The sequence below is a fragment of the Mycolicibacter algericus DSM 45454 genome (assembly GCF_002086455.1).
Taxonomy (GTDB): domain Bacteria; phylum Actinomycetota; class Actinomycetes; order Mycobacteriales; family Mycobacteriaceae; genus Mycobacterium; species Mycobacterium algericum.
In genome coordinates, this window is record NZ_MVHC01000006.1 from 1 (window position 1) to 57,421 (window position 57,421).

The following is a 57,421-nucleotide window of genomic DNA, read 5'->3' on the forward strand; positions in this document are numbered from 1 at the left end:
TCTCACGGCATAGTGAAAACCACAGAGCCTCACGCGGAAACGCTGGCCCTACTTACACCACCCCACGGGGCGCGACCGGCGGGCTCCCGGGCAACCTGCCGCTCTTGGGCACGCGCGATCCATCTCACCTGGCCACACCTCGACGGTCTCGCCGTCCCGTCGACGATGACCGGGGGCCGAAACATCGTGTTATGGAACACCGCCAGGGACTCACTGCCCGGCTCCCCTGCTTTTTCCCGCGCGTTGGCCGACCCGCTGGTGTGGTCGATAGCGCAGGCCGCCGCCGAACGCATCGGCTACCAGATCCATTAAGACACTGGCCCAACCTTGTCGTGTATAGGCGGGCACAACGCCTCGTCGTTTCCCCGAGTTACGGAGGGCCGGGGCTACGCCCGCTACCCCAGCACCTTGCCGTAGGTCTGCCGGCCCATCAGATAGGTCGCCTCGACCGCCACGTCACGCAACTCGGTCGGCGGGACACGCCGTGGGTTCTGCGACAGCACCACCAGATCGGCGTACTTGCCGGCCTCCAGGCTGCCGATCTCGGTGTCCAGCCGCAGCTGCCAGGCGGCGTTCAGCGTCTGGGCCCGGATCGCGGCGTCGACACCGATGCGCTGCTCGGGGGCCAGCACCCGGCCGCTGCCCTTGGCGATCCGGTTCACCGCGGTGGCGATATTGCCGAGCGGGTCGGGCGGGGTGACGGTGCCGTCGTTGTGAAACGACAACCGCAGTCCGGCGTCCAGCGCGGACCGGGCCGACATCCAATGCGCTCCGTGATCGGGACCGAACAGCTTATCCACCAATACATCTCCCCAGAAATAGATGTGTTCGATGAACATGCTCGGGGTGACGCCCAGCTGCGCGGCCCGGGCGAACTGATCGGGTCGCATGGCACCGACGTGTTCGATCCGGGGACGCAGTGCCGGTGGCACGCGGGCCTGCTCGAAGGCGTCCAGCACGACGTCGATGGCGGCGTCGCCCTGCACGTGGCAGGACACCTGCCAGCGTTGGTCGATGAAGGCCGCCGTCAGCTGCTGGATCTGTTCGGGGCTGTAGTTCATGCCGCCGCGGTGGTCGCGGCCCAGCCCCATGCTCGCCGTCGTCGCGTTGGTCAGGTACGGGAACGTGGTGAAGATATTGCCCTGCCACGGTGACCCGTCGGCCCAGATCTTCATGCCGATCTTGTCGAACAGCACGTCGGCCCCGGCCCGCTTGCCCCGCCTGTTGTCAGAGTCGTCGGCAAGCTCAGGCGTACCGATCTCGTAGGCGCGGACCCGGATCGCGCAGTCGGCCTGCTGGGCGAGCTTGCCGAACACCTCGGACTGGCTACGCGCATCGTAGGAGTGCTCGGTGGCGGTCGCGATGCCCGCGCGGGCGAGCTGAGCGTACGCCCAGCGCAGGTTGTCGCCGGCGTTGGCCATGATCGCCCCGGAGAACGGCGCGGTGAGCGCCAACAGCGCCGCAGCCTCGCGCACCTCGCCGGTCAGCTGGCCGTCGGGTCCGCGCAGGTACCGGGCGCCGGGCGGGTTGGGCGTGGTCTTGGTGATGCCAGCCGCGGCGAACGCGGCGGTGTTGCCATAGCCGGCGTGACCGCTGTTGGTGATGATCACCACGGGGTTCTGCGGTGCCAGCCGGTCCAGCTCGGTGCGGGTGAACGACTGCAGCCCGGTCTGCAGCAGCGGGTCGACACCGTTGAGCAGGATCGGCTGGCCCTTCGGCGTGTCGGCCACGGCCTCGGTCAGCTTCGCGAACACGCCGCCGGCAGTCGAGACCGTGAACGGACGCACATCGATGGCCGGCGGGGCCAGCGTGGTGCCCATTTCGAACGGGTGACCGTGTGGCTCCACGAACGCCGGCAGCAACGCCCGCCCGCGCAGGTCCACCACGGTGGTCTCTGATCCCCGCAGCCGCAGCACCTCCTCGGCGGTGCCGACCATACTGATCCGGGCGCCGGTGACCGCCAGCGCTTCGACTTCGGGACGCCCGGGCGTCACGGTCACGACCGGGCCGCCGATGAAGATGGTGTCGGCCCCGGGTCCCCGGGATCCGCAGCCGGCCAGCCCGCCCACCGCCGTACCGGCCGCGGCGGCCGCCATGCCGACCATGAACCGTCGCCTGCTCGTCGTCACCCTGTCCGCTCTTCCCAGTCGCAGTCGACCGCCGCCAAAGGCCTTACGCGGTTCACGCGACGAGTATGGCAGCGACCATCACGCGCCCGCCCAGCCACCCGTGGCTCCGGCATCAGGTCAAATCGTCGTGATCGCCGCGCACCCAGGCGGCATGCCGGTCGGCGGAGAATCGGATCGCTGCCGCGCCGTCGGCGTCGATGACGTTGTCCAAGAGGCCGTATATCCGGTCGAATCGCAGCTCGGCCAAGGTGCCGGCCATCCGCTGCACAACGGCGGCCGACAGCGGGATCCGGTTCGGATAGCTTCGCAGGAAGGCCACCGTGCGCCGGTCCGGGTTCGGGAAGACGGTGTCGCCGACCAGCAGCACGCCACGGCCGTCGGCGCCGTCATCCCAGCAGGCCACCGCGCTGCCGGGAAAGTGGCCGCCCACCTGCACCACCGTCAGCCCGGCCGCCGGCTGCAACCGGTCCGACCAGTAGCGGATCACCGGATCGGGCCGCATCACCCATTGCGCGTCGGCGGCATTGACGTATACCGGCACCCCACCGAGGCGGTGGCTCCACTGCACCTGCGCGCCGAACATGTGCGGGTGACTCGCGACGATCGCGGCGACCGGGCCGTGCTCGGTCACCGCGGCCACCGCGGCATCGTCGAGGAAACCCGAGGGATCCCACAACACATTGCCGTCACAGGTGCACACCAGCTTGCCCAGTTGGCCGATGCCCAGCGGTGGCGTGCTGCCGATCGCGATCAGGCCGGGTTCGAGGACGGCGACGGTGGATCGAACCCCCTCGCCGGCCAGCTCCTCAAGCGTCGCCCACCGCTGACCGTCGGCCGGCACCCATTGCCGCTCGTCGGCGCAGATGGCACAGACCTCCGGCGTCGCGGCATGCTCGACACCGCAGGTCCGGCACAGCCAGAACACGTGGCAGTGCTCAGACGGTAAAGCCGACGGCGCGCATCATCTCGCGGCCCTCGTCGGTGATCTTGTCCGGACCCCAGGCCGGCTCCCAGACCCAGCTGAGGTCCAGCTTTTTCACCAGCCCCGCACCCACGGTCGCGTTCTCCACCTGCTCGGCGATCATGTCCTGCAGCGGGCAGGCCGGCGAGGTGAGCGTCATGGTCACCACCGCGGCGGCACCTTCCTCGTCCTGCCGGATCGACAAGTCATAGACCAGCCCCAGGTCCATGACGTTGATGCCGATCTCGGGGTCGATGACGTCGTGCATCGACTCTTCGACCTCGGCGAGTAGCTCGTCCGGTCCGGTTTCGCTCATTGCTTCATCTCCTGGATTGTCGCCACTGGCTCATGCCAGCGTGTTTTCTTCCATCTTGGCGAGCGCCTGCGCCAACGCGTCTTTGAACGCCATCCAGCCCAGCAGCGCGCACTTGACCCGCGCCGGGTACTTGGCCACCCCGGCGAAGGCGACGCCGTCGCCGAGCACTTCCTCGTCGCCGGCCACGGTCCCCCGCGACGAGATCATCTCGTGGAACGCGTCGAACTTCGTCAACGCTTGGGGCACAGTCAATCCGATCACCTCGGAGGCCAGCACCGAGGTGGCCGCCTGCGAGATCGAGCAGCCCTGGCCGTCATAGGAGACGTCGGCGATCCGCTCGCCGTCATCGGAGACCGCCACCCGCAAGGTCAATTCGTCGCCGCACGTCGGGTTGACGTGGTACACCTCGGCCCCGTACGGCTCCCGCAGCCCGCGGTGCTGCGGATGCTTGTAGTGATCGAGGATCACTTCCTGATAGAACTGCTCCAGACGCATCCGGTCACGCTCCGCCGAAGAATTTCACGGCCCGGCGGATTCCCGCCAGCAGGCGCTCGACCTCGTCGTGGGTGTTGTACACCGCAAACGACGCGCGGGCGGTGGCGGCCACATTGAACTTGCGGTGCAACGGCATTGCGCAGTGATGGCCCACCCGCACCGCGACACCGTCGTCGTCGAGCACCTGGCCGACGTCGTGCGCGTGCACCCCGTCGATCACGAAGGAGACCGGAGAACCGCGGTCCGTCATCGTCGTCGGCCCGATCACGCGTACCCCGTCGATACCGGCGAGGCCCTCGAGGGCGGCGGCCACCAACTCGTGCTCGTGGGCTTCCACCACGTCCATCCCGATGGCATCCAGGTAACGCGCGGCCGCGGCCAGGCCGACCACCTGCGAGGTCATCGGCGTGCCGGCCTCGAAACGTTGTGGCGGCGGCGCATAGCTGCTCGACGACATCGTCACGGTCTCGATCATCGATCCGCCGGTGAGGAACGGCGGCAGCGCCGTCAACAGCTCGCGCCGGCCGTAGAGCACGCCGATTCCGGTGGGGCCCAGCATCTTGTGACCGGAGAATGCGGCGAAATCGACGCCCAGCCCGTGCAGGTCGACCGGCTGGTGCGGCACCGACTGGCAGGCGTCCAACACAGTGACGGCGCCCACTGCGCGGGCTCGCGACACCAGCTCGGCGACCGGCGCCAGCGCGCCGGTCACATTCGAGTGATGAGTGAAGGCAACGACTTTGACTCGCTCATCGAGCTTGAGCGAATCCAGGTCGATCCGCCCGTCGGGCGTCACCTCGTACCACTGCAGCGTCGCCCCGGTGCGCCGGGCCAGTTCCTGCCACGGAATCAGGTTGGCGTGATGCTCCAGCTCGGTGGTGACGATGACGTCGCCCGGGCCGACGGCGGACTCGAACCGGTTGTCGCCGAGCGCATACGCCACCAGGTTCAGCGACTCGGTGGCGTTCTTGGTCAGCACCAGCTCGTCGGGGTCGGCGCCTACGAATTGCGCGATGGCCGATCGGCCGTCCTCGTAGGCGTCGGTGGCCTCCTCCATGAGCTGATGCGCCCCGCGGTGCACCGCGCCGTTGGAGTGCAGCAGAAACTCCCGCTCGGCATCGAGCACCGGCAGCGGACGCTGCGAGGTCGCGCCGGAATCGAGGTAGGCCAGCCGGCTTCCGCCACGCATGACGCGGCTCAGGATCGGGAAATCCGCCCGAATCGCAGCCAGGTCCGGCGCCGCCGGACGGCCGGGCGCCACCGTCGTGTCGGACACCGTCATCCTCAGGCTCCCGCCGCTCCCGCCGCCGCCGCATCGGAGAAGCGTTCGTAGCCCTTCTCCTCCAGCTCGTCGGCCAGCTCCGGACCGCCCGACTCCACGATGCGCCCACCGGAGAAGACGTGCACGAACTGCGGCTGGATGTAGCGCAGGATCCGGGTGTAGTGGGTGATCAGCAGGATGCCGCCGTTCTCGGTCTCCTGATAGCGCTGCACCCCTTCGCTGACCACCCGCAGGGCGTCGACGTCGAGGCCGGAGTCGGTCTCGTCGAGGATCGCGATCTTGGGCTTGAGCAGGCTCAGCTGCAGGATCTCGTGGCGCTTCTTCTCACCGCCGGAGAAGCCCTCGTTGACGTTGCGCTCGGCGAAGCCGGAATCGATACCGAGCTCGGTGAACGCCGCGCGCTGCTCCTTGATCCAGGCGCGCAGCTTCGGGGCCTCGCCGCGCACCGCGGTCACCGCCGTGCGCAGGAAGTTCGACATCGACACCCCGGGCACCTCGACCGGATACTGCATGGCCAGGAAAAGACCCGCGCGGGCCCGTTCATCAACAGTCATCTCCAGCACGTCCTGGCCGTCGAGGGTGATCGCCCCGGAGGTCACGGTGTACTTGGGGTGACCGGCGATCGCGTACGACAGGGTCGACTTGCCCGAGCCGTTCGGGCCCATCAAGGCATGTGTCTCACCGGAGTTCACCGTCAGGTCGACGCCGTGCAGGATCGGGATCGCCGCCGCGCCGTCGTCGCCGGCGCCGCCCGGCGACACGCTCACGTGCAGGTCCTTGATTTCCAGTGTGCTCATTGCTGTTTGGTGTCCTTTAAGTCGTTACTTGTTCTCGGTGATGGCGAGTTCGCGCTCGACGGCCTCGGTGAGGCGTTCTTGGACGGACGGAACCGGGATCTTGGAGATGATCTCGCCGAAGAAACCGCGCACGATCAGGCGCCGGGCCTGATCCTCGGGGATGCCACGCGACTGCAGATAGAACAGCTGCAGGTCATCGAACCGGCCGGTCGCGCTGGCGTGGCCGGCCTGCACGATCTCGCCGGTCTCGATCTCCAGGTTCGGGATCGAGTCCGCGCGAGCGCCGTCGGCCAGCACCAGGTTGCGGTTCACCTCGAAACTGTCTGTTCCCACACCGGTTGCCCGGATCAGCACATCTCCGACCCAAACGGTGCGGGCGTCCGGAAGAGACGAACCCGCCTCGCCCTGCAATGCGCCCTTGTAGAGCACATTGGAACGACAGTTGGGCTGGCTGTGGTCGACCAGCAGCCGTGATTCCAGGTGCTGACCGTCGTCGGCGAAGTACAGGCCGAGCAGCTCGGCGTCACCACCGGGGCCGTCGTAGCGGACCCGCCCGGTCAGCCGCACCAGTTCGCCGCCCAGCTGGATTGCGCTGTGACGCAACACCGCATCCTTGCCCAGCACCGCGTGGTGCATGGTGACGTGCACCAGGTCGGCATCCGGATCGACGATCCACACCACCGTCAGCTGCGCGGCGTCGCCGACAACGATTTCGACGTTGTCAGCGTAGCTTCCGCTGCCCCGCACGTCGATCACGACCGTGGCCCGCGACAGTTCCTCGGCGCGCAGCTGCAGATGGCCGTAGGCCGTCGACCCCTCACCGGGACCGGTGATGGTGATCGTGATCGGCTCCTCGACGACGGCTTCCTTGGGAACGGTGAGGACCGTCGCCTCCTGGAACGCCGAGAAGGCCTGGGCGGCAACACGATCAGCGGGGACACCCGCGGCACCGAGCCGGTCGTCGCCGCGCGCGACGGTCTCGACGCGCACCGCCGCGTCCGCGGTGACGGCGATGGCCGCCGATGCGTCGGCCACCGCCGAACCGTCGTGCAGGCCGCGCAGCCGGCGCAGCGGGGTGAACCGCCAGATCTCGTCGCGGCCGTGCGGCACCTCAAAGGCGTCCACGTCGAACGAGGTGAACTGCTCCCCTTTGTTGATGCCTTCGGCGGCCTCGGTCAGGTTGGTCGGCGAGGCCGGCCGCAGGTCAGTCGAAGCCACTAGCCCACCGAGCCTTCCATCTGCAGCTGGATCAGCTTGTTGAGTTCCAGCGCGTATTCCATCGGCAGTTCCTTGGCGATCGGCTCGACGAAGCCGCGCACCACCATCGCCATCGCCTCGTCCTCGGTCAGGCCGCGGCTCATCAGGTAGAACAACTGGTTCTCACTGACCTTCGACACGGTGGCCTCGTGGCCCACGGTGACGTCGTCCTCGCGGATGTCGACGTAGGGGTAGGTGTCGCTGCGGCTGACGTCGTCGACCAGCAGCGCGTCGCATTTCACGCTCGACTTCGCCCCCTGAGCGCCCTTGTGGATCTCCACCAGGCCCCGGTAGGAGGATCGGCCGCCGCTGCGCGCCACCGACTTGGAGACGATGTTGGACGAGGTGTGGGGTGCCAGGTGCAGCATCTTGGCGCCGGTGTCCTGGTGCTGGTCCTCACCGGCGAACGCCACCGAGAGCACCTCGCCCTTGGCGTGCTCACCGGTCATCCACACCGCCGGGTACTTCATGGTGACCTTGGAGCCGATGTTGCCGTCGACCCACTCCATGGTGGCGCCCTCTTCGGCCCGCGCCCGCTTGGTGACCAGGTTGTAGACGTTGACCGACCAGTTCTGGATGGTGGTGTAGCGGCATCGGCCGCGCGGCTTGACGATGATCTCCACCACCGCCGAGTGCAGCGAGTCACTCGAGTACACCGGGGCGGTGCAGCCCTCGATGTAGTGCACGTAGGCGTCCTCGTCGACGATGATCAGGGTGCGCTCGAACTGGCCCATGTTCTCGGTGTTGATCCGGAAGTAGGCCTGCAGCGGGATGTCGACGTGCACACCCTTCGGCACGTAGATGAACGAGCCGCCGCTCCACACCGCGGTGTTCAGCGCCGAGAACTTGTTGTCGCCGGCCGGGATGACGGTGGCGAAGTACTCCCGGAACAGCTCCTCGTGCTCCCGCAGCGCGGTGTCGGTGTCCAGGAAGACCACGCCCTGGGCCTCCAGGTCCTCGCGGATCTTGTGGTAGACCACCTCGGATTCGTACTGGGCCGCGACCCCGCCGATGTAGCGCTGCTTCTCGGCCTCCGGGATGCCCAGCCGGTCGTAGGTGTTGCGGATGTCCTCGGGCAGGTCATCCCAGGTCTGGGCCTGCTTCTCGGTGGACCGGACGAAGTACTTGATGTTGTCGAAGTCGATGCCGGACAGATCCGAGCCCCAGTTGGGCATCGGCTTCTTCATGAATGTGCGGTAGGCGCGCAACCGGGCCTCGAGCATCCACTCCGGCTCGTTCTTCTTCGCCGAGATGTCGCGGACCACATCCTCGGACAGGCCACGCTGCGCGGCGGCACCGGCGGCATCGGTGTCGGCCCAACCGTATTCGTACCGGCCCAGCGACGCGATCGTCTCTTCCTGGGTGGGCTCGGCCGCTGCTGCGGTGGCCTCCGGTGTGAGTGTCATGGTGACGCCCCTTCAGTGCTCGTGATGGCTTCGGCGCAGGCTCCGCGCCGAAGGTCGATCGGTGCTGTTATTGCTTTTTTGCGGCGGTGCCGGCCCGGCCGGCTTTGGTGGTTTTGCCGACCCTGGCGGACTTGGCGCTCTTGATGGTCAGGGGTACGTGGGTGGTGCAGACGTACCCGCCGTCGGCGATGGTCGCCAACCGCTGCACGTGGGTGCCCAGCACCTCGGCCATCGCCTGCCGCTCGGCGCGGCATAGCTCCGGGAACTCTTTGGCGACGTTGGCCACCGGGCAATGATGCTGCAGGATCTGCACCCCCGGGACACCGCCGTCCACCCGCGCGGTGCTGGCGGCGTAGCCGGCCTCGGTCAGCGCCGCGGCGATGCGTTCGGCGGTCGCCTCGAGATCCCCGTCGGTGGCGGAGTCGCCCTCGGCGGCCACGGCCGCGACCTCGGACAGAATGCTGTCGATGCGCTGCCGGGCGAAGGCCACCACCGCATCCTCGCCGCCGATCTCGCGCAGCTGACGCATCGCCGCCACGGCGAGGTCGTCATAGCGGTGCCCGAGCTTGCCCCGGCCGGCGTCGGTGAGCTGGTACCGCTTGGCCGGCCTGCCGCGACCCACCTGCTGCCAGGCCGCCGGCGCATGCGCCTCGGCGTCGCCCAGCTCGATCAGCGCGTCGAGGTGGCGCCGCACGCCGGCTGCCGACAAGCCCAGCCGAGCGCCGATGTCACCGGCGGTGATCGAACCGGACTCCATCAGCAGGCGCACCACCGCCTGGCGGGTGCGGCCCTCGGACGAATCATGGCTGCCGGCGAACTCGGCGGCCGGTTGAGGCGCAGCCGAAACCGCACCGCCGGGGCGCTGCCCGGCGGTTTGGGATGCGGCGTTGGCCTCAGCCTTGAATTTCACAACACCAGTGTGACGCAATTCGGCGGCCAGGTCCAGAAAGGGTTACCTCAGTTCGGCACGAATCGATGGTAACGCTGGTCACAGCGCGCTCCTGCCGGTCGCCGCACCGTGGGCCGTTACGCTGCTGGGATGGCAGCCCGCCGGCACTCGCTGAGCAGCTCGATCGCCCACCTGCACGGCGACGAGCGCACCGTCGGCGCCCCCCTCAACGCTGCCGAACTCGTCGCGCTGCGGCGCACCCGGCTGTTCGGGGCCACCGGCACGGTGTTGATGGGCATCGGTGCGCTCGGGGCGGGCGCCCGGCCGGTGGTCCAGGACCCGACCTTCGGGGTACGGCTGCTGAACCTGCCTTCACGGCTGCAGACGGTGGCGCTGACCATGACCACCACCGGCGCGGTGATGATGGCCCTGGCCTGGCTGATGCTGGGCCGCTTCGCGCTGTCCTCGGGCGGGCCGGGCCGCCGGATGTCCCGCAGCCAACTCGACCGCACGCTGTTGCTGTGGATGCTGCCGTTGCTGGTCGCGCCGCCGATGTACAGCAAGGACGTCTACTCCTACCTGGCGCAGAGCCAGATCTCCCGGCTGGGGCTGGACCCCTACCGGGTGGGCCCGGCGCCGGCCCTCGGCCTGGACCACGTGTTCACCCTGTCGGTGCCGAGCCTGTGGCGCGAGACACCGGCCCCCTATGGCCCACTCTTCTTGTGGATCGGCCGGGGAATATCGGCGCTGACCGGCGAGAACATCGTCACCGCGGTGCTGTGCCACCGGGTGGTGGTGCTGGCCGGCGTGGGGCTGATCGTGTGGGCGGTGCCGCGGCTGGCGGCACGGTGCGGGGTGGCCGAGGTCAGCGCCCTGTGGCTGGGTGCGGCCAACCCGCTGCTGTTGATGCACCTGGTCGCCGGTATCCACAATGAGGCGCTGATGCTCGGCCTGATGCTGACCGGCACCGAGTTCGCGCTGCGCGGGATCACCGCGGCCAAACCGCTGCTGCCGAGCCGGTGGCGCCAGCCGCAGGACTGGGCGCCGTTGGCCGAACTGCTCACCGGGGCGGTCCTGATCGCGATGTCGTCGCAGGTCAAGCTGCCGTCGCTGCTGGCGCTCGGATTCGTGGCGATGGCCCTGGGCTGGCGCTGGGGCGGCGACCTGCGGGCATTCCTGCTCGCCGGCGTCGGCACCGGTGCCCTGGCGGCGGCCGTGATGGGGCTGATCGGCTGGGCCAGCGGGCTGGGCTTCGGCTGGGTCCACACTCTGGGCACCGCCAACGTGGTCCGCAGCTGGATGTCGCCGCCGACCCTGATCGCCCTCGGCACCGGCCAGGTCGGGACCCTGCTGGGCCTGGGCGATCACACCACCGCCGTGTTGTCGCTGACCCGTGGCATCGGCGTGCTGATCATCGCGGTCATGGTCATCTGGCTGCTGCTGGTGGTCTTCCAGGGCCGGCTGCATCCGGTCGGCGGGCTCGGCGTCGCACTCGGCATCACAGTGCTGCTGTTCCCGGTGGTGCAGCCCTGGTACCTGCTGTGGGCGATCATCCCGCTCGCCGCCTGGGCGACCCGGCCGAGCTTCCGGATCGCGGTGATCGCGGTGACGCTGGTGGTCGGCATCTTCGGCCCAACCGCCAACGGTGATCGTTTCGCGCTGTTCCAGATCGTGGACGCCACGCTGGCCAGCGCCGTGGTGGTGCTGGCGTTGTTCCTGCTGACCTACCGGCACCTGCCGTGGCGGGAGTTGCCCGCCGAGGGCGGCCGACCCGATGGTGAGCCGCTGGCGGGGCCGACCCCGCGGTCCGCCCCCGTCGCCGACGCTTACGCTGATTCTCCGTGAGCTCAGCTGTGGCGGTGCGGTTGCGCGGCGTGCGTAAGCGCTACGGGGCCGGTCCGACGGCGACCGAGGCGGTCGCCGGCCTCGATCTGGAGGTCCACACCGCCGAAGTGTTCGCGCTGCTGGGCCCGAACGGCGCCGGCAAGACCACGACGGTCGAGATGTGCGAGGGCTTCGTGCGCCCCGACGCCGGCACCATCGAGGTCCTGGGGCTGGACCCGATCGCCGACAACGACCGGCTGCGCGAACGCATCGGGGTGATGCTGCAGGGCGGCGGCGGCTACCCCGCGGCGCGCGCCGGCGAGATGCTCCAGCTGGTGGCGTCGTACTCGGCCAACCCGCTGGACCCGCAGTGGCTGCTGGAGACCCTGGGTCTCACCGACGCGGCCCGCACCACCTACCGCAGGCTCTCGGGCGGGCAGCAACAGCGGCTCGCGCTGGCCTGCGCGCTGGTCGGTCGCCCGGAGTTGGTGTTTCTCGACGAGCCGACCGCCGGCATGGACGCCCATGCGCGGCTGCTGGTGTGGGAACTGATCGACGCGCTGCGCCGCGACGGCGTGACCGTGGTGCTGACCACGCACCACCTGCGGGAGGCCGAGGAACTGGCCGACCGGCTGCTGATCATCGACCACGGCAAGGTGGTCGCCGCCGGCACGCCGGCAGAGTTGACCCGCAGCGGCGCCCAGGGCCAGGTGCGGTTCACCGCCCCTCCCCGACTGGACTTGTCGTTGCTGCTCACCGCGTTGCCCGAGGACTATCGGGCCAGCGAGCCGCAACCCGGCGAGTACCTCGTCGAGGGGGCAGTCGACCCGCAGGTGCTGGCGACCGTGACCGCATGGTGCGCCCGCCTGGGTGTGCTGGCCACCCAGCTGCGGGTGGAGCAGCGCAGCCTGGAGGATGTGTTCTTGGAGCTGACCGGACGGGAGCTGCGCCCATGAGTGACCAGCCGGTCTTCCCGCCGGGCACCTTCACGCCCGACCCGCGCCCGGCCGGCGTGCCCGCGATGCTGGCCGCGCAGTACCGGCTCGAGCTGACCCTGCTGCTGCGCAACGGCGAACAGCTGCTGTTGACGATGTTCATCCCGATCACGCTGCTGATCGGGCTGACGGTGTTGCCGCTGGGCCCGTTCGGCGAGGGTCATGCCGAGCGCGCCACCACCGTGCTGCCGGTGATCATGTCGCTGGCGGTGATCGCCACCGCCTTCACCGGCCAGGCGATCGCGGTGGCATTCGACCGCCGTTACGGCGCGCTGAAACGCCTGGGCGCCACCGCACTGCCGGTATGGGGAGTCATCACCGGCAAGTCGCTGTCGGTGGCGACGGTGGTGCTGTTGCAGTCGGTGCTGCTCGGGTTGATCGGCATCGCCCTGGGCTGGCGGCCGACACCGCTCGGGCTGGCGCTGGGCGCGGTCGTCATCGCGCTGGGCACGGCGTGCTTCGCGGCGTTGGGGCTGCTGCTCGGCGGCAGCCTACGAGCCGAGATCGTACTGGCCGTCGCCAACCTGATGTGGTTCGTGTTCGGCGGGTTCTCGGCGCTGACGGTGGAAACCGAGCTGGTGCCCGGCGCGGTCCGCTGGCTGGCCCGGCTGACGCCGTCGGGGGCGCTCACCGAGGCGCTGGCGCAGGCCCTGGCGGTCTCCTTCGACTGGTTCGGAGTCGCGGTGGTGGTGGCGTGGGGGCTGCTGGCCGGCCTCGGCGCGGTGCGCTGGTTCCGGTTCAGCTGACCTACTACGGTACGTAGTTACCGATCCTCTACGATCAGGCCCGTGGCACGCTTCCTGATGCGCCTGGTGGATCTGCTGCCCGATCCCAGTCTGCGCACCCAGCGGCTGCTGGCCGCCGCCGTCGTCTTCACCCAGGGCTTCATCTCGGTCAGCGGAGCCATCGTCCGCGTCACCGCGTCCGGGCTGGGCTGCCCGACCTGGCCGCAGTGTTTCCCGGGCAGCTACGTCCCGGTCGCGGTCTCGGAGGTGCCGCGAATCCATCAGGCCATCGAGTTCGGCAACCGGATGGTGACCTTCGCGGTGGTCATCACCTCGGCGCTGGCGGTGCTGGCGGTGATCCGGGCGCGGCGGCGCCGGGAGGTGCTGGTCTACGCCTGGCTGATGCCGGCCTCCACGGTGCTGCAGGCGATCATCGGCGGCATCACGGTGCGCACCGGGCTGGCCTGGTGGACGGTGGCGGTGCACCTGCTGGTCTCGATGCTGATGGTCTGGCTGGCGGTGCTGTTGTACGTCAAGGTCGGTGAGCCCGACGGCGAGACCGTCGTGGTACGCCACCGGGTCCCCGTCCCGTTGCGGCGGCTGACCGCGCTGTGCGCCGTCATGCTGGCCGCGGTACTGGTCACCGGAACCCTGGTGACCGCCGCCGGGCCGCACGCCGGCGACAAGAGCACCACCCGCACGGTCGCTCGGCTCAAGGTCGAGGTGGTCACGCTGGCGCACCTGCACGAGTCGCTGCTGATCGGCTTCCTCGGACTGCTGGTGGGGCTGGCGTTCGGGCTGGCTGCGGTACGAGCGGCCAAACCGGTGACCAACCGGCTTGCCTGGTTGACCGCGCTGACCCTGGCGCAGGGGCTGATCGGGGTCGTTCAATACTTCACCGGGGTGCCCGCGGTGCTGGTCACCATCCACGTGGCGGGCGCCGTGCTGGTCACCGGCGCGACCGCGGCGCTATGGGCGTCGCTGCGCGAGCGGGCCCAACCCGAGCCGGTCTAGCGCCGAGGTGACCTCCCGCGCGAATCGGCGCTGCGCGCGGTCACAGTCGTCAGCGCCGAGTTCACCCCAGCCCAGGTCCGGCGCAACCAGATCCAGGCCGACCAGGCGCGTGTCGGCCCCGGCTCCGGTCACCTCGGCGCGCGCGTAGAGCAACTCCTCGATCCGGATGCTCAAACGCTCGGCGGCAGCGCGCAGCGCGGCGCGGCCGAGGTCCCACAACTCGAAGTCCGGGTCGGCACCCGCGGCGCCGAACGCATGCGACCGGCCGGCGCCGAAGAACACCAGCGCCGTGCGCGCCGTAGCCGCGCCGGGCGCCGTGGGCACCCCGTCACACTGCAAATCGGCCAGATAGCGGGGATCGGCGTTCCAGGCCACCACCTCCGGGGCGTTCAACAGGTTGCGCACCCGCTTGGTCCACGCCGTGAATTCGGCGCGCCGGTCCGGCTCCCCGCCCGCCGACCGCAGAATCACCAAGTCGGCCTCGAGGGTTTCCGGGTCGTCCCAGGGCAACCGGCGGGCGTGCAGGCCGCGGTGTCGCAGCGCATGCACCAGGCCGGCGTCATCACCGGGGTCAGAATCGTCGTCGTCGCGCCGCGGATCGCCCGCCAACACGATGCGCGGGTGGAAGATATCGGGCCGGGCCAGCTTCATGCAGACTCCACAGTCGGAGATGATAGTCACCATGCACGCCGTGGAAATCGCCGCGACCGGCGGCCCCGAGGTCTTGGAACTGGTCGACAGGCCGCAACCCTCCCCCGCCGCCGGGGAGGTGGTGATCCGGTCCGAGGCCATCGGGGTCAACTACATCGACACCTATTTCCGCTCCGGGATATACCCGGCGGAGTTGCCGTTCGTGCTCGGCAATGAGGCCGCCGGCGTCGTGGCCGAGACCGGCGCGGGCGTGTCGACGCTGAGCGGGGGTGACCGCGTGGTGACGGCGGCCGCGACCGGCGGGTACGCGCAGTACTGCGCGGCGCCGGCAGCGCTGGTGGCGCCCATCCCGGCCGGCGTCGACTCCGACGTGGCGGCGGCCGTACTGCTCAAGGGCCTGACGGCGCATTACCTGATCAAATCGGTCTATCCGGTGCGGCCCGGCGACACCGTGCTGCTGCACGCCGGCGCCGGCGGGGTCGGGCTGATCCTGACCCAGTGGGCCACTGCCCTGGGCGCCCGGGTGATCACCACCGTGTCGACGCCGGCGAAAGCCGACTTGTCCCGAGCGGCCGGCGCCGCCGAGGTCCTGGACTACCCCGGCTCGGACGACACGGCCGCCGCCGCTTTCGGCGCCCGCATCCGGGAGTTGACCGACGGCGCCGGGGTCGCCGCGGTGTACGACGGCGTGGGCGCGGCGACGTTCGACGCGAGCCTGGCCAGTCTGGCCGTCCGGGGCACGCTGGCGCTGTTCGGCGCGGCCAGCGGACCGGTTGCCCCGGTGGATCCGCAGCGGCTCAACGCCGCCGGTTCGGTGTACCTGACCCGGCCGAACCTCGCTCACTTCACCCGCAGCGAGCAGGAATTCTCCTGGCGCACAGGCGAATTGTTCGACGCGATCACGGCAGGATCGATCGAGGTGACGGTCAGCCGGCGCTACCCGCTGGCTGAGGCCGCCGACGCGCACCGGGATCTTCAGGCCCGCAAGACCACCGGTTCGATCGTGTTGATCCCCTAACGACGAACCCCGCGGTCCGCGCGCTCAGCCGGCCCGCCAGCTCTCCGGCAGCAGCGGCAGCCGCGGCCCCTCGGCGAATTCGGCCCCGCCCAACCGCGCCAACCCCGCGGCACAGGCGGCGTCGTCGCGCACCGCGCCGGCGCGGCCCAGTTCACCGGCGCCGTGATCGGACACCGCGTCCGGCCCCCACTCCGGCTCCACGCCGACGGTCGGCGCCATCGCGGCATCTTCGTGGCCGGCCCGGGTCTTGCGCCGGCGGCGCCGGGCCGCCCGTCGGGAATCCGCGACTGCCACGGCCGCTGCGGCTTCCGGGGTGGGCGTCTTCTTCTTGGCGCCCGCCGCGGCCCCGGTTCGGGCGCCGAGCCCCGACCCGAAATCGATTCCCGGGCCGCCGCCGATCAGGTAGGGAAACGCAAACGAGCTGGCCGGTGCCGGCGCGGGGGGCGGCGGTGCCGCAGCGGCCGGTGCGGCGCCGGCGGTGGCGGGGGCCGGCGGTGGCGGCGCGGGCGGCGGCGGCGCGACCGGGACGGCCGGGCCGACCACGGTCGCCTCGACGGTGATCACCGGGGACAACGGCGTGGCGGGAACGCCGACCGGTGACGCCGGCGCACCCAATCCGGCCAGGCCGGCCAGCCCGCCCAGCGATCCGACAGGCGCCACCACCGCGCCGGCGGCGGCCGCCACCATCGCCGGCGACTGGCTGATCGCGGTGGCCAATTGGGCGATGTGGGTCGGCCAGTCGAACAGGGCCAGGGCCGCGAGATATTGCAGCGCCGGGATGATCCGGGTCGGGTCCTGCGCCATGTAGGTGAAGTCCTCGAACAGTTCCAGGGTCCGCGCGAGGTACCAGATCGGTTGGGCGGCATTGGAATAGTAGTCGTAGGCATAACCATTGAGGGTGCCGGCGGCCGGGTCCCAATGGATCCCGAGGTTCTGCAGGAAATGCGAGACGGCGGTGGTGAAGGCGTTGGAGATCATCGGGTCATGGGCGGTGACACCGTCTTGTATCCCCAGGCTTTTCAGGATCGGCTCGAGGACATCGAGCAGCCCCTGCAACGGGTTCTGCCACTGCGGCTGCTCGGAGCTGGCGGCAGCTCGCTGAATCTGCGGCGCCACCGCGGTGTGCGGCGCGGCGGCTACCGCCGAACCCGCCACCGCCTGGTAGGTCGACATCGTGGTGGCGGCCTGCACCCACATCCGGAGGTAGTCGGCTTCGTTGACCGCGATCGGAATGGTGTTGATGCCGAAGAAGTTGGTCGCCACCAGCACGCCGTGCACCGCGTGATTGGCGGCCAGCTCCGGAAGCGTCGGCATGGCCGCCAACGCAGCGTTGTAGGCCGCCGCCGCGGTCTGGCACTGCGCGGCGGCCGCCGCACTGTCCGCGGCGGCGTGGCTCAGCCAGGCCAGGTACGGCGCGTGGGCGCCCAGATAGGAGTCCGCGGCGGGCCCCTGCCACGCCCCGGCTTCGACGGTGGCCAGCACCGCGGTCAATTCCTCGGCGACCGCCGTGTACTCGGCGCTCAACGACGACCACGCCGCCGCCGCCGCCAACAACGGCCCCGCTCCCGGCCCGGCGCTCAACAACGCCGAATGCACCTCCGGCGGCGACGCCATCCATACCCCTGGCACAACCACCGAGTTTACTGCATGGGAACTTTGTTTTTCGGGTACCCGAACTTTAAGGCTTGTCGCCGTCGGCGTCCCAGCTGCCCGGCACCATCGGCTGCCGCGGCCCGTTGCCGAACGCACCGTCCAACCGGGCCATCCCCGCCGCGGTGGATCGCCCGTTGGCCGCGTTGCCGGCGAAACCCAGCGTTCCGGCGCGCCCATGGCCGACCAGGCCGCGGCCGCCGCCAACAGTGGGCCGGGTCCCGCTCCGGTGCTCAACAGCGCCGAGTGCACCTCCGGGGGAGATGCCATCCAGACCGGCGCCGGCGCGGTCATCGCGGGGCATCCACCGAACTATTGAATATGATTTTCATTGGCGATTGCATACCCGCCGCCGCCGTCGGCGCAAGGTGCTCCACCCTCGCGTTACCTGGGGGCACGCTGGGAGATCGGTGGGCCGGCCGGCAACCGCCGAGGACTCAGAACAGGGTGGGCAGGCCGATGGCCGAGTCCACCGCCAGGGCGCAGAACACCACCGCCAGGTAGTTGTTCGACTGCAGGAAAAGCCGCAGCGGTTTGACCGGCTCGCCGCGGCGCACCCCGGCGTAGAGCTGGTGGGCCATGGTCAGGAACCAGACGCCGGCCAGGAACGCGACCGAGGCGTACAGCCACCCCGCAGCCGGCACCAGCGCCAGCGTCGCGATCACCGTCGCCCAGGTGTAGACCACGATGCGGTGGGTGACGACACGCTCGCTGGCGACCACCGGCAGCATCGGCACCCCCGCCGCCGCATAGTCATCCTTGTAGCGCATGGCCAGAGCCCAGGTGTGCGGTGGCGTCCAGAAGAAGATGACGGCGAACATCACCAGCGCCTGCCAGCCGACGGTGCCGGTCACCGCAGACCAGCCGATCACCACCGGCATGCAGCCGGCCGCACCGCCCCACACCACGTTCTGCGAGGTGTGCCGCTTGAGCAGCATCGAATAGACCAGCACGTAGAAGGCGATAGTGGCCACCGCCAGCAGGCCCGACATCAGGTTGGTGAACCGCCACAGCCAGACGAAGGAGATGGCGCCGAGCACCAGGCCGAAGACCAGCGCGTTCCGGGTCGGTACCGCGTCGCGGGCCAGCGGCCGGCGCGCGGTGCGCTTCATCACCTTGTCGATGTCGGCGTCGACGACGCAGTTCAGCGCGTGGGCGCCCGCGGCGGCCAGCATCCCGCCGATGAGCGTGTTGAAGATCAGCAGCGGATTCACCGTGCCGCGGTCCGCCAGCAGCATCGCCGGGATGGTCGTGACCAGCAACAACTCGATGATCCGCGGCTTGGTCAGCGACAGGTACGCCAACAGGGTGCTACGTACGGCGCGTATTCGGCGCGGCGCGGCGCGCTCCCGAATACTCACGTGATGACTCCTCAGATGGCAGCAGCGACGCCGGCGTCTACTACGGACGATGGTAGACCGCACTGCCGCGTCGACCGAATCCCAGGGTCGATTCACGGGTAATCCACACGCCGACGCCGACCTGCAACACTGCCCGTGCCCGCATTAGGGTGAGAACCAACCAGGCTTGTCGACTATTGAGGACGTTCGTGACCACTGCTGCAGAGATCTCCGCCCTGACCCGCCCGCACCACCCCGCCGACTGGGCCGAGATCGACTCGGTCGCGGTCGACACGGCTCGGGTGCTGGCCGCCGATGCGGTCCAGAAGTGCGGGAGCGGCCACCCCGGCACGGCGATGAGCCTGGCGCCGCTGGCCTACACGCTGTTCCAGCGCGTCATGCGCCACGACCCCGCCGACACGCACTGGCTGGGCCGCGACCGGTTCGTGCTGTCCTGCGGGCACTCCAGCCTGACGCTGTACATCCAGCTCTACCTCGGCGGCTTCGGGCTGGAGCTGTCCGACCTCGAGGCGCTGCGCACCTGGGGCTCCAAGACCCCCGGGCACCCGGAGTTCCGCCACACCACCGGCGTGGAGATCACCACCGGCCCGCTGGGCCAGGGTCTGGCATCGGCGGTCGGGATGGCGATGGCCGCTCGCTACGAGCGCGGGCTGTTCGACCCCGACGCCGCCCCGGGCGAGAGCCCGTTCGACCACTACATCTACGTGATCGCCTCCGACGGCGACATCCAGGAGGGGGTCACCAGCGAGGCGTCCTCGCTGGCCGGTGTGCAGCAGCTGGGCAACCTGATCGTGTTCTACGACCACAACAAGATCTCCATCGAGGACGACACCGCGATCGCCATGTGCGAGGACACCACCGCCCGCTACCGCGCCTACGGCTGGCATGTCCAGGAGGTCGAGGGCGGCGAGAACGTCACCGGCATCGAGGAGGCGATCGCCAACGCCAAGGCCGTCACCGACAAGCCGTCGTTCATCTCGCTGCGCACGATCATCGGCTATCCGGCCCCGGACAAGATGAACACCGGCGCCGCCCACGGCGCGGCGCTGGGCGACGACGAGGTCGCGGCCACCAAGAAGGTGCTCGGGTTCGACCCGGACAAGTCCTTCGACGTCCGCGAGGACGTGATCACCCACACCCGGGGTCTGGTGGCCCGCGGCAAGGCGGCGCACGCCGACTGGCAGACCGGGTTCGAGGCGTGGGCGGCCCGCGAGCCGGAACGCAAGGCACTGCTGGACCGGTTGCTCGCCGGTGAGCTGCCCGACGGCTGGGACGCCGAGCTGCCCTCCTGGGAGCCGGGCTCCAAGGCGGTGGCCACCCGCGCCGCGTCCGGCAAGGTGCTCTCCGCGGTGGGCCCGAAACTTCCCGAATTGTGGGGCGGCTCGGCCGATCTGGCCGGCAGCAACAACACCACCATGGACGGCGTCAAGTCCTTCGGGCCGACGTCGATCTCGACCAAGGACTTCACCGCGGACCCGTACGGCCGCACGCTGCATTTCGGGATCCGCGAGCATGCGATGGGCGCGATCCTGTCGGGCATCGTGCTGCACGGCCCGACCCGCGCCTACGGCGGCACCTTCCTGCAGTTCTCCGACTACATGCGGCCCGCGGTGCGGCTGGCGGCGCTGATGGACATCGACCCGATCTACGTGTGGACCCACGACTCGATCGGTCTCGGCGAGGACGGGCCCACCCACCAGCCGATCGAGCACCTGTCGGCGCTGCGCGCCATCCCCCAGTTGTCGGTGGTGCGTCCGGCCGACGCCAATGAGACCGCCTACGCCTGGCGCACCGTGTTGGCCCGCGGCGCCGACAGCGGTCCGGTCGGGCTGATCCTGACCCGTCAGGGGGTGCCGATCCTGGAGGGCACCGACGCCGACGGCGTCGCACGCGGCGGATATGTGCTCGGCGGGGCCGGAGCCGAGCAACCCGACGTGATTCTGATCGCCACCGGCTCAGAGGTGCAGCTCGCGGTGGAAGCCCAGAAACTTTTGGCGGACAAGGACATCAATGCACGCGTGGTGTCGATGACCTGCCTGGAGTGGTTCGAGTCGCAGCCGGCCGAGTATCGCGACGCGGTGCTGCCACCCGCCGTTTCGGCACGGGTCGCGGTCGAGGCCGGCGTCGCGCAGTGCTGGCATAAGCTGGTGGGCGACACCGGGGAGATCGTCTCGCTCGAGCACTACGGCGAATCCGCGGACTACAAGACGTTGTTCCGCGAGTTCGGATTCACCGCAGCGGCCGTCGTCGCCGCCGCCGAACGCGCCTTGGAGAGATGACGCAAACTGTGGCCGCATGACGGCCGATTGAGAAGGAGCGCAACATGACTCAGAATGAACGGCTTGCCGCGCTGAGCGCCGCCGGCGTGTCGGTGTGGCTCGATGACCTGTCCCGCGACCGGCTGACGTCGGGCAACCTGGCCGAACTGGTCGCCACCCGCAGCGTGGTCGGGGTGACCACCAACCCGACCATCTTCCAGAAGGCGCTGGAGAAGGGGCACGCCTACGACAAGCAGCTGGCCGAGCTGGCCGCTCGCGGCGCCGATGTGGACGCCGTGATCCGCACCGTCACCACCGACGACGTCCGCAACGCCTGCGACGTGCTGACGAAGGCGTGGGAGGCATCCGACGGGGTCGACGGTCGGGTGTCGATCGAGGTCGATCCCCGGCTGGCCCACGACACCGACAAGACCATCGCCCAGGCCGTCGAACTGTGGAAGATCGTCGACCGGCCGAACCTGTTCATCAAGATCCCGGCGACCAAGGCGGGACTGCCGGCCATCACCGCGACACTGGCCGAAGGGATCTCGGTCAACGTCACGCTGATCTTCTCCGTCGAGCGCCACCGCGAGGTGATGGACGCCTACCTGGCCGGCCTGGAGGCGGCCAAGACGGCCGGACATGACCTGGCCAAGATCCACTCGGTGGCATCCTTCTTCGTCTCCCGGGTGGACACCGAGATCGACGCGCGGCTGGAGAAGATCGGCTCGGCCGATGCCTTGGCGCTGCGCGGCAAGGCCGGCGTCGCCAACGCCCGGTTGGCCTACGCCGCCTACGAAGAGGTCTTCGGCGGCGAGCGCTTCGCCGCGCTGGCCGCCCACGGCGCCCGGGTCCAGCGCCCGCTGTGGGCGTCGACCGGCGTCAAGAACCCCGACTACCCGGACACCCTCTACGTCACCGAGTTGGTGGCCCCCCACACCGTCAACACCATGCCGGAGCCGACCCTGGATGCGGTGGCCGACCACGGTGACATCGCCGGCGACACCATCGCCGGCACCGCGTCGGAGTCGCAGCGGGTCTTCGATCAGCTCGCAACGGCCGGCATCGACGTCTCGGACGTGTTCGTGGTGCTGGAGTCCGAAGGCGTGGACAAATTCGAGGCGTCGTGGGGGGAACTGCTGGAGGCCACGGCATCGCAGCTCAACGCCGCCAAGTGACCTGATGGTGAGCGCAGCGACCGCGCGACACACCGCCGGGGGCTGGCAAAACCCGCTGCGGGACAAGCGCGACAAGCGGCTGCCCCGCATCGCCGGCCCGTGCGGGGTGGTGATCTTCGGTGTCACCGGTGACCTCGCGCGCCGCAAGCTCATGCCGGCCATCTACGACCTGGCCAACCGCGGCCTGCTGCCACCCACCTTCGCGCTGGTCGGTTTCGCCCGCCGGGAGTGGGCCGACGAGGATTTCGCCGACGTGGTCTACCAGGCCGTCAAGCAGCACGCCCGGACTCCGTTCCGACAGGTGGTCTGGGACCGGCTGGCCGAGGGATTCCGGTTCGTGCAAGGCACTTTCGATGACGACGCGGCTTTCGCCGAGCTGGCCGAGACGCTGGACAAGCTCGACGCCGAACGCGGCACCGGCGGAAATCACGCCTTCTACCTGTCGATCCCACCCGACGCGTTCCCGGTGGTGTGCGAGAAGCTGCACGCCAGCGGGCTGGCACGCCCGCGAGACGGCCGTTGGAGCCGGGTGGTGATCGAGAAGCCGTTCGGCCACGACCTGGACAGCGCCCGCGAGCTCAACAGCGTGGTCAACCGCGTCTTCCCGGAGGAGTCGGTGTTCCGCATCGACCACTATCTGGGTAAGGAGACGGTGCAGAACATTCTGGCGCTGCGCTTCGCCAACCAGCTTTTCGACCCGATCTGGAATGCGCACTACGTCGACCATGTGCAGATCACCATGGCCGAGGACATCGGCCTGGGTGGGCGGGCCGGCTACTACGACGGCATCGGCGCGGCCCGCGACGTCATCCAGAATCACCTGTTGCAATTGCTGGCCCTGACCGCCATGGAGGAGCCGGTCAGCTTCTCCCCCGCCGAACTGCAAGCCGAGAAGATCAAGGTGCTCTCCGCCACCCGGCTGGCACAGCCGCTGGACGAGACCACCTCCCGCGGCCAGTACGCCGCCGGGTGGCAGGGTGGCGAACACGTCGTCAGCCTGCTCGACGAGGAGGGCTTCGCCCACGACTCGCGCACCGAGACCTATGCGGCGATCACGCTGGAGGTCGACACCCGGCGCTGGGCCGGTGTGCCGTTCTACCTGCGCAGCGGAAAACGGCTGGGGCGCCGCGTCACCGAGATCGCGCTGGTGTTCAAACGGGCGCCGCACCTGCCCTTCGACGCCACCATGACCGACGAGCTGGGCAAGAACGCGCTGGTGATCCGGGTGCAGCCCGATGAGGGGATCACGCTGCGGTTCGGTTCCAAGGTGCCGGGCCATCTCATGGAGGTCCGCGACGTCAACATGGACTTCTCTTACGGCTCGGCGTTCGCCGAGGACTCGCCGGAAGCCTACGAACGCCTGATCCTGGACGTGCTGCTCGGCGAGCCGTCACTGTTTCCCGTCAACGCCGAAGTCGAATTGTCCTGGGAGATCCTCGATCCGGTGCTGGAGAACTGGGCAGAGCACGGCAGACCCGAGCCGTACGCGGCCGGCACCTGGGGCCCGCGGTCGTCGTTCGAGATGCTGGAGCGCTCCGGCCGGGAATGGCGGCGGCCGTGATCATCGAAATGCCCGACACGTCCACCAACGCGATCAACAAAAAGCTCGACGAGTTGCGCGAGCAGGTCGGGGCGGCGACGACGGGCCGGGTGTTGACCCTGATCATCGCCCTGGAAAGCACCGAGAACGACATGCTGCTCGAAGAGTCCATCGCCGCGGCCAACATCGCCAGCCAGGAGCATCCCAGCCGGGTGGTCGTGGTGTTGGCGGGTGAGCCCGACGACAGTCCGCCGCGGCTGGACGCCCAGCTGCGGATGTTCGGTGACGCCGGCGCCGGCGAGGTGGTGGTGCTGCGGCTTTCCGGCCCGCTGTCCGGGCACGCCGACGCGGTCGTGGTGCCGTTCCTGTTGCCCGACATTCCGGTGGTCGCCTGGTGGCCCGATGTCGCGCCGGCCGCGCCGGCCGAGGATCCGCTGGGAGCGTTGGCGTTGCGCCGGATCACCGACGCCACCAACAGCCCCGACCCACTGGCGGCGATCAAGAGCCGGCGGGGCGGCTACACCGCCGGCGACACCGACCTGTCGTGGAGTCGCATCACCTACTGGCGGGCGCTGCTGGCTTCCGCGCTGGATCAGCCGCCCTTCGAGCCGGTCCGCTCGGCGCTGGTGTCGGGGCTGTCCACCGAGCCGGCCCTGGACATCCTGGCCGGCTGGTTGGCCAGCCGCATCTACGGCCCGGTGCGCCGCGCCGTCGGTGAGCTGAAGATCGAGCTGGTGCGCGACAGCGAGACCGTGGCGCTGAGCCGGCCGCAGCACGGCGTGATCGCCACGTTGAGCCGCACGGCCAGACCCGACGCGCTGGTTCCGCTGCCCCGCCGGGTGACGGCCGAGTGCCTGGCCGAAGACCTCCGCCGACTGGACTCCGACGCTGTGTATGGTGCCGCACTGGCCGGCCTCGAAGAAGTGGAGTATCTGTGACCGTAGCGATCTACCCCGGTGCCGATGACCTCATCGCCGCGGCCGGTGACCGGCTTGCCGATGCCATCGAGGCGGCGCTGGCAGCGCGGGGCCGCGCACTGATCGTGTTGACCGGCGGCGGTACCGGTATCGGGCTGCTGCGTCGGCTCGGTGAGCATGCCGCGCGGATCGACTGGGAATCCGTGCACGTGTATTTCGGCGACGACCGCTTCGTCCCCGGCGACGATGACGAGCGCAACGAAAAGCAGGCCCGCGAGGCGCTGTTGGACCACGTCGGGATCCCGGCCGACAACATTCACGCGATGGCCGCCAGCGACGGCGCGTTCGGCAATGATCTGGACGTCGCGGCGCTGGCCTACGAGCAGCTGCTGGCCGATCATGCCGAACCCGGTGAGCGCACACCGGACTTCGATGTGCACCTGTTGGGCATGGGTGGTGAAGGCCACGTCAACTCACTGTTCCCCGATACCCCGGCGGTAATCGAATCCGCCCGGCTGGTGCTGCCGGTCTACGACTCGCCCAAGCCGCCGCCGCGGCGCATCACGCTCACGCTGCCCGCGGTGCGTCGCTCCCGTCAGGTGTGGCTGGTGGTGTCCGGGGCGGCCAAGGCCGAGGCGGTGGCCGCCGCGGTCGGCGGCGCCGACCCGGTGTCGGTTCCGGCGGCCGGGGCCGTCGGGCGGGAAGAGACGATCTGGTTGCTCGACGAGGCAGCGGCCGCCGGCCTGTCCACGTCATAATGAGCGGCATGGCAGACAGAGGCTCGGGCACCGGCGGGGAACGCAATCGGCTCAAGACATTGGCGCAGGCGGCGCTGAACGCCGACGTGACGGTCGGGCAACTCGAAGACGTCCTGAATGGCCTGGGCGACACGATGAACGCCTTGAACAGTTCCCTGGCCGGCCTCAACGCCACCGTCGAACGCCTCGGTGACGGCCTGGACCACCTTGATGAGACCATGGCCAGTCTCGACGACCTGGCCCGCCGACTGGTTGCCCTGATCGAGCCGGTGGAGACCATCGTCAGCCGGATGGACGACATCGTCAGCGTCGGCGAGACCGCGATGGCGCCGCTGGCAGCGACCGAGAACATGGTGCGTGGCATGTTCAACGCGCTGCGCAACCGGACGGTGCGCTGAGCCTGCGCAGCGATCGGCCCGCCCAACGCAGCTATATGCCACTCGGGTAGGTCTGCGGGTTCTGGCCCTCGACCCAAACACTGGTGACTTCAAGGGGTTCCAGGGCGCAGGTGTTGTCGATATGGATGATCGCGTCGAACTGGTCGGCGGGCCTGGCGTGGAAGTAGTGGCTCTGCCGTTCGGTGGCGGGCTGATAGATCACGCCGATGGCGCGGTTCAGCCGGACGGCGCCGAGCACCGCGGTCGCCGCGGAGGGCTTGAGCGTCGACAGCAGGAACTCGGTTCTGCCGGTGGAATGGAGAAGTTCCTCGATGCTGCCGTTCAGCGCCGGACGGACCGTCTTGTATTCGGCGGGTCCGCCCCACTCGCTGGCCGCGGTGACCGTACCGCTGTAGGTGCTGAAGCCGATCAGGCGCACCGCATCGCCGTAGCGCTGGCGCACCAGCTGGCCGAGCGTGAGCTGGCCGTCGCCGGACATCTCGGTCGCCCTGGCGTCACCGACGTGAGAATTGTGTGCCCACACCACGATGCGGGCCGGCGGTGCGCCGGGGCGATTGTCGAGGTGGGCCAGCAGCGCATCCAGGGTCAGCGCCATATGCTGATCCCGCAGATTCCATGAGGTGACCCGACCGCTGAACATCGCGCGGTAGTACACCTCGGCGTTGCGGACGGTGTGGGCGTTGCGCAGGGCGTCGAAGAGCGCATCCTGCGCGGTCAGCCCGTCACGCTGGGCATAGCTCAGCGCGTCGCGCTGCAACTCGACCAGCTGCTCGATCGCCTCGCGCTCGCAGGACGGTCCGGCGCCGAACGCCGCGCCGTATCCGTAGGCCTGACCATCCTGCGCGGCGGTGTGATCGAAGCACGCGTAGCGGGCCCGGGCGCGCGCCGCCGCCGCCGAATCGATCGTCTCCAGGTAGCCGATCACGGCCTGCATCGATCGGTGCAGGCTGTAGAGGTCCAACCCGTAGAAGCCGGCTTGGCGGCCGGACGATCCGCAGCGCTGATTGTGGGCGCGCAGCCAGTCGACGAACTCACGGACCACGGTGTTGCGCCACATCCACGCCGGGAAACGCTCGAATCCGCTCAGCGCCGCATCGGCGTCGGTGTCCTCACCCAAGCCGCGGACATAGCGGTTGACGCGCTGGGCGTCCGGCCAGTCCGCCTCAGCGGCGACGGCGCAGAACCCCTTCGCTGCGATCAGCCATCGGGTGATGTCCGCGCGGGCCGCGTAGAACTCGTGGGTGCCGTGCGAGCCCTCACCGATCAGCACGATGCGGGCGTCGCCGATCAGTTGCTCCAGCGCCGCCCGCGGCGGTACACCGGCCGGGGCGTCGATCGCGGCGCGACGAATCACCTCGACCGGGGTGGACGCCGGTTTCCGACTGGTGGCCGGCTGGGCCGGGTTGGCCAGCAGCGTGCGGACCTCCTCGTCGGAGACCTGGCTGAAGTCCCGGAACGACTCGCCGACCGCACGAAACGGGGTCGGCATGGTGGCGCACACCACGTCGTCGACGAGACCGGCGAATTCCCGACAGGTCGATTCCGGCGCCGCGGGAACGGCGATCACGATGTGTGCGGGTTCGAAGTCCTGCAGTGCCTGCACGGCTGCGAGCATGCTGGCGCCGGTGGCCAGCCCGTCGTCGACGAGGATCACCGTCTTGCCGGCGAGGGCCACCGGGGGGCGCCCGTCACGGTAGACGGCCTCGCGCCGGGCCAGCTCACGGCCTTCGTGCTCGGCGATATCGCGCAGCTGTTGCGGGGTGATCCGCAGCGCGCGCACCACGTCATCGTTGAGCACCACACGCCCGCCGCTGGCCAGCGCGCCCGCCGCGAACTCTTCATGGCCGGGCGCCCCGAGTTTGCGAACGATGAAGGCGTCCAGCGGCGCATCAAGAGCGGCCGCGACCTCCCAAGCGACCGGGATGCCGCCCCGCGCCAGGCCGAGCACGATCACGTCGTCGCGTCCCCGGTAGGCGGTCAGCAGGTCGGCCAGGACGCGACCGGCCTCCCGACGGTCGCGAAACAGTCGCCGCACCCGTGGGCTTCTCACATCTGCTGTATCGATCATCGCCGTCACCGCCGTCGTGCATCGGTCGGTCGCCGTCACACAACACCACTGTGCTCCCAGTGCACCGCGCAATGCGAGGGCCCGAAGTCCTCGCCCGGCCGGGCCGTTCGTCAGCGTGGGCCCGCGGCGGCGTCGCATACTCGAGGTCATGGGCGCACGACGACACGATCCCCGGTGGCCCAGCACGGTCCGCCGCCGCGACGGGCGTTCGGTGGCCTTCGACCCGGGACGCATCGAGACCGCGATCGGGCGGGCGGCCCGCGAGACCGGCCACCCCGATGCCGCGGTGGCGGCCCAGGTGGCCCGGGCCGTCGCCGATGAGCTGGGCCGCCGCGGGCACGGCCGGCCGGTCGCCGTCGAACAGATCCAGGATGTGGTGGAGTCGCAACTGAACGCCGCCGGATTCGACGACATTGCCCGCGCCTACATCATTTTCCGTCAGCAGCGCGCCGAGCTGCGGACCGCCAAACGGCTGCTCGGGGTACGGGATGAGTTGAAGCTGAGCCTGGCCGCGGTCACCGTGCTCAGTGAGCGCTATCTGCTGCGCGACAACCGGGGCCGGCCCACCGAGTCGACCGGCGAGATGATGGAGCGGGTCGCGGCGTTCGTCGCCGGCGCCGAGGACACCTACCGCGCCGGATCATCGGCGCAGTGGGCGCAGCGGTTCTCAGAGCTGCTGCGGGGGCTGGAGTTTCTGCCCAATTCGCCGACATTGATGAACGCCGGAACTCCGCTGGGCCTGCTGTCCGGTTGCGTCGTGCTGCCGTTGGAGGATTCGCTGCGGTCGATCTTCACCACGTTGGGCCACACCGCCGAGATCCATCAGGCGGGGGGCGGCACCGGGTACGCGTTCGGTCAGTTGCGCCCGGCCGGGGATGGGGTGGGCAGCGGGGGCAGCGCCAGTGGGCCGGTGCCGTTTCTGCGGTTGTTCGACACCGCCGCCGAGGTGGTCCAGCTCGGTGGGCGGCGCCGCGGCGCCTGCATGGCGGTGCTGGACGTGTCCCACCCCGACATCTTCGACTTCATCGCCGCCAAATCCGGAACACCGGCCGGCCTGGCCCATTTCAACCTGTCGGTCGGAGTCACCGACGCGTTCATGCGTGCGGTGGCCCGAGGCGGGCGCCACCGGCTGATCAACCCCCGCACCGGCCGGACCGTGTCCGAGGTACCGGCAGTCGAGGTGTTCTCCGCGATCTGCGACGCCGCTCACCGCTGCGGCGATCCGGGCCTGCTGTTCCTGGATGCGATCAACCGCGCCAACCCCACGCCGGACGCGGGCCGGATCCAGGCGACCAACCCGTGCGGCGAGGTTCCGTTGCTGCCGTACGAATCCTGCAATTTGGGGTCGGTCAACCTGGCGCAGCTGGTCCGCGGTGGCCGGGTCGACTGGGACCGGCTGACCGAGGTGGTCGAGCTGGGGGTGCGTTTCCTCGATGACGTGATCGACGTCAACGCCTACCCGTTTCCCGAGCTCGACGACGCCAGCCGGGCGACCCGCAAGATCGGCCTGGGCGTGATGGGGTTGGCGGAACTGCTGGCAATCCTGGGGATCCCCTACGACAGTGCCCGGGGCGTCCGCCTGGGCGGGCGCATCGCCGCTCACATCCAGCGGGCGGCGCACGCAGCGTCGGCGCGACTGGCCGAAACCCGCGGAGTATTCCCGGCTTTCGGCCGCAGCCGGTTCGCCACTACGGTGCCGATGCGCAACGCGCAGGTCACCTCGATCGCCCCGACAGGAACCATCTCCCTGATCGCCGGCACCACCGCCGGCATCGAGCCGATGTTCGCGATCGCTTACACCCGCGCGATCCTGGGCCGCCACCTGCTGGAGGTCAACCCCTACTTCGACCGGCTCACCCGCGACCGAGGCCTGTACCACGACGAGTTGTTCACCGAGATCGCGCAGTGTGGCGGGGTCCGTGGCTATGACCGGATACCCGCGGAGATTCAGTCCGCGTTTCCGACGGCGGGCGAGATCGCCCCGGAGTGGCATCTGCGGATGCAGGCGACCGTTCAGCGCCATGTCGATGCCGCCGTCTCCAAGACGGTGAACCTGCCGGCCACCGCGACTGTCGACGACGTCCGCGCCGTCTACCACGATGCCTGGCGGGCGAAAGTCAAGGGAATCACCGTGTACCGCTATGGCAGCCGGGAAGGACAGGTGCTCAGCTTCGCCTCCCCCGAGCCCGCGGTGCCCCACGTCGACACGGCGTTCGCCGGGGGCTGTGTGAGCCGGTTCTGCGAGTTCTGAGCACTGGCGGACTGACGACGAACATCCCTACCCGGAGGGGACTTCCGGCCCTGCCCCGGGCCTGTCGCGGGGAGTGGAATCGGAAGTATCCGAACGCAACAAAGGACGCATCATGAAAGATCTGCAGATCCGGCGGCAGCCTGAAAGACCAGCTGGAAGACGGCCACTACGTGGTGCGCGCCGAGCTGCCGGGTATCGACCCGACCAAGGGCCGCTCGGAGTTCTCCTACGGCTCGTTCGTCCGGTCGGTCACGCTGCCGGCGGGCGCCGACGAGGACGACATCAAAGCCAGCTACAACAACGGCATCCTGACCGTTTCCGTGGCGGTCACCGAACCGGCCGCTCCACCCGAAAAACACATCAAGGTGCAGGTCGCCAGCTGAGCTGAGCGCCGGGATGGAATCGAAATGTCTTCTACTACAGTAGGTTCCGGAATCATCGTCGGTGCCGACGGGTCACCGGCATCGCATGACGCCATCCGGTGGGCCGTCCATGCGGCGAAGATGCGCAATATCGGCCTGACCATAGTGCACGTGGTACCGCCACTGCCCCGGGGCTCGGTGGAGTTCGTCTCCGCCGCCGGCAGGACCGCGCTGCACAACGAGCGGGTATCGCAGGGACAGCGGGTGATCGCCGACGCGATCGGTCTCGCCCGCGCCGCCGAGCCCGCCACCGCGGGCCACCCGCTGGATGTCAGAGGTGAGGTGATCGAAGGCATCCCGGTGCCGACCCTGGTGGACCTGTCCAAAGCGGCGCGCCTGCTGGTGGTCGGCCCGCGCGGGCTGGGCATGATCGGCGAGACGCTGCTCGGCTCGGTCAGCTCCGAACTGGTGCGGCACGCCCATTGCCCGGTCGCGATCATCCACGGCCGCGCACCCACCGCGGCGCAGCCGAACCGGCTGCCAGTGGTCGTGGGGATCGACGGGGACGCGACTTCCGCGCTGGCCACCGAGCTCGCGTTCGAGGAGGCGTCCTGGCGTGGGGTGGACTTGATCGCGCTGCACGCCGGCACGGACGGGTCCGCACTGCAGCTTCCGGATGCGGACTGGGCTGCGCTAAAGGCCGGCTCCGAGGCGGTGCTGGCCGAGGCCCTGGCCGGCTTCCAGGAGCGCTACCCCGACGTGGCGGTGCATCGCCTGCTGGTGCTCGACCGCCCGGCCAAGCACATCATCGAACATTCCAGATCGGCGCAGTTGGTCGTCGTCGGCAGCCACGGTCGGGGCGGTTTCGCCGGCATGTTGCTGGGCTCGGTAAGCCGCGCCGTGGTCCACGCGGCCCGCACGCCCGTGATCGTGGCGCGGGCCGGCTGACCGCCGTCAGCTGTACTTGATCAGCAGACCGACCGCGATGATCGACACCAGCCAGATGGCGATGACGAAGTAGGTCAGCCGGTCGAGGTTCTTCTCGACCACCGTCGAGCCCGACAGGCTGGACTGCACGCCGCCGCCGAACAGGGTGGACAGGCCGCCGCCCTTGGCGCGGTGCAGCAGCACCAGCAGCATCACCAGCAGGCTGGTGATCACCAAGAGGATCTGCAGCGTCAAGATCATGGCGCTACCCTACCGTTGCCCGGCTGCCATCACGGGAGCGGCCCGCCGGCCGCCAGCGCCGCCAAGGTGGCGAACTGCTCGCCGTCCAACGACGCCCCGCCGACCAGACCGCCGTCGACGTCGGGCTGGGCGATGAGTTCCGCGACGTTCTTGGCGTTGACCGAGCCGCCGTAGAGCACCCGTACCGCCTCGGCGATCTTCGGGGAGGCGAGCTTGCCCAGTTCGGCGCGGATCGCCGCGCACACCTCCTGGGCGTCGGCGGCACCGGCGACCCGGCCGGTGCCGATCGCCCACACCGGTTCGTAGGCGATGACGCTCGCACCGATCTGTTCGGCGCTCAGCCCGGACAGCGAGCCGCGCAGCTGGTCCACGCAGTACTCGACGTGGTTGCCGGCTTCCCGGATCTCGAGGTGTTCGCCGACGCAGATGATCGGGGTGAGCCCGTGCTTGAGCGCGGCGGCGGCCTTGGCGGCCACCAGCGCGTCGTCCTCGCCGTGGTAGCTGCGCCGTTCGGAGTGGCCGACGACGACGTAGCTGCAGCCCAGCTTGGCCAGGAACGCCCCGCTGATCTCGCCGGTGTAGGCGCCCGCGTCGTGCTGCGAGAGGTCCTGGGCGCCGAAGGTCAGCCGAAGCTTGTCCCCGTCGACCAGCGTCTGCACACTACGCAGGTCGGTGAACGGCGGCAGCACCGTGACGTCGACCTTGTCGTAGTACTTGTCCGGCAGCGAGAACGCCACCTTCTGCACCAGTGCGATCGCCTCGAAGTGGTTGAGGTTCATCTTCCAGTTGCCGGCGATCAGCGGTTTGCGGCTCATTGCGCCCCTCCGGTTTCCAGTACCTGCAGGCCTGGCAGTGGTTTTCCCTCAAGGTATTCCAGCGACGCCCCACCGCCGGTGGAGATGTGCGAGAAACCGTCCTCGGGCAGGCCGAGCGCCCGAACCGCCGCGGCGGAGTCCCCGCCGCCGACGACGCTGAACGCGCCCTTGCCGGTGGCCGTTGCGATCGCCTCGGCCACGCCCTTGGTGCCGGCGGCGAACGCCGGGAACTCGAACACGCCCATCGGCCCGTTCCAGAAGATGGTCTTGGCGTTGGCCAGCAGCGCGGCGAAGCGCTGCACCGAGCCGGGGCCGATGTCCAGCCCCATCTTGCCCTCCGGAATCTCATCGGCGGCAACGGTTTCCGGGGTGGCGCCGGCGTCGAACTTGTCGGCGACGACGATGTCGACCGGGAGCCGCAGCACGTCGGCGTAGTCGTCGAGCAGTTGCCGGCAGGTGTCGACCATGTCGGCCTCCAGCAGCGAGGTCCCGACCTGAAGACCCTGGGCGGCCAGGAAGGTGAAGCACATGCCGCCGCCGATCACGATGGAATCGGCCTTGGTCGCCAGCGACTTGATGACACCGAGCTTGTCGGAGACCTTCGACCCGCCCAGCACCACGGCATAGGGCCGCTCGGTCGACTCGGTCAGCTGCCGCAGCACCTGGATCTCCGCGGCGACCAGCGTTCCGGCGTACGACGGCAGCAGGGTGGCGATGTCGTACACCGAGGCCTGTTTGCGGTGCACCACACCGAAGCCGTCGGAGACGAACGCCCCCGAGGAGCCGTCCGGCGCGGCGACCAGTTCGGCCAGCGCCCGCGCCAGCGCGAGGCGCTCCTGATCGTCCTTGCTGGTCTCGCGGGCGTCGAACCGGATGTTCTCCAGCAGCAGCACGTCGCCGTCGGTGAGGCCTTCGGCGCGGGCCAGCGCGTCGGTGCCGACCACATCACCGGCCAGCTGGACGTGCCGACCCAGTTGCTCTCCGAGTGCGGCGGCAACCGGGGCCAGCGACAGCTTGGGGTCCGGCCCGTTCTTGGGCCGGCCCAGGTGCGCGGCCACCACCACCTTGGCGCCGGCGTCGACCAGCGCGCGCAGCGAGGGCACCGACGCGGTGATCCGGCCCCGGTCGGTGATCTTGCCCTCGTCGAGGGGAACGTTCAGGTCGGAGCGCACCAACACGCCCCGCCCCGAAACCCCCTCGGCGATCAGTTCTGAAACAGCCTTGACTGAAGACACAGCCACGATCGCTCTTACAGCGACTTGCCGACGAGCGCGATCAGGTCCACCAGCCGGTTGGAGTAGCCCCACTCGTTGTCGTACCAGGACACCACCTTGGCCTGGTTGTCGATCACCTTGGTCAGCCCGGCGTCGTACAGCGATGAGTGCGGGTCGGTGACGATGTCGCTGGAGACGATCGGGGCGTCGTAGTACTTGAGGATGCCCTTCATCGGGCCCTCGGCGGCGGCCTTCATCGCGGCGTTGATGTCGTCGATCGAGGCGGACTTGCCCAGCTCAGCGGTCAGGTCGGTGACCGAGCCGGTGGGGATCGGCACCCGCAGCGCGTAGCCGTCCAGCTTGCCCTTCAGCTCCGGCAGCACCAGGCCGATCGCCTTGGCGGCGCCGGTGGAGGTGGGCACGATATTGACCGCGGCGGCACGGGCGCGACGCAGATCGCTGTGCGGGCCGTCCTGCAGGTTCTGGTCCTGGGTGTAGGCGTGGATGGTGGTCATCAGGCCCTTGACGATGCCGAACTCGTCGTTGAGGACCTTGGCCAGCGGGCCCAGGCAGTTCGTGGTGCACGAGGCGTTGGAGATGATGTTCTGGCTGCCGTCGTACTTGTCGTCGTTGACGCCGAGCACGATGGTGATGTCCTCGTCGCTGGCCGGGGCGGAGATGATCACCTTCTTGGCGCCGGCGTCCAGGTGGCCCTGCGCCTTGTCGCGCTTGGTGAAGATGCCGGTGGACTCGACGACGACGTCCACACCCAGGTCACCCCAGGGCAGCGCGGCCGGGCCCTCCTTGACCTCCAGCGCCTTGATCTTGGTGTTGCCGACGACGATGGTGTCGTCGCCCTCGAGGCTGACGTCGTGGGGCAGCCGGCCCAGGATGGAGTCGAATTTCAGCAGGTGGGCCAGGCTGGCGTTGTCGGTCAGGTCATTGACCGCGACGATCTCGATGTCGGTGTTGGCACCCTGGGCTTGCTGCGCGTCCAATGCCCTGAAGAAGTTGCGCCCGATGCGGCCGAAGCCGTTCACGCCTACCCGGACCGTCACTGGTCTCTCCTCGTGTCGCCTAGTTTGCTGGTGTATTCGCCGCCAGCCTAGTGCGTGACCGCACCTACAGGTCATCGGGTACGGCGGCGACGCGGCCGTAGCTTACTGCGCGGTGATGCGGACCGGAAACTCGTCGCCGGGCTCGGGCCACGGTTGCCGGCTGAGCATGTCGGCCACGGCCACATACCCGGCTTCGATCAGCCCGGATTTGGCGTCGACGATCCGGTAGGCCTGTTCCTGGCGGTGGATGGGCTGGCCTTCCAGCACGATCACCCGCAGGTCGCCTTCGGCGAAGTGGCAGCGGCGCTGCACCGCGGCCAGCAGTTGCTCGTTGTGCAGGTGTCCTTCGCCGAAGTTCCAGCCGATCAGCGGGCCGGCGATGATCTCGCCGTCGCGGATGCTGTAGTCGGCCGGGTTCTCCACCGCGCGGTACACCAGTCCGTTCAGCGCCCGGCCGTGCAGGTGCATGGCACGAAACGCCCCCGGGACCTTGTCTGCCACCAGGTCGGCGGTTGCTTGGTCGTAGAACCTGGCCAACTGGTTGATGACCAGTGCGGAGCTCTTGACGATGTTGGTTTCCAGGGTGTCCTCGGCGCCGGCGCGGAAGCACCAGAAGCTGGCCGCCCAGTTTCCCGCGTAGTACCGCATCGCCGGGAGGAACGAAATCTGTTGCGGAAACATGTTTCCGGCGACTGGAATCACGACGAGTCCTACGAGCAGGACGGCCAGCAGCCACGGCGACCGCAGGTCGTAGACGCTGATCTCGGGGTGCTGCCCGAACAGGAAGAACAGCGAGAACAGGACGAACACATTCCATTCCAGCGGGACTCCCATCGGGAGGTTGGAGAGAATGTTGAGGTGGAACACCACCATGAACGCGATCAGGAACCACCGCCACGGGTGGTCACCGGCGACGAGCACCAGTAGCGCCGGAACCACGAATTCGGCTGTGGTGCCGCCGACGTGTGCCATCAGCTGCGGTATCCGGGTGGGGCGCAGATCGTTGACGTGATCCCGGTACATCCGGTGTTTGACACCGGTGAAGATCTTCGAGCGCAGCAGCGCGTTGTTGCTCGTCATCACCGCGACCACGTAGGGAAAGTGGTGGTTGAGTTTGGAGGTTGCCGCGCCCCACCACAACCCGAGGATGATGAGCTTGAACGCGGCCATCTGGTCGACGTAGGGAAAGAAGAAGACCAGCAACGTCAGCCCGTAATGCTCGGCGCGGGCCGCCAGAAAGATGGTCTTGTCCCGCAGACCCAGCAGGACCAGCGCCGCGATCATCGGCACCACGAGTCTCGGGTCGAGCAGGCCCACCGGGCCGGGGTCGCCCCGCCCCGGTGACAGCAGGACCCAGATCCCCGACGCCAGCACCCCGGCGTACAGCGCGACGTCGACGACGGTGCGGGTGTCGCCGCTGCTGAATGGAACCTTGCCGGGCCACGGCGGCAACCGGATCGTGTTGGGCCGCAACCAATACAGCGCACCACCGATCGGCGGCCAGAACCGGGCGGTCAGCGGACCGGACCCGCAACCCAGGCCCAGGATCTCGAACAGCAGACTGAACACCACGAGTTTCTGGTAGGCGATCGGCTGCGTCCACCATTCGCCGATCCGGCCCAGGCCGCCCAGCCCCGGGGTCAGTGCGATGACCGCCGCCGCGCCCACGGCGTAGGCCACGACCTTGAGCAGGTAGATCAGATACACCCCGGACGGGGTACCGAAGCCGTGTTCGGCCCAGTGCCGGCTGCAGACCTGAATCCGGGCCGCCCACCCGGTGGAGCGCCAGCCCTCGGGATCCACGTCGGGAGCCGACGGTTTGATGAACCCCATGCTGCCCTCGCTCCCTGCCGTGTGCCGCGTTCAGTTATATCGGTAACCGCAGCCGTGCGAGGCGATTTCGGGTTGGACGCCGCTAGCGTCGACCATGATTCACCAGCTTCCGGGTCACTACGCCTAGGATCCAATTTCGCAACACCCATTCCTTCAAGCTGCGGGACGGCGGTAGGTCTTGAGCGATTCAGCGGTTGCGCATCGGCCCGCGATAGCGCGGCTACCGGTGACGGTCGTGGCGGCGATCGCCGCCGCGGTTCATCTGGTGGTGGCGACCAGGTACGGCTGGTTCCCCGATGAGTTCTATTTCGTGATCTGCGGTCGCCACCCGGCGTGGGGATATGTCGATCAACCTCCGCTGGTGCCGCTGCTGGCGCGTGTCGCCGAAGCCCTCCCCGGGGGTAGTCTGCTGACGCTGCGGTTGTTCGCCATCGCCGCGCACGTCGGTTGCATCGTGTCAGCGGCTCTGCTGACGGCGGAACTCGGCGGCCGACGTCTCGCGCAAATCATCGCCGCCGCAGCCGTTGCATCCTCTCCGGCGTTCGTTGGGCTCTCCGCGTTTTTCGGCCCGACCGTCACCGACCAGCTCATCTGGGTGGCCGTGCTCGCGTTGGTCGCGCGCGCACTACGCCGCGACACCGCGCCATCTTGGCTGCTTGCCGGTGCAGCCGCCGGAATCGGGCTCGAGAATAAGCACACCGCCGCCGTACTAATTGCCGGAATTGCTGCAGGCCTGGTGATGTTCCGGCGCGAGACGCTGCGTACCCCACGCCCCTGGCTTGCCGCCGGCCTGACGCTTCTGCTGGCCACCCCGAACCTTTGGTGGCTCGCGACGCATGGGTGGCCGAATCTGCGGTTCGCGCAGATGATCGCAGAACATTCGCGCAACACCTTGGGTTCGCTGCTCCAGCTGCCACTGTTGACAGTGGTGGTCGCCGGCCCGCTACTGGTTGTGTTGTGGGCGTTTGGGATCCGGTGGTTGATCTCACCGGCTCAGCGTGAGCATCGGTGGATGCTGGTCGTGGTTGCGGTGGCACTGATCGCCTTCACCAGCGCCAGCGGCAGACCGTACTACGCGGCTCCGGTCTTCGCCGTGCTGTTCGCTGCCGGAGCGGTGCGTGTCGAATCTGCTCGACGTGCCCGTCTGCAACTCGACGAAACGCGCGAAAGTGGTTGGCCGCCACTGCGCTGGACGGCCACGCTTGCGGTGTCGTTCGTGGGCGCCGTCCTCCTCTGCCTACCTGTGCTACCGATCTCGACGGCCCAGGCATTGCGCACGATCAACCCGTGGCTGGCCTCAACATACGGTTGGCCACAGTTCACTGAACAGGTGGTTGCCGCAGCTTCACCCCTGCCCGCAGACGTCCCGATCTTCGCCGGTTACTACACCGAAGCCGGCGCGTTGACCATCCTCGGACCAGCTGCTGATCTTCGACATCCCGTTTACAGCGCGCATAACAACTACGCTCTGTGGGGCCCGCCGACGGGCCGCGTGGACACCGTGCTCTGCGTTGGCGACTTCCCGCGCAGTTATCTACTCGACTTCTGGTCCCAGGTCACACCGTTGGCGACTGTCGTCGCCGATGATGGCAAACACACCTGGGAAACCGATCGCACGATTTACCTGTGCCAGCAGCCTCGCGGCACCTGGGCGCAGATGTGGCCATCTCTTAGCCACTTTCACTGACGGCTCCTCAGGCGTCTTCCAGCAACTCCGGGGTGACCGCGGACTCGGTGTCGGGGATGCCGTCCTGCTTGGCCTTGCGGTCGGCCATCGACAACAACCGCCGAATCCGGCCGGCCACCGCATCTTTGGTCATCGGCGGATCGGCGAGCCGGCCCAGTTCCTCCAGCGACGCCTGCCGGTGCTCGACGCGCAGCCTGCCGGCCGAGGCCAGGTGCTCGGGGACGGTGTCGCCCAGAATGTCCAGGGCGCGTTCCACCCGCGCCGCGGCGGCCACCGCGGCGCGGGCCGAACGACGCAGGTTGGCGTCGTCGAAGTTGGCCAGCCGGTTGGCCGTCGCACGCACCTCACGGCGAATCCGGCGTTCCTCCCACACCAGCCGGGTGTCCTGGGCGCCCATCCTGGTCAGCAATGCGCCGATCGCCTCGCCGTCACGCACCACCACCCGGTCCGCACCGCGCACCTCGCGGGCCTTCGCGCTGACCCCGAGCCGCCGTGCCGCACCGACCAGCGCCAGCGCCGCCTCCGGACCGGGACAACCGACCTCCAGCGCCGAGGACCGGCCCGGCTCCGTCAACGATCCGTGCGCCAAAAACGCTCCCCGCCAAGCGGCTTCGGCGTCGGCCACGCTGCCGCCGACGACCTGGGCGGGCAGGCCGCGCACCGGCCGGCCACGTAAGTCCAGCAATCCGGTCTGGCGGGCCAGTGCTTCCCCGTCCTTGGTGACCCGCAGCACGTAGCGGGTGTTCTTGCGCATCCCGCTCGCCGACAGAACGTGCACGATCGCGCTGTAGCCGTACAAGTCGAAGATGTCCTTGCGCAACCGGCGCGCGATGACGCCCAGATCCACCTCGGCTTCGACCACGACCCGACCGGCCACGATGTGCAGCCCGCCGGCGAAGCGCAGCAACGCCGCGACCTCGGCGCGGCGCGCCGTGACCGAACTAACCACGAGACGGCTCAGCTCGTCCTTGACTTCCGCCGTCATCGCCACGACTTGTCACCTCCCGGCCCGAGCCCGCTCGGTCCACTCACGCCGGATCGCCGGCCCCCGCCCTCGACGGGCGCTGTGGCCGGTGTCGGGATCCGCGGCGACGACGCGCCGGCTGCCCGAACCTCGTCCAGCGCTGCCGCCAACTTTCCTGGGTCATGTAAAGGTGTACCAGGTCTGGCGACGTCCACGAACCGAACCTCGGCTTCGAACAAGGTCGCCGCGCGACGCAACTGTTCGCGTTCGCGCTCGCTGGGCACCCGGCCGGCGTCGATGATGATGTGATCGACGGTGAAACCCGGGGCGTGCTGGGCCAAGACGTGCAGATGCCGCTCGACCGAGAATCCGGCGGTCTCCCCCGGTTCGGCGACCAGGTTGAGCACCAGGGCGCGGCGGGCTTTGGTGCCCTGCAGCGCCGAGGCCAGCCCGGGCACCAGCAGGTGCGGGATCACGCTGGTGAACCACGATCCCGGGCCCAGCACCACCAGATCCGCCGCCATGATGGCGTCGACGGCTTGCCGGGTCGCCGGCGGATTGCCCGGCAGCAGCCGCACCCGGCGAACCTTGCCCGGCGTGGTCGCGATCGCCACCTGGCCCCGGATCACCCCAAACAGCCGCGGGTCGGCGTCGAGTCCGGACACGTCGGCTTCGATCTGCAGCGCGATCGGGCACATCGGCAGCACCCGTCCCTTGACGCCGAGCATCCGCCCGAGTTCATCGAGCGCCGCCACCGGGTCGGCCAGCACCTCATTGAGTCCGGCCAGCAGCAGATTGCCGATCGGGTGGCCGGCCAGCGCCCCGGTGCCGCCGAACCGGTGCTGCAGGATGGTGGCCCACAGCCGTCCGGTGGGGCTGTCGGAGGCCAATGCCGCCAGCGCCATGCGGAGATCCCCCGGCGGCACCACGTCCAGCTCGCCGCGCAACCTCCCCGACGAGCCGCCGTCGTCGGCCACGGTGACCACCGCCGTAACGTGCGGGGTCAGCCGCCGGGCAGCCGACAGCGTCGCATACAGACCGTGCCCGCCGCCGAGCGCAACGATGCCCGGGTTACCGCCGGCGGGCTCGATGCTCATTCGCGACCCAGATCCCGGTGCAGTACGCGCACCGACAGCTCGTCCAACGCGTCCTCGGTGTCCAACCGCTGCGCCAGCGCCTCGGCGATGGCGACACTGCGGTGCTTGCCGCCGGTGCACCCGATGGCCACGGTCATGTATCGCTTTCCCTCTCGTCGGTAGCCGCCCACCACCAGCGACAGCAGCCGATGGTAGGCGTCGAGGAATTCGTCTGCACCCGGCTGGCTCAACACGTAGTCGCGCACCGCCGGATGCTGGCCGGTGTGCGGACGCAGTTCGTCGACCCAGTGCGGATTGGGTAGAAACCGCACGTCCATCACCATGTCGGCGTCCATCGGCAGACCGTACTTGTAGCCGAAGGACTCGACGGTAACCGATGTCGGAGCACTGATGGCGTCCCCGCCGAACATCTCCTCGATGCTCTCCCGCAGCTCACGCACACTGAGCACCGAGGTGTCGATCACCAGGTCGGCCACCGCACGCACCGGCGCCAGCATGACCCGCTCGGCGGTGATGCCCTCGGTGAGCGTCTGCTGGCCCTGCAGCGGATGACTGCGCCGGTTGTGCTCGTAGCGGCGGATCAACACGTCGTCGCCGGCCTCCATGAACAGCACCCGCGGGTTGATGCCGCGGGTGGCCAGCTCGGTGCGCACCGAGTCGAGGTCACCGGTGAATCCGGCCGAACGCACGTCCATCACCACCGCCAGCTGGGTGATCCGGGAGCCTGCCGCCAATCCCAGGTCCACCATCCGGGCGATCAGCTCCGGCGGCAAGTTGTCCGCGACGTACCAGCCCAGGTCCTCGAGCACCTTGGCCGCGGTCCCGCGCCCCGCACCGGACAGCCCGGTGACCAGCACCACGTCGATGCCCGCGCCGTCGCCGGGGCCGCCGACGTCGCGTTCCCGCACGCCCTTCGGTAATTCGCTGTTCATCCCGACATCCGTTGCTGTTCAGCGGCACCCGTCGCGCCGTCGGCCCCCAGTGCCTCGAGTACGGCCGCCGCGGTCGCCGCGCCGATTCCCGGGATCGAGGTGAGCTCCTCGACGGTAGCCCGTTTCAACCGCGCCACCGAGCCGAAATGGGAGATCAGCACCTTGCGCCGATGCTCACCGAGCCCGGGCACCGCGTCCAGCACCGACGCCGTCATCCGTTTGGACCGCTTGCTGCGGTGGTAGGTGATGGCGAACCGGTGGGCTTCGTCGCGGATCCGCTGCAGCAGATACAGGCCTTCGCTCTGCCTCGGCAGAATGACCGGGTCCGGCTCGGAGGGCACCCACACCTCCTCCAGCCGCTTGGCCAGGCCGATCGTCGCGACGTCGGTGATACCGAGTTCGGCGAGTACCGCGGCCGCCGCGTTGACCTGCGGGGCGCCCCCATCCACCACATACAGGTTCGGCGGATAGGCGAACTTACGTGACTTGCCCTCCGGGGCAAGAACTTCGGTGTCCAGGTGACGACGAAACCGGCGGCGGGTCACCTCGGCGATCGATGCCACGTCGTCGGAGCGGCCCTGCCCTGCCGCCTCCCGGATAGCGAAGTGGCGGTAGTCCGACTTGCGGGGCAAGCCGTCCTCGAACACCACCAGGGACCCGACCACGTCGGTGCCCTGCACGTGGCTGATGTCGACGCATTCGATGCGCAGCGGAGCGTCGGCGAGCCCCAATGCCTCCTGAATATTCTGCAGCGCAGCGGACCTGGCGGTGAAGTCCCCGGCCCTCTTCAACTTGTGCTGCTGCAGTGCGTCTTTGGCGTTCCGCTCCACGGTCTCGGCCAGTGCGCGCTTGTCACCGCGCAACGGCACCCGCAGCGACACCCGCGAACCCCGCAGGTCGCACAGCCAGCTGGTCAGCTCGTCGGCGTTGCCCGGCAGGCAGGGCACCAGCACTTCACGCGGGACCGGGTTGGCCGGCTCGTCGGCGGCCCCCTCCAATTCGGCTTGATCACCGTAGAACTGGGTGACGAACTGCTCGACGAGGCGTTCCAGGGAGCTCTCCGCATCGCCGGTGTCACCGGGTTTCTCGACGATCCATCCGCGCTGCCCGCGTACTCGGCCGCCGCGCACGTGAAACACCTGCACCGCCGCTTCCAACTCGTCCTCGGCGAACGCCACCACATCGGCATCGGTGCCGTCGCCGAGCACCACAGCCTGTTTTTCCAGGGCGCGTTTCAGCGCCGCGACGTCATCGCGCAGTCGTGCAGCGCGTTCGAAGTCCAGTTCGTCGGAGGCGGCCAGCATCTGTTGTTCGAGGCTGCGGACCAGGCGGTCGGTCTTGCCGGCCAGAAAGTCGCAGAAGTCGTCGACGATCCGGCGGTGCTCTTCGGCGCTGACCCGCCCGATGCACGGGGCCGCACACTTTCCGATGTAGCCCAGCAGGCAGGGCCGGCCGATCTGCTGGTGGCGCTTGAACACCCCGGCCGAACAGGTCCGGGCCGGAAAGACCCGCAGCAACAGATCCAGGGTTTCGCGGATCGCCCAGGCGTGCGAGTAAGGACCGAAGTACCGGACCCCCTTGCGGCGTGGTCCGCGATAGACCATCAGCCGCGGGTATTCCTCGTTGAGGGTGACGGCCAGCACCGGATAGGTCTTGTCGTCGCGGTAGCGGACATTGAACCGCGGGTCGAACTCCTTGATCCAGTTGTACTCCAGTTGCAGCGCCTCGACCTCGGTGGTGACCACCGTCCACTCCACCTTCGCGGCGTTGGTCACCATCTGGCGGGTGCGCGGGTGCAGGCCGGCGACATCGGCGAAGTAGGACGTCAGCCGCGACCGCAGGCTTTTCGCCTTGCCCACGTAGATGACCCGGCCGTGCGGGTCGACGAACCGGTAGACACCGGGCTCGATGGGAATGGAGCCGGGCGCCGGGCGATAGGTCGCGGGGTCTGGCACGTGACCAGGCTACTTTCTACTGCGAGCCGACGTGAAAGCCCCACTTTTCATGCAAAGCCGGGAGTCTTCACTGGGGGCTCCTCCCGCTTGCGGGGGACTTCTCGCCTGGGGGACGGTAGCGCGCCACCAGGATCCGCAGCGTGCGCATGGCTTCCACGGCGGCCTCCTTGTCGGCGGACTGGATGGCCACCAGCGGAATGTATTCGTCGTCCGGCAGCTCCAGCCGGGCCCATCGCTTGCCCGGCGGGAAGGATACGCCGAGCACATCCGACCACGGGATCAACCGGTCGCCGAGCCCGTTACGCACCGACACCCCGGATTCGCCCGCCCGCACCCGCGCCCGGGTCCACACCAGCAACGAGCCGGCCACAATGATGCCCAGCACCACCACCGCCACCCGGTCATAGGTGCGGAAGATGACGCCGCTGGAGCGGATCGTCAGCAGAAAGCTCACTACGACGTGGATCGCCACGATCAGGATCGCCGCACTCCACAAGCCGATGCGCATCAGCCGCGGACGCACCTCCAGATCCCACTGCGGGGATCCCGACCGGGCCATCACGGCGCGGCGCGCAGGCCGCGCAGGGTCAGCGCCGTGCTCAGCGCGGCGGCGGCCGCCTGGGCCCCCTTGTCTTCGCTCGACTCGGGCAGTCCGGCGCGGTCCAGCGCCTGCTCCTCATCGTTGACCGTGAGCACGCCATTGGCCACCGGTATCGCCGCATCCAGCGACACCCGGGTCAGCCCTTGGGTGACCGCGTCGCACACGTAGTCGAAATGCGGTGTCCCACCGCGGATCACCACTCCCAGTGCGATGACCGCGTCATGGTTGCGGGCCACTTCCTGGGCCACCACCGGAATCTCGATGGCCCCGAGCACGCGCACCACCGTCGGTTCGGCGATCCCGGCGTCGGTGGCCACCGTGCGGGCGCCGGCCAGCAGGGCGTCACAGATCCGCGCGTGCCAGGTGCTGGCCACGATCGCCAAGCGCACGCCCGAGGCGTCCAGTGCCGGCATGTCCGGCACACCCAGGCCGCTCATCGGCGCCGCTCTTCTCGGACAGCGCGGCTCACAGCGCCCCGCCGAACTCACCCGGCAGGTGTGAGGAATCGTCGAACTCCTCCAGCCCGGTCAGGTCGTGGCCCATCCGGTCCCGCTTGGTCATCAGGTAGCGGATGTTCTCGGCGTTGGCCCGTACCGGCAGCGGAACCCGCTCGATGATGTGCAACCCGTAGCCGTCCAGCCCGACCCGCTTGGCCGGGTTATTGGTGAGCAGCCGCATCGAGCGGACGCCGAGGTCCACCAGGATCTGCGCCCCGATGCCGTAGTCGCGCGCATCGGCCGGCAGCCCCAGTTTGAGGTTGGCGTCCACGGTGTCGTCGCCGGCGTCCTGCAACTGGTAGGCCTGCAGCTTGTGCAGCAGCCCGATGCCGCGGCCCTCGTGCCCGCGCATGTAGAGCACCACCCCGCGGCCCTCGTGCGCCACCATCGCCAGCGCGGCATCGAGTTGTGGCCCGCAATCGCAGCGCCGTGAACCGAATACGTCACCGGTCAGGCACTCGGAGTGCACTCGGACCAGCACGTCGTCGCCGTCGTTGTGCGGACCGGCGATCTCGCCGCGAACCAGCGCCACGTGCTCGACGTCCTCATAGATGCTGGTGTAGCCGACCGCCCGGAACTCGCCGTGCCGGGTCGGGATGCGGGCCTCGGCGACTCGCTCGATGTGCTTCTCGTGCTTGCGGCGCCACTCGATCATGTCCGCGATCGAGATCATCGCCAGGCCGTGCTCGTCGGCGAAGACCCGCAGCTCGTCGGTCTTGGCCATCGCGCCTTCGTCCTTTTGGCTGACGATCTCGCAGATCGCGCCGGCGGGCTGCAGGCCGGCCATCCGGGCCAGGTCGACCGCGGCCTCGGTGTGGCCCGGCCGGCGCAGCACCCCGCCGTCCTTGGCCCGCAGCGGCACCACGTGGCCCGGCCGGGTGAACTCGTCGGCGGCGGCAGCCGGGTCGGCCAGCAGCCGCATCGTCGTGGCCCGGTCCGAGGCCGAGATCCCCGTTCCGACATTGTTTTTCGCGTCGACGGTGACGGTGTAGGCGGTGCCGTGCTTGTCCTGGTTAAGCGCATACATCGGCAGCAGGCCCAGCCGGTCGCAGATGGCGCCGTCCAGCGGCACGCACAGATACCCGGAGGTGTAGCGCACCATGAACGCCACCAGTTCTGGGGTGGCCTTCTCCGCGGCGAAGATCAGGTCGCCTTCGTTCTCCCTGTCCTCGTCGTCGATGACGACGACGGCTTTTCCTGCCGCGATGTCGGCAACCGCCCGCTCGACGGTGTCCAACTTCGTCATCTATGCCACCTTGAATTCGCCGTCTCCGGGCCGCCCGATCGGCGTAACCCGCCCGTCCAGTATGAACCACTCCCAGGCCAGGGTTTGCCGCCTGACTCATCGAGCGGGATTTGTCACCAGCCGCTCGACATACTTGGCAATGACGTCCACCTCGAGATTGACCAGTGCGCCGACCGGGGCGCGGCCCAGCGTGGTCAGCTGCAGTGTGGTCGGGATCAACGACACCTCGAAGAAGTCGTCGGGGTCACAGCCCAGCCCGGCGACGGTCAGCGAGATGCCGTCGACGGTGATCGAGCCCTTCTCCACCACGTAGCGCGCCAGCGGCGCCGGCAGCGCGATCCGCACCACTTCCCAGTGCTCCGCGGGCCTGCGGTCCAGCACCCGTCCGGTGCCGTCGACGTGCCCCTGCACGATGTGCCCGCCCAGGCGGCTGCCCAGCGCGGCCGCGCGCTCCAGGTTCACCGGCCCGCCGACCTGCAGGGATCCCAGGCTGGACCGATCCAGCGTCTCGCGCATCACATCGGCGGAGAAGCGGCCGCCGGGCAGCACCTCCACCACCGTCAGGCACACCCCGTTGACGGCGATCGAATCGCCGTGGCGGACGTCGGACACGACGGTCGGGCCGTGGATGACCAGGCGCGCGGCGTCAGTCAGCTCGTCGCGGCTGACCAGCTCGCCCAGTTCCTCGACGATTCCGGTGAACATCACAACAGGCTATGCGCCCGCTGGACCGCCCCGGCTGGGCGGCCTCTATACGATGTCACCCATGCGCAGACTTGTGATCGCCCTGGCCACCGCCACCACCGCCGCCGCGCTGTTCGCCGGCTGCTCCAGTAAGGATGCCGGCGGTCCGCTGCCGGACGCGACGACGCTGGTCAAGGAGTCGGCCACCACCACCGCCGACCTCAAGAGTGCCCACCTGGCCCTCTCGGTGACCGGCCAGATCAAGAACCTGCCGGTCAAGACGCTCGAGGGCGATCTGACCAACGAACCGACGACGGCGGCCAAGGGCAACGCGACGATCACGATGCTGGGCTCGGACGTCGACGCCAAGTTCGTGGTGATCGACGGCGATCTGTACGCGGCGATCACCGGTGACGACTACGACAACTACGGCGCCGCCGACAAGATCTACGACGTGGCAGCGATCCTGAGCCCCGACAAGGGGCTGGCCAACATGCTGGCCAAGCTGAAGGACCCGAAGGCGCAGGCCCGCGACACCATCAACGGCCAGAAGGCGGTCCGCGTCACCGGCGATGCGCCCGCCGACGCCGTGAACGCCCTGGCCCCGCAGCTCAAGGCCACCGCGTCGACGCCGGCCACGGTCTGGATCCAGGAGGATGGCGACCACCAGCTGGTCCAGGCCCAGCTCGACCCCAGTGCCGGCAACTCGATCCAGATGACGCTGTCGAACTGGAATGACCCGGTCACGGTTGAGAAGCCGGCGGGAGCGTGATGCGGGTCAACCGCAGACTCGCAATCAGCGCAGGTAGCCTCGCGGTCCTGCTCGGTGCCCTCGACACCTACGTCGTGGTCACCATCATGCGCGACATCATGGCGCCGCAGCCTGCCGGTGTCGGGATCCCGATCAACAAGATCCAGCAGCTCACCCCGATCATCACCTGCTATCTGCTCGGCTACATCGCCGCGATGCCGCTGCTGGGGCGGGCATCGGATCGTTTCGGCCGCAAGCTGCTGCTCCAGGTGAGCCTGACCACGTTCGCCATCGGCTCGGTGGTGACCGCACTGGCGACCGATCTGTCCACGCTTGTCGTGGGCCGCACCATCCAGGGCGTCGCCAGCGGCGCGCTGCTGCCGGTGACCTTGGCACTGGGCGCCGACCTGTGGTCGCAGCGCAACCGGGCCGGTGTACTCGGCGGGATCGGCGCCGCCCAGGAACTGGGCAGCGTCCTCGGACCGCTCTACGGCATCTTCATCGTCTGGCTGCTGCGGGATTGGCGCGATGTGTTCTGGATCAACGTGCCGCTGACCGCGATGGCGATGGCGATGATCCACTTCAGCCTGCCGTCGCGGGCCGACGCCGCCCCGGACGACGCGCCGCCCGAACGCGTCGACGTGGTCGGCGGGCTGCTGCTGGCGGTTGCGCTCGGGCTGGCCGTCATCGGCCTGTATAACCCCGAACCCAACGCCAAGCAGGCGCTGCCCGACTGGGGCCCCCCGGTGTTGGCGGGCGCCTTGGCGGCCACGGTGCTGTTCGCGCTGTGGGAGCGGTTCGCCCGCACCAAGCTGATCGACCCGACCGGCGCCCGGTTCGGGCCGTTTTTGGCCGCACTGGGCGCTTCGGTGTGTGCCGGCGCGGCATTGATGGTCACGCTGGTCGACGTCGAACTGTTCGGGCAGGGCGTGCTGGGCATGACCCAGAACGAGGCCGCCGGATTGCTGCTGCGGTTCCTGGTCGCGCTACCGGTGGGTGCGCTGTTGGGCGGCTGGATCGCCACCCGGGTCGGCGACCGGGGGGTGACGTTCGTCGGCCTGTTGATCGCGGCCGGCGGCTACTGGCTGATCTCGAAATGGCCGGTCGATCTGCTGGCCTACCGGCATGACATCTTGGGCCTGTTCTCGCTGCCCGCCCTGGACACCGACCAGATGCTGGCCGGCTTCGGGCTGGGGCTGGTGATCGGCCCGTTGACGTCGGCGGTGATGCGGTCCGTACCGCCGCGCGAGCACGGCATCGCCGCGTCCGGGGTGGTGGTGGCCCGCATGACGGGGATGCTCGTCGGGCTGGCCGCCCTGTCGGCATGGGGCCTGTACCGCTTCAACCAGATCCTGGCCGGTATCCCCAAGGTGCCCGGCGGCAGCCTGGCCGAGAAGATGGCCGCGACCGCGCACAATTCGAAGCTGGCGTTCGCCATGATGTACGGCGAGATCTTCGGGATCACCGCGATCGTATGTGTGGTGGGCGCAGTGCTCGGGCTGTTCATCGGCAGCAACAAGGATTCCGTCGAGGACCCCGACGCCGGTTCCTCCGCGAGCGTGCGCGTCCCCGAGCGCCACGCCGGCTAGCAGCTCGGGATTGCGCACACCGGGACCGGCGAATCGCTGAGATCGCTTCCACGGGCGTCGATTTCGAGAGAATCACAGCCCTCGGCGCAATCTCGGCGAACGCCGCGTCGGCGGCGGTTGGCGCGCCGGTCAGTGCGGAACCAGGGACAACAGCAGGTCCGGGCCGATCGGCTCGACGGTGTCGAACCGCCAACGCAGCGCCCGGGCGATGCTGGAGACCCCAACGTCGTCGACGGCGGTGATCGGCCCGCCCAGCAGGATCGGCGCCACATAGGCCAGGATCCGGTCGATGGCCCCGGCCCGCAGGAACGCCCCGGCCAGCGTGGGACCGCCCTCCAGGAGCACATCGGTGCGATCCGAGAGCGCCCGCAGCACCTCGGCCGGATCGTGGGTGCGGATCACCATGGTGCGCGAGTCGTCGTTGAGCACCTGGGCGTCCGCGGAGATCTCGCGCTCTCCCACCACCACACGCAGCGGCTGCCGGTCGGCCAGGGTGCCGTCGGGCAGCCGGGCGGTCAGCGTCGGATCGTCGACGAGCACCGTTCCGGTGCCCACCACGATGGCGTCCGCGGCCGCGCGGCGGCGGTGCAGGTCGGCCCGCGCCGCCTCGCTGGTGATCCATTGACTCGACCCGTCGGCGGCCGCGCTGCGCCCGTCGATGCTGGTGGCGTATTTCCACGTCACGTGCGGCAAACCGGTGCGCTGCTTGTGCAACCACTCCCGCAGCGGCCCGACGGTCACCGCGGCGGCCTGCACCCCGGAGAGCACCTCGATCCCGGCCGCTGCCAGCCGCGCCGGCCCGCCGGCCGCCTCGGGATTGGGGTCCTCGACGGCATAGACCACCCGTGCCACACCGGCGGCCAGCACCGCCTCCACGCACGGCGGCGTTCGGCCGTGGTGGTTGCAGGGCGCCAGCGTGACCACCACGGTGCCGCCGGCGGCCAGCTCGCCGGCGCGGCGCAGCGCCACCACCTCGGCGTGCGCCTCACCGGTCGGCCGGGTCCCGCCGACGCCGACCACCTGGCCGTCACGGTCCAGCACCACTGCACCCACCGGAGGATTGGGATAGGTGTTTCCCTTGACCTGCTGCGACTGGTCGATCGCAAGCAGCATCGCCGCATCGAAACCGGCGGCGTCCGTCGCGGCCGGGGCGGTACTCATGCCTCGGCACTCATGCGCGCAGATGCGGCGACGCGGCGAGGGCCTGGCGGCGCAGTGATTCGACCGCGGCGCCCGGGTCCTCGGCGCTGTAGACGGCCGAGCCCGCGACGAAACAGTCGACGCCGGCCTCGGCGGCCTGTTCGACGGTGTCGGCGTTGATGCCGCCGTCGATCTCCACCAGGATGCTCAACTCTCCGGCGTCGACCAGCTTGCGCACCGTGCGCACCTTGCTCAATACGTCGGGGATGAAGGACTGCCCGCCGAATCCCGGTTCCACCGACATCACCAGCAAGGTGTCGAAGTTCCGCAGGATCTCCAGGTAGGGCTCCAGCGGCGTGCCCGGTTTGATGCTGAGCCCGGCTCTGGCGCCGGCGGCCCGGATGTCGCGCGCGACCGCGATCGGGTCGTCGGTGGCCTCGGCGTGGAACGTGACGTTGTAGGCGCCCGCCTCGGCGTACGGCGGCGCCCACCGGCCCGGGTCCTCGATCATCAGATGGCAGTCCATCGGGATGTCGGTGGCCGCCAGCAGGCTTTCCACCACCGGCAGGCCGATCGTCAGATTGGGCACGAAGTGGGCGTCCATCACGTCGACGTGCAGCCAGTCCGCGCCCTTGACGGCATCGGCCTCCTCGGCGAGCCGGGCGAAGTCCGCCGACAGGATCGACGGCGCGATCATGGGTCGTGACACGGTGCTCAGCCTACTTGTAGCGCCGCGGCGAACATGGCGTCGGTGCCGTGCCGGTGCGGCCACAACTGCACGTGCGGGCCTTCCCCGAGCAGGCCCAAGCCGTCCAACGGCGCGAACAACGGCCGGGTGTCCAGCGCCGTCACCGGATGCCGCCGCAGCGCGTCGGCCACCACCCCGACGGTTTCGGCCAGGTGCGGCGAACACGTCGCATACAGCACCACGCCGCCCGGCCGGGTCAGCGCGATCGCCGCCGCCAGCAGTTCGCGCTGCAGCTTCGCCAGCACCGGGACGTCGGCGGGCTGGCGTCGCCAGCGCGCTTCGGGGCGGCGCCGCAATGCCCCCAGACCGGTGCACGGCGCATCGACCAGTACCCGGTCGAAGCCGGGCGGCAACCCGGAATCGCGGCCGTCGGCGGTCAGCACCGCTACATCCAGGCCGCGGGTGTTCTCGGTGACCAGGTCGGCGCGCTGCGGCGACTGTTCCACCGCGGTCACCCGTGCGCCGGTCGCGGCTCCCAGCGCGGCCAGCAGCGCGGTCTTTCCGCCGGGTCCGGCACACAGGTCCAGCCACCGCCCGGTGTCGTCGCCGGCTACCGGAGCCAACGCCAGCGCACGGGCCACCAGTTGACTGCCTTCGTCCTGTACCAGGGCTGCACCGGCCTGCACCGGCTCCAGCCGGCCCGGGTCGCCGCCGGACAGGTACACCGCGTACGGCGAATACCGGCCGACGGTGCCCTCGACGGCCGCGGCCAGCTCGGCGGCGGTCAGCATGCCCGGCCGGGCGGCGAGATGCACCTGGGGACGCTCGTCGTCGGCGGCCAGCACCGCGCCGAGTTCACCGGCGTCGACCCCCAGCGCATCGGCGAAGGCCTGCGCTATCCAGCGGGGATGCGCCCGGACGAACGCCGCGTGTCCGATCGGGTCGGTGGCCGCGTCCGGCGCCAGCTCCCCGGTCCAGGATTGCTCATCGCGGCCGCTGATGGTGCGCAGCACTCCGTTGACGAAACCCGCACGCGCCGAATCGAATTCGATAGCGGCTTGCTCGACGGTGGTGGACACCGCGGCATGGGCGTCGACGCGGGTGCGCAGCAACTGGTAGCTGCCCAGCCGCAGCAGGTCCAGCAGCACCGGGTTGATCGCGTCGGCCGAGCGCTGCGCGGCCGCCCCGATGATCGCGTCGAGCAGCCCGCGCGCCCGGCAGGTGCCGTAGGTCAGTTCGGTGGCGAAAGCGGCGTCGCGGCCGGTGATCCCGCGTTCGCGCAGTAGCGCGGGCAGCATCAGGTTCGCGTAGGCGTCGCGCTGCGAGACCGCCCGCAATACGTCGAATGCGGCACGGCGTGCCGGATCCAGCGGTTTGCGCTCGCGTTTGTGCGGGCCGCGCTGCGGCCGGCGGGGCTGGCGGGTCATGACGCCCGCGCTTCGGTGAGCCGGGCGCCGCGCGCCCAGTCGGCGGCGTCCATGAATTTCTTTCCCGGCGGCTGGATTTGGCCCAGTCGTACCGGCGTCGATCCGGAGCCGACCCAGACGCTTCGCCGGTCGACGTGAATATCCCCGGGCGCCAGCGTCTTCGGCGCTTCCTCGGCGATACTGATCGGTCCCAGCTTGATCCGCAGATCGCCGATCATCGTCCAGGCGCCCGGATTCGGGGTGACGGACCGGATGCGACGGTCGATCACCGCGGCGGGCAGCTCCCAGCGCACCCGCGCGTCCTCGACGCTGATCTTCGAGGCATAGCTGACCCCGTCGGATGACTGCGGGACCGCGGTCAGTGCGCCGTCGGCGATGCCGTCGAGAGTGGCCGCCAGTAGTTCGGCACCCGAGACCGCCAGTCGGCCCAGCAGCTCACCGGCGGTGTCGCCCGGCCGAATCGTCTCGGTGGCGACACCGTAGACCGGACCGGAGTCCAGGTCCGGTTCGATCCGGAACGTCGTGGCGCCGGTCACTTCGTCGCCGGCGGCGATAGCAGCCTGCACCGGGCTCGCCCCCCGCCAGGCCGGCAGCAGCGAGAAGTGCAGGTTGATCCAGCCGTGCACCGGTACCGACAGCAGGCCGTCGCGCAGCAGCGCCCCGTAGGCGACCACCGGGCAGCACTCGGGTGCGAGGTCGGCCAGCTCGGCGACGAACTCCGGCGAGTTCGGCTTGGCCGGCCGCAGCACCGGGATGTCGTGGTCGAGAGCCAGCCGCGCCACCGGCGACGGCTGCGGGCGCCCCCGCCGCCCCGACGCCGCGTCGGGCCGGGTGAGTACCGCCGCCACCTCGTGGCGCGGTGAGTCGATCAGCCGCTGCAACGACGGCAACGCGGTGTCCGGGGTGCCGGCGAAGACGATGCGCACCGGAACAGTTTAGGGAAGCGACGGGTCGCGGCGGCGGCTACCGCGCGGCGCCGTCCCCGTACGGCGGCTGGATCGCGGCCCGCCATTGCTCGTGGGCCTCTCGCACGCACTCATCGAGCGGCTTCGACGTGTCGACGTGATGCGCGGTGTCCCACCGGAAGTCGTCAGCCCCCAGCACGCCGGCGATCTGGGGCGTCGCATCGGAGCTGCCCGCCGCCCTGGTCCTGACGCGCTCGGCGGCGACCTCGATCGGCACCACACAGCGGATCTCGCCGAACGCCGCATGCTTGTCGTCGGCCAGCCGGCGCGCTTCGGCGCGGATCTCCGCGTCACGCCAGGTGCCGTCGAGCACGACCGACACCCCGTCGCCCAGGTGGCGGCCCGCCCGTTGCAGTACCGCGTGATAGACGGCTGCGACGTTGGCCGGCGCGTAGAGACCCGCGCCGAGGCTGCCCGCCTCGCCACTGAGCTGCCCGGAGCTGCGCAATTCCCGGCGCACGTCGTCGGTCGACACCACCACCGCCCCGACATGGCCGGCGAGTGCGCCGGCCAGGGTCGACTTCCCGGTACCGGGGCCGCCGCCGACGAGCACCAGCCGCACGGCGCCGTCCTCCAGGTGACGCAAGGCGATGTCCAGGTGGTCGGCCGCGGCCGCTGCGGACCCTCGTTTGCCCTGGGTCAACCGCACACAGTCGACCTTGGCCCGCACCACCGCGCGGTAGGCGATGTAGAAATCCCGCAGCGAGCGCGCCGCGGTATCGCCCGAACCTGCCGCGTAGCGCTCCAGGAAATGGTCCCCCAGATCCTTGCGTCCCAGGAACTCCAGATCCATGGCCAGGAAGGCGGCGTCGTCGATGCGGTCGACATAGCGCAGTTCGTCGCTGAACTCCAGGCAGTCGAGCAGCACCGGCCGGTCGTCCACCCAGAAGATGTCGTCGGCCAGCAGGTCGGCGTGGCCGTCGACAATGCAGCCCTGCTCGACGCGCCGGGTGAACAGACCCGCCCGGCCGGCCAGGTATTCGGCGCCGAGACCCTGCACCCGCCGCACGGTTTCGGATGGCACAGCGGTGCCGGCGTGCTGGTGCAGCGTGGGAAAGTTGTCGTCCCAGCGTTGCCGGACCGCCTCGGGGTCCCCCTGCCGGCTGATCGTCGGGCTGCGCTCGCCGTGGTCGTGGAAATCGGCCAGCAGGCCGGCGATGCGGTCGAGCACGTGTTCGACGGGCTCGGCGCGCTTGACCATCGAGGCCAGCCGTTCTTCATCGTGATAGCGCCGCATCACGATGACCGGTTCGGCCGGGGCGCCGGCGGGCCCCTGAAAGTGGGCCACCCCAAGATAGCTGTCGGGCGCAAGGCGGCTGTTGAGCTCGACTTCTCGCCTACACGCCTGCTCACGCTGCGCCACGGTGCGGAAATCGAGGAAGTCGGTCTGCAGCGGCTTTTTGGCCTTGTAGGCCCGATCGCCCACCAGCACCACCACGCCGGAGTGCGTCTCGTGTGCCTGAACGTAGGGCGCCGCCTTCTCCCCGGGTATCTCAGACTCCATGGCTTCCAGTGTTGACGATCGGTGCGGCCAAGGTCATTTCGCGGCGGGCCGCGGGCGGACCACGATCACCGGAATCCCCGCCGCCTGGGCGACCGCGGAACTGACCGAACCCAACAGTTGACTCGCGAATCCGCCACGGCCGCGACTGCCGACCACCACCAGTTGGGCCTGCTCGGCCGCGTGGATCAACCAGCGGGCGGGCTGGTCACTGACCACCTTCCGGTGCACGATCACATCGGGATACTGCTCTTGGTAGCCGGCAAGCCGTTCCGCGAGAATCTCGTGTGCCTGCTCTTCGTAGTCGCTGCGGTCGATGTTCAGCAGAGGCATGACCCCGACGTCGCTCCAGGCGTGCAACCCCACCAGTGGCACTCCCCGGCGGGACGCCTCGTCGAACGCCAGCGCCGCCGCGGTCTCCGAGGCCGGCGATCCGTCGATCCCCACCACCACGGGTGCGTCCTCGGCGACGGCGCGATCCGTCCGGATGACCGCCACCGGGCCGTGGCCGTGGTGGATCAGGCTGGTACTCACCGAGCCCAGCAGCAAGCGGCCGATCGCGCCCAGCCCCGTGCTGCCGACGACGGTCATCCAACTGCCCTTGGTGGCACCGATCAACGTGGCGATGACCTGGGAGTAGGCAATCTCGGTGTGCACCCTGGGTGCCGCGGGCCCACGGGATTCGACAACACTGCGGGCCCGTTCAAGGACCCCTCGCGCCGCGTCGGCCTGCCAGCTGGGCATGCCGTCAGACCGTGGGTCCGGCGGCCATCCGGTCTCCAGCGGGGTCACCACGTGCAACAGGGTGAGCGGCAGGTTGCGCATAGCCGCCTCGTGCGTCGCCCAGGCGACCGCCGCATCGGATTCGGCAGATCCGTCGACACCCACCACTATCCCGCGGGTCGTCTCCGCTTGTGACATCGTGCGGCCCTCCAGCCATCGTCGCCCGCCCCGACCTTGAAGCTACGGCAGGCCGGGCTGGTTTGCAGGAGTCGTTGGGCCCCACCTCGGCGCCGTTCGCCTGCTATGCAGGTAGGACGACGACCCGCAGAGTGCCAACGGCCCTTTCGCCGGCACTCGGTTCACGGGATCATGGGTGATAGGTGGAGATCGGAGGACTGAGGTGTCTACCGCGTTGGTCGCGACCGAAACGATCCGGGATGCGGTGCAGACCGCATGCCGTGCCCCGTCGCAGCACAACATCCAGCCGTGGCGCTGGGTGCTCGACGGCGACGAGCTCCGATTGTTCGTCGACCCCGGCCGGATACTTCCGTCGGATCGGGGCGGCCGCCAGGCGGTCATCGGGTGCGGTGCGGCGCTGGATCATCTTCGGGCCGCCGTGGCCGCGGTCGGCCTGCGCACCGATGTGCAGCGGTTTCCCAACCCCAACAACCCCGATCATCTCGCGTCGATCCGCTTCGCCCGGATGGGCTTTGTCACCGCCGGGCACCACCGCCGCGTAGACGCGATGCGGGTACGGCGCAGCGATAGGTTGGCGCTGGCCGCACCGTCGAACTGGGACTTGTTCGAACCCGTACTGCGCAACCACATCGGCCACATGCGGGTGCATCTCGATGTGCTGCCCGAGGACACGCGCCCTCGGCTTACGCAGGCGTCACAGTTGGCGGAATCGTTGCGGCTCTACGACTCCAACTACCATGCCGAACTGAATCGCTGGACGGTGCCGTTCGAGGAATCCGCGGGTATCCCCTACCGCTCGTTGGCGTCGCTCACCGAAGGTGACCGGGTGGGCATCGGGCGAGCGTTTCCCGCCGGCCATCGGCAGGAACGGCGGGTTCACCTCACCGAGGACCAGGCCACGGTCGTGGTGCTGTCCACCGACAGCGATACCCGCGCCGACGCCCTGGCGACCGGCGAGGCGCTCTCGGCCGTCCTGCTGGAGTGCACGATGGCCGGACTGGCCACCTGCCCGCTGACACATCTGACCGAGGTACAGGCGTCCCGGGAGATCGTCGAGACGCTGGTGGGCGGTGATGCCCTCCCACAGGTGCTGATCCGGATCGGGCACGCACCCGCCACCGAAGAATCACCGCCGCGCACCCGGCGGCGCCCGCTTGACGACGTCCTGAAAGTCCAAGGGAGATAGGGTCGGTCACCGCGCGGGACGGCGACGTGTCCTGGCGACCTGGCCTCGCCGTCGGCGGGTCAGCCGATGTGCAGCGGGTCGATCTGCACCCGCACCGGGCGGTGGGACCCGCGCGCGCTGAGCACACCGATGCTGTCACGCAGCGCCGCGGCCAGCGCAAGACCGTGATCGCGGCCCACCCGGACCAGCATCCGGATCACGGCCGACTCGTCGCCGATACCGGCCGGGCGCCGCACCCCGGGCGGCAGCGGTACCGGGCCCAGGGGCTCGGCGCCGTCGGGTAACCGCGCCTGCTCCAGCAGCGCCGCCACCGACTCCACATCACCGTCGACGGTGGCGATATGCACCGCCGGCGGCAGTCCGACCTCGGCGCGGGTGCCCAGTTCGGCATCGGCATGGCCGACCGGGTCCCACCGGATGAGAGCCTGCACGGTCGGGATCGACGACTCGGCCACCACCGTCACCACCCCGCCGGCATCACGGTCGCGCACCAGCGCCGCCGCGGCCATCCAGCGGCGCAGCGTGTCTTCGGCGGCGCGCAGATCCTGGCGGCCCAGCAGCGCCCAGCTGTCCAGCAGCAGTCCCGCCCCGTAGCCGTTCGGGGTTCGCGGTTCGGCGCCGGGGGTGGCGATCACCAACGCGGGCCCGTCATCGGTGCGATCGACGATGGTGTCCCCGGCGGAGGTGATGACCGGGGTGCCCGGGAAGGCGCGGCCGAGTTCTTCGGCAGTGCGCCGCGCGCCGATGACCACCGCGCGCACCGAATCCGAGCCGCAGCGCCCACACCGCAGCGCCGGATCGACCCGGCCGCACCACCGGCACACTGCCGCACCGCCGCGCTCCGGCAGCGACAACGGCCCGGTGCAGTGCCGGCACCGTGCGATGGTTCGACAGCGTCCACACGCCAGCGACGGCACATACCCGCGCCGGGGCACCTGCACCAGCACCGGTGCACCCGCGGCCAGTGCGGTGCGCGCGTTCT

Annotated in this window: 52 protein-coding genes and 2 pseudogenes (1 of these 54 cut by a window edge); 19 read left to right on the plus strand and 35 right to left on the minus strand. The window is 69.5% G+C overall.

Annotation, left to right across the window (positions count from 1 at the left end; translation table 11 throughout):
* Nucleotides 1–165 precede the first annotated feature (165 nt).
* Nucleotides 166–312, plus strand: coding sequence for a hypothetical protein (locus BST10_RS24270; protein ID WP_341350367.1), 147 nt, complete (start codon nt 166–168; stop codon nt 310–312).
* An 83-nt stretch (nt 313–395) separates the two neighbouring features.
* Here BST10_RS24270 and BST10_RS07860 read toward each other — a convergent pair whose 3' ends face one another.
* From BST10_RS07860 to BST10_RS07900, 9 genes are all read right to left on the minus strand, one after another.
* Nucleotides 396–2,129 (minus strand): amidohydrolase, encoded by a 1,734-nt coding sequence (locus tag BST10_RS07860; protein ID WP_371869114.1) that lies wholly within the window; start codon nt 2,127–2,129, stop codon nt 396–398.
* A 112-nt stretch (nt 2,130–2,241) separates the two neighbouring features.
* Nucleotides 2,242–3,054, minus strand: a complete 813-nt coding sequence (locus BST10_RS07865; protein WP_083037350.1) for an MBL fold metallo-hydrolase — start codon at nt 3,052–3,054, stop codon at nt 2,242–2,244.
* 10 nt (nt 3,055–3,064) lie between these two features.
* Nucleotides 3,065–3,406, minus strand: a complete 342-nt coding sequence (locus tag BST10_RS07870) for a metal-sulfur cluster assembly factor (protein ID WP_083037351.1) — start codon at nt 3,404–3,406, stop codon at nt 3,065–3,067.
* Between the two features lie 30 nt (nt 3,407–3,436).
* Entirely contained in the window at nt 3,437–3,901 is a 465-nt protein-coding gene (sufU, locus tag BST10_RS07875; protein ID WP_083037352.1) for a Fe-S cluster assembly sulfur transfer protein SufU, read from the minus strand.
* 4 nt (nt 3,902–3,905) lie between these two features.
* Complete coding sequence (locus BST10_RS07880; RefSeq protein WP_083037353.1) at nt 3,906–5,183, minus strand: cysteine desulfurase; 1,278 nt, start codon at nt 5,181–5,183, stop codon at nt 3,906–3,908.
* Between the two features lie 2 nt (nt 5,184–5,185).
* Complete coding sequence (sufC, locus tag BST10_RS07885) at nt 5,186–5,980, minus strand: Fe-S cluster assembly ATPase SufC (RefSeq protein ID WP_083037354.1); 795 nt, start codon at nt 5,978–5,980, stop codon at nt 5,186–5,188.
* A 24-nt stretch (nt 5,981–6,004) separates the two neighbouring features.
* Complete coding sequence (sufD, locus tag BST10_RS07890; protein ID WP_205277398.1) at nt 6,005–7,198, minus strand: Fe-S cluster assembly protein SufD; 1,194 nt, start codon at nt 7,196–7,198, stop codon at nt 6,005–6,007.
* Nucleotides 7,198–8,643: a Fe-S cluster assembly protein SufB gene (gene sufB / locus BST10_RS07895; protein WP_083037355.1), complete on the minus strand. Its 1,446-nt coding sequence runs from the start codon at nt 8,641–8,643 to the stop codon at nt 7,198–7,200. The genes sufD and sufB overlap by 1 nt, the downstream gene beginning before the upstream one ends.
* Nucleotides 8,644–8,710: 67 nt before the next feature.
* Nucleotides 8,711–9,415 (minus strand): helix-turn-helix transcriptional regulator, encoded by a 705-nt coding sequence (locus BST10_RS07900; protein WP_264079540.1) that lies wholly within the window; start codon nt 9,413–9,415, stop codon nt 8,711–8,713.
* Nucleotides 9,416–9,682: 267 nt separating this feature from the next.
* Here BST10_RS07900 and mptB point away from each other — a divergent pair, with 267 nt between their 5' ends.
* The 4 genes from mptB to BST10_RS07920 are packed head-to-tail and all read left to right on the plus strand — an operon-like array spanning nt 9,683 to nt 14,090.
* On the plus strand, nt 9,683–11,377 hold the full coding sequence (mptB, locus tag BST10_RS07905) for a polyprenol phosphomannose-dependent alpha 1,6 mannosyltransferase MptB (protein WP_083037357.1): 1,695 nt from the start codon (nt 9,683–9,685) through the stop codon (nt 11,375–11,377).
* A complete protein-coding gene (locus BST10_RS07910) occupies nt 11,374–12,312 on the plus strand; it encodes an ABC transporter ATP-binding protein (protein ID WP_109559447.1) in 939 nt (312 codons plus the stop codon). Before mptB ends, BST10_RS07910 begins: the two co-directional genes overlap by 4 nt.
* A complete protein-coding gene (locus BST10_RS07915) occupies nt 12,309–13,097 on the plus strand; it encodes an ABC transporter permease (protein WP_083037358.1) in 789 nt (262 codons plus the stop codon). Before BST10_RS07910 ends, BST10_RS07915 begins: the two co-directional genes overlap by 4 nt.
* Nucleotides 13,098–13,154: 57 nt before the next feature.
* Nucleotides 13,155–14,090, plus strand: coding sequence for a COX15/CtaA family protein (locus BST10_RS07920; protein WP_041319894.1), 936 nt, complete (start codon nt 13,155–13,157; stop codon nt 14,088–14,090).
* On the opposite strand, the gene BST10_RS07925 is transcribed toward BST10_RS07920, so the two are convergent.
* Nucleotides 14,046–14,741, minus strand: a complete 696-nt coding sequence (locus tag BST10_RS07925; RefSeq protein ID WP_083037359.1) for a hypothetical protein — start codon at nt 14,739–14,741, stop codon at nt 14,046–14,048. The genes BST10_RS07920 and BST10_RS07925 overlap by 45 nt on opposite strands.
* A 31-nt stretch (nt 14,742–14,772) precedes the next feature.
* On the opposite strand from BST10_RS07925, the gene BST10_RS07930 reads away from it, so the two are divergent.
* Nucleotides 14,773–15,759 carry a quinone oxidoreductase family protein gene (locus tag BST10_RS07930; protein WP_083037476.1) on the plus strand — a complete coding sequence of 329 codons (987 nt, stop codon included), beginning with the start codon at nt 14,773–14,775 and terminating at the stop codon, nt 15,757–15,759.
* A gap of 24 nt (nt 15,760–15,783) precedes the next feature.
* Here the strand turns inward: BST10_RS07930 and BST10_RS07935 are convergent, their stop codons facing one another.
* The 4 genes and pseudogenes from BST10_RS07935 to BST10_RS07945 form a co-directional block, all read right to left on the minus strand.
* Nucleotides 15,784–17,373 (minus strand): PPE family protein, encoded by a 1,590-nt coding sequence (locus BST10_RS07935; RefSeq protein WP_083037477.1) that lies wholly within the window; start codon nt 17,371–17,373, stop codon nt 15,784–15,786.
* Between the two features lie 64 nt (nt 17,374–17,437).
* Complete coding sequence (locus BST10_RS23750; protein ID WP_235673727.1) at nt 17,438–17,524, minus strand: hypothetical protein; 87 nt, start codon at nt 17,522–17,524, stop codon at nt 17,438–17,440.
* A gap of 62 nt (nt 17,525–17,586) precedes the next feature.
* Nucleotides 17,587–17,703: pseudogene (locus BST10_RS07940) on the minus strand (PPE domain-containing protein); the annotation flags it as partial.
* A 143-nt stretch (nt 17,704–17,846) separates the two neighbouring features.
* The gene (locus tag BST10_RS07945; protein WP_083037360.1) at nt 17,847–18,770 is read right to left on the minus strand and encodes a heme o synthase; all 924 of its coding nucleotides are present in this window, start codon (nt 18,768–18,770) and stop codon (nt 17,847–17,849) included.
* A 188-nt stretch (nt 18,771–18,958) separates the two neighbouring features.
* Between BST10_RS07945 and tkt the strand changes: the two genes are divergently transcribed.
* The 6 genes from tkt to BST10_RS07975 are packed head-to-tail and all read left to right on the plus strand — an operon-like array spanning nt 18,959 to nt 25,819.
* The gene (gene tkt, locus BST10_RS07950; protein WP_083037361.1) at nt 18,959–21,049 is read left to right on the plus strand and encodes a transketolase; all 2,091 of its coding nucleotides are present in this window, start codon (nt 18,959–18,961) and stop codon (nt 21,047–21,049) included.
* A 44-nt stretch (nt 21,050–21,093) separates the two neighbouring features.
* On the plus strand, nt 21,094–22,206 hold the full coding sequence (gene tal, locus BST10_RS07955) for a transaldolase (protein WP_083037362.1): 1,113 nt from the start codon (nt 21,094–21,096) through the stop codon (nt 22,204–22,206).
* 4 nt (nt 22,207–22,210) lie between these two features.
* A complete protein-coding gene (zwf, locus tag BST10_RS07960; protein WP_083037363.1) occupies nt 22,211–23,767 on the plus strand; it encodes a glucose-6-phosphate dehydrogenase in 1,557 nt (518 codons plus the stop codon).
* A complete protein-coding gene (gene opcA / locus BST10_RS07965) occupies nt 23,764–24,684 on the plus strand; it encodes a glucose-6-phosphate dehydrogenase assembly protein OpcA (RefSeq protein WP_083037478.1) in 921 nt (306 codons plus the stop codon). Before zwf ends, opcA begins: the two co-directional genes overlap by 4 nt.
* Nucleotides 24,681–25,421 carry a 6-phosphogluconolactonase gene (gene pgl / locus BST10_RS07970; protein WP_083037364.1) on the plus strand — a complete coding sequence of 247 codons (741 nt, stop codon included), beginning with the start codon at nt 24,681–24,683 and terminating at the stop codon, nt 25,419–25,421. Before opcA ends, pgl begins: the two co-directional genes overlap by 4 nt.
* Nucleotides 25,421–25,819 carry a hypothetical protein gene (locus BST10_RS07975; RefSeq protein WP_041318028.1) on the plus strand — a complete coding sequence of 133 codons (399 nt, stop codon included), beginning with the start codon at nt 25,421–25,423 and terminating at the stop codon, nt 25,817–25,819. Before pgl ends, BST10_RS07975 begins: the two co-directional genes overlap by 1 nt.
* Nucleotides 25,820–25,850: 31 nt before the next feature.
* Here BST10_RS07975 and BST10_RS07980 read toward each other — a convergent pair whose 3' ends face one another.
* Nucleotides 25,851–27,887, minus strand: coding sequence for an erythromycin esterase family protein (locus tag BST10_RS07980; RefSeq protein ID WP_083037479.1), 2,037 nt, complete (start codon nt 27,885–27,887; stop codon nt 25,851–25,853).
* Between the two features lie 148 nt (nt 27,888–28,035).
* Here BST10_RS07980 and BST10_RS07985 point away from each other — a divergent pair, with 148 nt between their 5' ends.
* The 3 genes and pseudogenes from BST10_RS07985 to BST10_RS07995 all read left to right on the plus strand — a co-directional run bounded on the left by BST10_RS07985 (nt 28,036) and on the right by BST10_RS07995 (nt 31,448).
* Nucleotides 28,036–30,138, plus strand: a complete 2,103-nt coding sequence (locus BST10_RS07985; protein ID WP_083037365.1) for an adenosylcobalamin-dependent ribonucleoside-diphosphate reductase — start codon at nt 28,036–28,038, stop codon at nt 30,136–30,138.
* A 140-nt stretch (nt 30,139–30,278) separates the two neighbouring features.
* A pseudogene (locus BST10_RS07990) lies at nt 30,279–30,521 on the plus strand (Hsp20/alpha crystallin family protein); the annotation flags it as partial.
* 24 nt (nt 30,522–30,545) lie between these two features.
* Nucleotides 30,546–31,448 (plus strand): universal stress protein, encoded by a 903-nt coding sequence (locus BST10_RS07995; RefSeq protein WP_083037367.1) that lies wholly within the window; start codon nt 30,546–30,548, stop codon nt 31,446–31,448.
* Nucleotides 31,449–31,454: 6 nt separating this feature from the next.
* On the opposite strand, the gene secG is transcribed toward BST10_RS07995, so the two are convergent.
* The 5 genes from secG to BST10_RS08020 form a co-directional block, all read right to left on the minus strand.
* A complete protein-coding gene (secG, locus tag BST10_RS08000) occupies nt 31,455–31,688 on the minus strand; it encodes a preprotein translocase subunit SecG (protein ID WP_083037368.1) in 234 nt (77 codons plus the stop codon).
* Between the two features lie 29 nt (nt 31,689–31,717).
* Nucleotides 31,718–32,503, minus strand: coding sequence for a triose-phosphate isomerase (gene tpiA, locus BST10_RS08005; RefSeq protein ID WP_083037369.1), 786 nt, complete (start codon nt 32,501–32,503; stop codon nt 31,718–31,720).
* Nucleotides 32,500–33,738 carry a phosphoglycerate kinase gene (locus BST10_RS08010; protein ID WP_083037370.1) on the minus strand — a complete coding sequence of 413 codons (1,239 nt, stop codon included), beginning with the start codon at nt 33,736–33,738 and terminating at the stop codon, nt 32,500–32,502. Before BST10_RS08010 ends, tpiA begins: the two co-directional genes overlap by 4 nt.
* 14 nt (nt 33,739–33,752) lie before the next feature.
* Nucleotides 33,753–34,775 (minus strand): type I glyceraldehyde-3-phosphate dehydrogenase, encoded by a 1,023-nt coding sequence (gap, locus tag BST10_RS08015; RefSeq protein ID WP_083037371.1) that lies wholly within the window; start codon nt 34,773–34,775, stop codon nt 33,753–33,755.
* 102 nt (nt 34,776–34,877) lie between these two features.
* Complete coding sequence (locus tag BST10_RS08020; protein ID WP_083037372.1) at nt 34,878–36,608, minus strand: DUF3556 domain-containing protein; 1,731 nt, start codon at nt 36,606–36,608, stop codon at nt 34,878–34,880.
* A gap of 235 nt (nt 36,609–36,843) precedes the next feature.
* Between BST10_RS08020 and BST10_RS08025 the strand changes: the two genes are divergently transcribed.
* Nucleotides 36,844–38,295 (plus strand): glycosyltransferase family 39 protein, encoded by a 1,452-nt coding sequence (locus tag BST10_RS08025; protein ID WP_083037480.1) that lies wholly within the window; start codon nt 36,844–36,846, stop codon nt 38,293–38,295.
* Nucleotides 38,296–38,302: 7 nt separating this feature from the next.
* Here BST10_RS08025 and whiA read toward each other — a convergent pair whose 3' ends face one another.
* The 8 genes from whiA to BST10_RS08065 all read right to left on the minus strand — a co-directional run bounded on the left by whiA (nt 38,303) and on the right by BST10_RS08065 (nt 46,292).
* Nucleotides 38,303–39,280, minus strand: coding sequence for a DNA-binding protein WhiA (gene whiA, locus BST10_RS08030; protein ID WP_109559457.1), 978 nt, complete (start codon nt 39,278–39,280; stop codon nt 38,303–38,305).
* Complete coding sequence (gene yvcK, locus BST10_RS08035) at nt 39,277–40,356, minus strand: uridine diphosphate-N-acetylglucosamine-binding protein YvcK (protein ID WP_013829212.1); 1,080 nt, start codon at nt 40,354–40,356, stop codon at nt 39,277–39,279. The genes whiA and yvcK overlap by 4 nt, the downstream gene beginning before the upstream one ends.
* A complete protein-coding gene (rapZ, locus tag BST10_RS08040; protein ID WP_083037374.1) occupies nt 40,353–41,288 on the minus strand; it encodes an RNase adapter RapZ in 936 nt (311 codons plus the stop codon). The genes yvcK and rapZ overlap by 4 nt, the downstream gene beginning before the upstream one ends.
* Nucleotides 41,285–43,243: an excinuclease ABC subunit UvrC gene (gene uvrC / locus BST10_RS08045; protein WP_083037375.1), complete on the minus strand. Its 1,959-nt coding sequence runs from the start codon at nt 43,241–43,243 to the stop codon at nt 41,285–41,287. Before uvrC ends, rapZ begins: the two co-directional genes overlap by 4 nt.
* 67 nt (nt 43,244–43,310) lie before the next feature.
* Nucleotides 43,311–43,802: a PH domain-containing protein gene (locus BST10_RS08050; protein ID WP_083037376.1), complete on the minus strand. Its 492-nt coding sequence runs from the start codon at nt 43,800–43,802 to the stop codon at nt 43,311–43,313.
* Nucleotides 43,802–44,281: a 6,7-dimethyl-8-ribityllumazine synthase gene (ribH, locus tag BST10_RS08055; RefSeq protein WP_083037377.1), complete on the minus strand. Its 480-nt coding sequence runs from the start codon at nt 44,279–44,281 to the stop codon at nt 43,802–43,804. Before ribH ends, BST10_RS08050 begins: the two co-directional genes overlap by 1 nt.
* 28 nt (nt 44,282–44,309) lie before the next feature.
* Complete coding sequence (locus BST10_RS08060; RefSeq protein ID WP_013829217.1) at nt 44,310–45,587, minus strand: bifunctional 3,4-dihydroxy-2-butanone-4-phosphate synthase/GTP cyclohydrolase II; 1,278 nt, start codon at nt 45,585–45,587, stop codon at nt 44,310–44,312.
* Nucleotides 45,588–45,683: 96 nt separating this feature from the next.
* Nucleotides 45,684–46,292: a riboflavin synthase gene (locus BST10_RS08065; RefSeq protein WP_083037378.1), complete on the minus strand. Its 609-nt coding sequence runs from the start codon at nt 46,290–46,292 to the stop codon at nt 45,684–45,686.
* Nucleotides 46,293–46,344: 52 nt separating this feature from the next.
* Here BST10_RS08065 and BST10_RS08070 point away from each other — a divergent pair, with 52 nt between their 5' ends.
* Both BST10_RS08070 and BST10_RS08075 read left to right on the plus strand, forming a co-directional pair.
* Nucleotides 46,345–47,043 (plus strand): LppX_LprAFG lipoprotein, encoded by a 699-nt coding sequence (locus tag BST10_RS08070; RefSeq protein WP_041318040.1) that lies wholly within the window; start codon nt 46,345–46,347, stop codon nt 47,041–47,043.
* Nucleotides 47,043–48,611 carry an MFS transporter gene (locus tag BST10_RS08075; RefSeq protein WP_083037379.1) on the plus strand — a complete coding sequence of 523 codons (1,569 nt, stop codon included), beginning with the start codon at nt 47,043–47,045 and terminating at the stop codon, nt 48,609–48,611. The genes BST10_RS08070 and BST10_RS08075 overlap by 1 nt, the downstream gene beginning before the upstream one ends.
* Nucleotides 48,612–48,740: 129 nt before the next feature.
* Here the strand turns inward: BST10_RS08075 and ribD are convergent, their stop codons facing one another.
* From ribD to BST10_RS08105, 6 genes are read right to left on the minus strand one after another with little or no spacing between them, the layout of a single operon-like run.
* Nucleotides 48,741–49,772 carry a bifunctional diaminohydroxyphosphoribosylaminopyrimidine deaminase/5-amino-6-(5-phosphoribosylamino)uracil reductase RibD gene (gene ribD, locus BST10_RS08080; RefSeq protein WP_083037380.1) on the minus strand — a complete coding sequence of 344 codons (1,032 nt, stop codon included), beginning with the start codon at nt 49,770–49,772 and terminating at the stop codon, nt 48,741–48,743.
* Nucleotides 49,773–49,782: 10 nt separating this feature from the next.
* Nucleotides 49,783–50,460 (minus strand): ribulose-phosphate 3-epimerase, encoded by a 678-nt coding sequence (gene rpe, locus BST10_RS08085; RefSeq protein ID WP_205277399.1) that lies wholly within the window; start codon nt 50,458–50,460, stop codon nt 49,783–49,785.
* A gap of 5 nt (nt 50,461–50,465) precedes the next feature.
* On the minus strand, nt 50,466–51,866 hold the full coding sequence (locus tag BST10_RS08090; protein WP_083037382.1) for an RsmB/NOP family class I SAM-dependent RNA methyltransferase: 1,401 nt from the start codon (nt 51,864–51,866) through the stop codon (nt 50,466–50,468).
* Nucleotides 51,863–52,792, minus strand: a complete 930-nt coding sequence (gene fmt, locus BST10_RS08095) for a methionyl-tRNA formyltransferase (RefSeq protein ID WP_083037383.1) — start codon at nt 52,790–52,792, stop codon at nt 51,863–51,865. The genes BST10_RS08090 and fmt overlap by 4 nt, the downstream gene beginning before the upstream one ends.
* A gap of 37 nt (nt 52,793–52,829) precedes the next feature.
* Nucleotides 52,830–54,335: a bifunctional aminoglycoside phosphotransferase/ATP-binding protein gene (locus tag BST10_RS08100; protein ID WP_083037384.1), complete on the minus strand. Its 1,506-nt coding sequence runs from the start codon at nt 54,333–54,335 to the stop codon at nt 52,830–52,832.
* 33 nt (nt 54,336–54,368) lie between these two features.
* Nucleotides 54,369–55,253 (minus strand): universal stress protein, encoded by an 885-nt coding sequence (locus tag BST10_RS08105; protein ID WP_083037385.1) that lies wholly within the window; start codon nt 55,251–55,253, stop codon nt 54,369–54,371.
* 202 nt (nt 55,254–55,455) lie between these two features.
* Here BST10_RS08105 and BST10_RS08110 point away from each other — a divergent pair, with 202 nt between their 5' ends.
* The gene (locus tag BST10_RS08110) at nt 55,456–56,439 is read left to right on the plus strand and encodes an Acg family FMN-binding oxidoreductase (RefSeq protein ID WP_083037386.1); all 984 of its coding nucleotides are present in this window, start codon (nt 55,456–55,458) and stop codon (nt 56,437–56,439) included.
* 59 nt (nt 56,440–56,498) lie between these two features.
* Here the strand turns inward: BST10_RS08110 and BST10_RS08115 are convergent, their stop codons facing one another.
* Nucleotides 56,499–57,421: the 3' portion of a primosomal protein N' gene (locus BST10_RS08115; protein WP_083037481.1), read on the minus strand. Its footprint extends 1,021 nt past the window's final position; 923 of the gene's 1,944 nt are visible here — the last part of the coding sequence; the start codon falls outside the window, past its right edge; its stop codon occupies nt 56,499–56,501.

Coding starts and splice junctions, on each gene's coding strand:
- BST10_RS07975 (WP_041318028.1), top strand. CDS start 25,421: ATGAGCGGCATGGCAGACAGAGGCTCGGGCACCGGCGGGGAACGCAAT.
- BST10_RS23750 (WP_235673727.1), bottom strand. CDS start 17,524: ATGGCCCGGTTGGACGGTGCGTTCGGCAACGGGCCGCGGCAGCCGATG.
- BST10_RS07880 (WP_083037353.1), bottom strand. CDS start 5,183: ATGACGGTGTCCGACACGACGGTGGCGCCCGGCCGTCCGGCGGCGCCG.
- BST10_RS07920 (WP_041319894.1), top strand. CDS start 13,155: ATGCGCCTGGTGGATCTGCTGCCCGATCCCAGTCTGCGCACCCAGCGG.
- BST10_RS07870 (WP_083037351.1), bottom strand. CDS start 3,406: ATGAGCGAAACCGGACCGGACGAGCTACTCGCCGAGGTCGAAGAGTCG.
- BST10_RS07980 (WP_083037479.1), bottom strand. CDS start 27,887: ATGATCGATACAGCAGATGTGAGAAGCCCACGGGTGCGGCGACTGTTT.
- BST10_RS07930 (WP_083037476.1), top strand. CDS start 14,773: ATGCACGCCGTGGAAATCGCCGCGACCGGCGGCCCCGAGGTCTTGGAA.
- BST10_RS08065 (WP_083037378.1), bottom strand. CDS start 46,292: ATGTTCACCGGAATCGTCGAGGAACTGGGCGAGCTGGTCAGCCGCGAC.
- BST10_RS07925 (WP_083037359.1), bottom strand. CDS start 14,741: ATGAAGCTGGCCCGGCCCGATATCTTCCACCCGCGCATCGTGTTGGCG.
- ribH (WP_083037377.1), bottom strand. CDS start 44,281: ATGAGCGGCCTGGGTGTGCCGGACATGCCGGCACTGGACGCCTCGGGC.
- BST10_RS08060 (WP_013829217.1), bottom strand. CDS start 45,587: ATGACGAAGTTGGACACCGTCGAGCGGGCGGTTGCCGACATCGCGGCA.
- sufU (WP_083037352.1), bottom strand. CDS start 3,901: ATGCGTCTGGAGCAGTTCTATCAGGAAGTGATCCTCGATCACTACAAG.
- BST10_RS08070 (WP_041318040.1), top strand. CDS start 46,345: ATGTCACCCATGCGCAGACTTGTGATCGCCCTGGCCACCGCCACCACC.
- secG (WP_083037368.1), bottom strand. CDS start 31,688: ATGATCTTGACGCTGCAGATCCTCTTGGTGATCACCAGCCTGCTGGTG.
- BST10_RS08105 (WP_083037385.1), bottom strand. CDS start 55,253: ATGTCACAAGCGGAGACGACCCGCGGGATAGTGGTGGGTGTCGACGGA.
- BST10_RS07915 (WP_083037358.1), top strand. CDS start 12,309: ATGAGTGACCAGCCGGTCTTCCCGCCGGGCACCTTCACGCCCGACCCG.
- mptB (WP_083037357.1), top strand. CDS start 9,683: ATGGCAGCCCGCCGGCACTCGCTGAGCAGCTCGATCGCCCACCTGCAC.
- zwf (WP_083037363.1), top strand. CDS start 22,211: ATGGTGAGCGCAGCGACCGCGCGACACACCGCCGGGGGCTGGCAAAAC.
- BST10_RS07995 (WP_083037367.1), top strand. CDS start 30,546: ATGTCTTCTACTACAGTAGGTTCCGGAATCATCGTCGGTGCCGACGGG.
- BST10_RS24270 (WP_341350367.1), top strand. CDS start 166: ATGACCGGGGGCCGAAACATCGTGTTATGGAACACCGCCAGGGACTCA.
- BST10_RS08090 (WP_083037382.1), bottom strand. CDS start 51,866: ATGACCCGCCAGCCCCGCCGGCCGCAGCGCGGCCCGCACAAACGCGAG.
- yvcK (WP_013829212.1), bottom strand. CDS start 40,356: ATGAGCATCGAGCCCGCCGGCGGTAACCCGGGCATCGTTGCGCTCGGC.
- BST10_RS08050 (WP_083037376.1), bottom strand. CDS start 43,802: ATGGCCCGGTCGGGATCCCCGCAGTGGGATCTGGAGGTGCGTCCGCGG.
- BST10_RS07985 (WP_083037365.1), top strand. CDS start 28,036: ATGGGCGCACGACGACACGATCCCCGGTGGCCCAGCACGGTCCGCCGC.
- BST10_RS08020 (WP_083037372.1), bottom strand. CDS start 36,608: ATGGGGTTCATCAAACCGTCGGCTCCCGACGTGGATCCCGAGGGCTGG.
- whiA (WP_109559457.1), bottom strand. CDS start 39,280: ATGACGGCGGAAGTCAAGGACGAGCTGAGCCGTCTCGTGGTTAGTTCG.
- BST10_RS07935 (WP_083037477.1), bottom strand. CDS start 17,373: ATGGCGTCGCCGCCGGAGGTGCATTCGGCGTTGTTGAGCGCCGGGCCG.
- tpiA (WP_083037369.1), bottom strand. CDS start 32,503: ATGAGCCGCAAACCGCTGATCGCCGGCAACTGGAAGATGAACCTCAAC.
- tal (WP_083037362.1), top strand. CDS start 21,094: ATGACTCAGAATGAACGGCTTGCCGCGCTGAGCGCCGCCGGCGTGTCG.
- sufB (WP_083037355.1), bottom strand. CDS start 8,643: ATGACACTCACACCGGAGGCCACCGCAGCAGCGGCCGAGCCCACCCAG.
- BST10_RS08075 (WP_083037379.1), top strand. CDS start 47,043: ATGCGGGTCAACCGCAGACTCGCAATCAGCGCAGGTAGCCTCGCGGTC.
- ribD (WP_083037380.1), bottom strand. CDS start 49,772: ATGAGTACCGCCCCGGCCGCGACGGACGCCGCCGGTTTCGATGCGGCG.
- rapZ (WP_083037374.1), bottom strand. CDS start 41,288: ATGAACAGCGAATTACCGAAGGGCGTGCGGGAACGCGACGTCGGCGGC.
- BST10_RS08100 (WP_083037384.1), bottom strand. CDS start 54,335: ATGGAGTCTGAGATACCCGGGGAGAAGGCGGCGCCCTACGTTCAGGCA.
- sufC (WP_083037354.1), bottom strand. CDS start 5,980: ATGAGCACACTGGAAATCAAGGACCTGCACGTGAGCGTGTCGCCGGGC.